Annotated in this window: 39 protein-coding genes and 2 pseudogenes; 21 read left to right on the top strand and 20 right to left on the bottom strand. The window is 44.8% G+C overall.

Annotated elements, in window-relative coordinates:
- Nucleotides 1-363 precede the first annotated feature (363 nt).
- The gene (locus CIK90_RS12400; RefSeq protein ID WP_094434507.1) at nt 364-1,116 is read left to right on the top strand and encodes an EFR1 family ferrodoxin; all 753 of its coding nucleotides are present in this window, start codon (nt 364-366) and stop codon (nt 1,114-1,116) included.
- 309 nt (nt 1,117-1,425) lie between these two features.
- Here the strand turns inward: CIK90_RS12400 and CIK90_RS12405 are convergent, their stop codons facing one another.
- Together CIK90_RS12405 and CIK90_RS12410 are read right to left on the bottom strand one after the other, a co-directional pair.
- A complete protein-coding gene (locus CIK90_RS12405) occupies nt 1,426-1,977 on the bottom strand; it encodes an NUDIX hydrolase (RefSeq protein ID WP_094391589.1) in 552 nt (183 codons plus the stop codon).
- 86 nt (nt 1,978-2,063) lie between these two features.
- Nucleotides 2,064-2,876, bottom strand: coding sequence for an MBL fold metallo-hydrolase (locus tag CIK90_RS12410; RefSeq protein ID WP_158216071.1), 813 nt, complete (start codon nt 2,874-2,876; stop codon nt 2,064-2,066).
- 194 nt (nt 2,877-3,070) lie between these two features.
- On the opposite strand from CIK90_RS12410, the gene CIK90_RS12415 reads away from it, so the two are divergent.
- The 3 genes and pseudogenes from CIK90_RS12415 to CIK90_RS14680 all read left to right on the top strand — a co-directional run bounded on the left by CIK90_RS12415 (nt 3,071) and on the right by CIK90_RS14680 (nt 4,994).
- Entirely contained in the window at nt 3,071-3,706 is a 636-nt protein-coding gene (locus CIK90_RS12415) for a nitroreductase family protein (RefSeq protein ID WP_094440149.1), read from the top strand.
- 37 nt (nt 3,707-3,743) lie between these two features.
- Nucleotides 3,744-4,499 (top strand): annotated as a pseudogene (locus CIK90_RS12420) (MBL fold metallo-hydrolase); the annotation flags it as partial.
- Between the two features lie 15 nt (nt 4,500-4,514).
- On the top strand, nt 4,515-4,994 hold the full coding sequence (locus CIK90_RS14680; RefSeq protein ID WP_371591459.1) for an N-acetyltransferase: 480 nt from the start codon (nt 4,515-4,517) through the stop codon (nt 4,992-4,994).
- Nucleotides 4,995-5,144: 150 nt separating this feature from the next.
- Here CIK90_RS14680 and pyk read toward each other — a convergent pair whose 3' ends face one another.
- Nucleotides 5,145-6,569: a pyruvate kinase gene (gene pyk / locus CIK90_RS12425; RefSeq protein ID WP_094391593.1), complete on the bottom strand. Its 1,425-nt coding sequence runs from the start codon at nt 6,567-6,569 to the stop codon at nt 5,145-5,147.
- Between the two features lie 193 nt (nt 6,570-6,762).
- Here pyk and pyrB point away from each other — a divergent pair, with 193 nt between their 5' ends.
- The 7 genes from pyrB to CIK90_RS12455 all read left to right on the top strand — a co-directional run bounded on the left by pyrB (nt 6,763) and on the right by CIK90_RS12455 (nt 13,373).
- Nucleotides 6,763-7,710, top strand: a complete 948-nt coding sequence (gene pyrB, locus CIK90_RS12430) for an aspartate carbamoyltransferase (protein WP_094391594.1) — start codon at nt 6,763-6,765, stop codon at nt 7,708-7,710.
- Nucleotides 7,707-8,153: an aspartate carbamoyltransferase regulatory subunit gene (locus CIK90_RS12435; RefSeq protein ID WP_094391595.1), complete on the top strand. Its 447-nt coding sequence runs from the start codon at nt 7,707-7,709 to the stop codon at nt 8,151-8,153. The genes pyrB and CIK90_RS12435 overlap by 4 nt, the downstream gene beginning before the upstream one ends.
- A gap of 150 nt (nt 8,154-8,303) precedes the next feature.
- A complete protein-coding gene (locus CIK90_RS12440; RefSeq protein WP_094465671.1) occupies nt 8,304-10,682 on the top strand; it encodes a TonB-dependent receptor in 2,379 nt (792 codons plus the stop codon).
- Between the two features lie 87 nt (nt 10,683-10,769).
- Complete coding sequence (gene mce, locus CIK90_RS12445) at nt 10,770-11,174, top strand: methylmalonyl-CoA epimerase (RefSeq protein ID WP_094391597.1); 405 nt, start codon at nt 10,770-10,772, stop codon at nt 11,172-11,174.
- A 33-nt stretch (nt 11,175-11,207) separates the two neighbouring features.
- Nucleotides 11,208-12,773, top strand: coding sequence for an acyl-CoA carboxylase subunit beta (locus CIK90_RS12450; protein ID WP_094391598.1), 1,566 nt, complete (start codon nt 11,208-11,210; stop codon nt 12,771-12,773).
- A gap of 12 nt (nt 12,774-12,785) precedes the next feature.
- Nucleotides 12,786-12,935: a hypothetical protein gene (locus tag CIK90_RS14340; RefSeq protein WP_173815098.1), complete on the top strand. Its 150-nt coding sequence runs from the start codon at nt 12,786-12,788 to the stop codon at nt 12,933-12,935.
- Nucleotides 12,936-12,947: 12 nt separating this feature from the next.
- A complete protein-coding gene (locus tag CIK90_RS12455) occupies nt 12,948-13,373 on the top strand; it encodes a biotin/lipoyl-containing protein (RefSeq protein WP_094391599.1) in 426 nt (141 codons plus the stop codon).
- 150 nt (nt 13,374-13,523) lie between these two features.
- Here CIK90_RS12455 and panD read toward each other — a convergent pair whose 3' ends face one another.
- Nucleotides 13,524-13,868 (bottom strand): aspartate 1-decarboxylase, encoded by a 345-nt coding sequence (gene panD, locus CIK90_RS12460; protein WP_094389969.1) that lies wholly within the window; start codon nt 13,866-13,868, stop codon nt 13,524-13,526.
- Nucleotides 13,869-13,870: 2 nt separating this feature from the next.
- Nucleotides 13,871-14,722, bottom strand: coding sequence for a pantoate--beta-alanine ligase (panC, locus tag CIK90_RS12465; protein WP_094465673.1), 852 nt, complete (start codon nt 14,720-14,722; stop codon nt 13,871-13,873).
- Between the two features lie 176 nt (nt 14,723-14,898).
- On the opposite strand from panC, the gene CIK90_RS12470 reads away from it, so the two are divergent.
- Genes CIK90_RS12470 through CIK90_RS12480 form a run of 3 tightly spaced genes read left to right on the top strand, consistent with a single transcriptional unit; the run spans nt 14,899 to nt 17,374 of the window.
- On the top strand, nt 14,899-15,696 hold the full coding sequence (locus tag CIK90_RS12470) for a glycogen/starch synthase (protein ID WP_094433913.1): 798 nt from the start codon (nt 14,899-14,901) through the stop codon (nt 15,694-15,696).
- A 59-nt stretch (nt 15,697-15,755) separates the two neighbouring features.
- A complete protein-coding gene (locus tag CIK90_RS12475) occupies nt 15,756-17,234 on the top strand; it encodes a DUF4270 domain-containing protein (protein ID WP_254046356.1) in 1,479 nt (492 codons plus the stop codon).
- A gap of 8 nt (nt 17,235-17,242) precedes the next feature.
- Nucleotides 17,243-17,374, top strand: a complete 132-nt coding sequence (locus tag CIK90_RS12480; protein WP_094389973.1) for a dehydrogenase — start codon at nt 17,243-17,245, stop codon at nt 17,372-17,374.
- Nucleotides 17,375-17,789: 415 nt separating this feature from the next.
- Here CIK90_RS12480 and CIK90_RS12485 read toward each other — a convergent pair whose 3' ends face one another.
- Complete coding sequence (locus tag CIK90_RS12485) at nt 17,790-19,691, bottom strand: HAMP domain-containing sensor histidine kinase (RefSeq protein ID WP_158216072.1); 1,902 nt, start codon at nt 19,689-19,691, stop codon at nt 17,790-17,792.
- A gap of 188 nt (nt 19,692-19,879) precedes the next feature.
- Between CIK90_RS12485 and cobC the strand changes: the two genes are divergently transcribed.
- On the top strand, nt 19,880-20,425 hold the full coding sequence (cobC, locus tag CIK90_RS12490) for an alpha-ribazole phosphatase (protein WP_094389660.1): 546 nt from the start codon (nt 19,880-19,882) through the stop codon (nt 20,423-20,425).
- Nucleotides 20,426-20,501: 76 nt separating this feature from the next.
- On the opposite strand, the gene CIK90_RS12495 is transcribed toward cobC, so the two are convergent.
- The 12 genes from CIK90_RS12495 to CIK90_RS12550 all read right to left on the bottom strand — a co-directional run bounded on the left by CIK90_RS12495 (nt 20,502) and on the right by CIK90_RS12550 (nt 32,284).
- Nucleotides 20,502-21,044 (bottom strand): 2-oxoacid:acceptor oxidoreductase family protein, encoded by a 543-nt coding sequence (locus tag CIK90_RS12495; RefSeq protein ID WP_094433917.1) that lies wholly within the window; start codon nt 21,042-21,044, stop codon nt 20,502-20,504.
- A gap of 29 nt (nt 21,045-21,073) precedes the next feature.
- Nucleotides 21,074-21,841, bottom strand: coding sequence for a thiamine pyrophosphate-dependent enzyme (locus CIK90_RS12500; protein ID WP_094440143.1), 768 nt, complete (start codon nt 21,839-21,841; stop codon nt 21,074-21,076).
- Between the two features lie 2 nt (nt 21,842-21,843).
- Nucleotides 21,844-22,923 (bottom strand): 3-methyl-2-oxobutanoate dehydrogenase subunit VorB, encoded by a 1,080-nt coding sequence (locus tag CIK90_RS12505; RefSeq protein WP_094465677.1) that lies wholly within the window; start codon nt 22,921-22,923, stop codon nt 21,844-21,846.
- 4 nt (nt 22,924-22,927) lie between these two features.
- Nucleotides 22,928-23,158, bottom strand: a complete 231-nt coding sequence (locus CIK90_RS12510; protein ID WP_094446221.1) for a 4Fe-4S binding protein — start codon at nt 23,156-23,158, stop codon at nt 22,928-22,930.
- A 12-nt stretch (nt 23,159-23,170) separates the two neighbouring features.
- The gene (locus tag CIK90_RS12515; RefSeq protein WP_094389665.1) at nt 23,171-23,350 is read right to left on the bottom strand and encodes a tetratricopeptide repeat protein; all 180 of its coding nucleotides are present in this window, start codon (nt 23,348-23,350) and stop codon (nt 23,171-23,173) included.
- Nucleotides 23,351-23,356: 6 nt separating this feature from the next.
- On the bottom strand, nt 23,357-24,235 hold the full coding sequence (gene folD, locus CIK90_RS12520; protein WP_094465679.1) for a bifunctional methylenetetrahydrofolate dehydrogenase/methenyltetrahydrofolate cyclohydrolase FolD: 879 nt from the start codon (nt 24,233-24,235) through the stop codon (nt 23,357-23,359).
- Between the two features lie 54 nt (nt 24,236-24,289).
- A complete protein-coding gene (gene ffh / locus CIK90_RS12525; protein ID WP_094433919.1) occupies nt 24,290-25,645 on the bottom strand; it encodes a signal recognition particle protein in 1,356 nt (451 codons plus the stop codon).
- A 304-nt stretch (nt 25,646-25,949) separates the two neighbouring features.
- Nucleotides 25,950-26,534, bottom strand: a complete 585-nt coding sequence (locus CIK90_RS12530) for an AbgT family transporter (protein WP_144007286.1) — start codon at nt 26,532-26,534, stop codon at nt 25,950-25,952.
- Nucleotides 26,535-26,585: 51 nt separating this feature from the next.
- The gene (locus CIK90_RS12535) at nt 26,586-27,302 is read right to left on the bottom strand and encodes a DUF5932 domain-containing protein (protein WP_094389669.1); all 717 of its coding nucleotides are present in this window, start codon (nt 27,300-27,302) and stop codon (nt 26,586-26,588) included.
- Nucleotides 27,289-30,498, bottom strand: a complete 3,210-nt coding sequence (locus CIK90_RS12540; RefSeq protein WP_094389670.1) for a DUF5112 domain-containing protein — start codon at nt 30,496-30,498, stop codon at nt 27,289-27,291. The genes CIK90_RS12535 and CIK90_RS12540 overlap by 14 nt, the downstream gene beginning before the upstream one ends.
- Before the next feature lie 71 nt (nt 30,499-30,569).
- Nucleotides 30,570-31,238, bottom strand: coding sequence for a bifunctional 4-hydroxy-2-oxoglutarate aldolase/2-dehydro-3-deoxy-phosphogluconate aldolase (locus CIK90_RS12545; RefSeq protein ID WP_094389671.1), 669 nt, complete (start codon nt 31,236-31,238; stop codon nt 30,570-30,572).
- 23 nt (nt 31,239-31,261) lie between these two features.
- Nucleotides 31,262-32,284: a sugar kinase gene (locus CIK90_RS12550; protein WP_094389672.1), complete on the bottom strand. Its 1,023-nt coding sequence runs from the start codon at nt 32,282-32,284 to the stop codon at nt 31,262-31,264.
- Nucleotides 32,285-33,039: 755 nt separating this feature from the next.
- Here CIK90_RS12550 and CIK90_RS12555 point away from each other — a divergent pair.
- The 6 genes and pseudogenes from CIK90_RS12555 to CIK90_RS12580 form a co-directional block, all read left to right on the top strand.
- Nucleotides 33,040-34,110, top strand: coding sequence for a LacI family DNA-binding transcriptional regulator (locus CIK90_RS12555; protein WP_094389673.1), 1,071 nt, complete (start codon nt 33,040-33,042; stop codon nt 34,108-34,110).
- 35 nt (nt 34,111-34,145) lie between these two features.
- Nucleotides 34,146-35,645 carry a UxaA family hydrolase gene (locus CIK90_RS12560; RefSeq protein WP_094389674.1) on the top strand — a complete coding sequence of 500 codons (1,500 nt, stop codon included), beginning with the start codon at nt 34,146-34,148 and terminating at the stop codon, nt 35,643-35,645.
- A gap of 35 nt (nt 35,646-35,680) precedes the next feature.
- On the top strand, nt 35,681-36,955 hold the full coding sequence (locus CIK90_RS12565) for a Na+/H+ antiporter NhaC family protein (RefSeq protein ID WP_094465681.1): 1,275 nt from the start codon (nt 35,681-35,683) through the stop codon (nt 36,953-36,955).
- Nucleotides 36,956-36,957: 2 nt separating this feature from the next.
- A complete protein-coding gene (locus tag CIK90_RS12570) occupies nt 36,958-37,800 on the top strand; it encodes a hypothetical protein (protein ID WP_094389676.1) in 843 nt (280 codons plus the stop codon).
- Between the two features lie 158 nt (nt 37,801-37,958).
- A complete protein-coding gene (locus tag CIK90_RS12575) occupies nt 37,959-38,918 on the top strand; it encodes an SPFH domain-containing protein (RefSeq protein WP_094389677.1) in 960 nt (319 codons plus the stop codon).
- A 100-nt stretch (nt 38,919-39,018) separates the two neighbouring features.
- Nucleotides 39,019-39,573, top strand: a pseudogene (locus tag CIK90_RS12580) (iron-containing alcohol dehydrogenase); the annotation flags it as partial.
- A gap of 1,122 nt (nt 39,574-40,695) precedes the next feature.
- Here the strand turns inward: CIK90_RS12580 and CIK90_RS12590 are convergent.
- Nucleotides 40,696-42,519 carry an SLC13 family permease gene (locus CIK90_RS12590; protein ID WP_094465687.1) on the bottom strand — a complete coding sequence of 608 codons (1,824 nt, stop codon included), beginning with the start codon at nt 42,517-42,519 and terminating at the stop codon, nt 40,696-40,698.
- Between the two features lie 431 nt (nt 42,520-42,950).
- Complete coding sequence (locus tag CIK90_RS12595; RefSeq protein WP_094465689.1) at nt 42,951-43,421, bottom strand: helix-turn-helix domain-containing protein; 471 nt, start codon at nt 43,419-43,421, stop codon at nt 42,951-42,953.
- Nucleotides 43,422-43,702: the final 281 nt, after the last annotated feature.

A 43,702-nucleotide genomic window follows, 5' to 3' on the forward strand; every position in this document is an offset into this window, starting at 1 on the left:
TTTTATATAAATCACATATCAATTCAAGCTAAACATTTCGGTCAAGAGACAATAGTCAGCCAATATAGTGATATATCTTTTGTGCCTAACGAACCCACATAGGCTTCCAGATTATCTGTAATTAATATTTATCTTCAATATCCATCTTTAGTTATTTTTTAGACAATACTGTAGAAGTTGGCACAGCTGCTCATTTTTTAGATCTTTGTGTCATCAGCAATGTTATTACCTCATCCTTCGTTTTCATAGTGTCACCAGTTATATCATGACCTAAAAAACGATGGAGTTCAAAAGATTTCCATACAAAAGTACCAAAATTAAAAAAATCTATGGTACTTTTGTATCAATAATAGCAAGACGCGAATGGTTTTTTATTTTTCAGGAACAGGAAACAGCAAACATGTGGCACAATGCCTGGCGCATGCCACAAAAGAAAAGTGTGTGTCAATAACAGACTGCATGAGGAATGGCGAATTTTCATTTTCCTTATGCAAGGACGAACGCGTCGGATTTGTCACCCCTGTCTATTTCTGGGGGCTCCCCGACATCGTTGTAAGGTTTCTCAATCTGTTGAATATTACAGACTTGCGACATCACTTCATCTACCATGTGGTTACATTCGGAACTTCCACGGGGCAAGCACATTATATGATGCAACAACTACTGAAACATAAAGGCTTGTGGCTTGATGCAAAGTATAATGTGAGGATGGTGGATGTATGGACTCCCCTATTTGACGTGTCGAATCACGAGAAGTGCATGCGAAAAACGGAAGAAGCAGAAAAGACCATCACTCAAATAACGGAATGGGCTGTGGCTCGCAAGGCAGGCAACTTTGACAACCTGCGCCTTCCCCATTGGTTGGCACGCTGGTATTACCTCACCTACGACAGCCAGCGCAAGACCAAGCATTTCCACGTGATGAAAGACAAGTGTATTGGTTGCAATCAATGTGCGCATCAATGTCCAGAACAAGCCATAACGTGTAAGGATGGTTATCCTGTTTGGACAAAAGAGAAATGCACGCTCTGTCTGAAATGTCTGCACCACTGTCCACAGTTTGCCATACACTATGGTCATCAAACCATAAAACATGGTCAGTTCGTGCATCCATAAAATTGCTCACACAAATCACAGATTTACACTTTTTCCCTCCATGTGCCCACCAGTAAAACGTCAGAAATCACAGAAATTCTGGAGCAGCGAAGACAGAGTGAAAGCTCGGTTTCACTATGCTGAGTCGTGACAGAATTAACCTATGGTAAATTCTGGAGCAGCGAAGACAGAGTGAAAGCTCGGTTTCACGATATTGAGTCGCAAGAGAATAAGCCAAAGGCAAATCACGGAAATCACAGAAATTTTTATTTAGTTGTCTGAAAGCAAGAAATAAAACTTAGCGTGTGATCCGTGTGAGGGTTTTACAGTTTACGTGCGTGTGGCAAAAAACTTCCATAGTGGTGCCAACATCAATGCCTGGCAGAACTGACCAGAACGTAGCATCTCATAGACTTCATCTTTATCGCGAAAGAACACTTCCAAATCTTCCGTGGCATCAAGGTGCGTATCGGAAACGAGTTCTACACCCTCTGCCAAATAGGTATAGCACAGATTATTCATCACACTGGGATTTGGAGCCGTAACAAGGAATTGTGTCCACGTTCCACCACCAAAACCTGTTTCTTCTTGAAGTTCACGTTTTGCTGCATCCATAGGATTTTCCCCTTTTTCTACCACACCTGCAGGAATTTCGGTTGAAACAATTTTCAAACCATGCCGCCATTGCCGCTCCAGAATCATCTTACCATCTTTCGTTATGGCAATAACATTAATCCACGTAGGATATTCTAACGTATAATACTCATCGTATATACGACCATCAGGTAGCTCAACCTTTTCCACCTTGGCGGTTAGCCAATTGCGCTTGAACAGATATTTCGTTTCAAGCGTTTTCCATTCCATTTCCTTATCACTTCTCATGATGCGTTATCGGATTTTTTGTTCATGCAATATATCTGTTACAAATTTACTCATTCTTTTCTAAACTTATAGTAAGAAGTCGCCTACTACCAAGTGATGGTATCGCCACCATGAAACTGACGCAACCTATCATTCTGATCTGACAGCATGTCGAAACAATGATCACCCGTACAATGGCCTGTATAGAACGTAACGTTGGAATATGTTTCGCGCAGACTGGCAGAAATGGCTTGCAACTGCATATCGGTTTCGTAGTGTTGATCCAGATGGGAATCTAAAAGATGGAAGCCACCTATTGCCACGTCAAAAGGTTGTTTTACCGTCTCCAGTATGTTCAACAGTCCATTGTGGGCACAACCTGTGAAGAGCACTCCATCCACCAAGAATACGAGTTCGTGATGGAACGCATCGGCTGTAAGACTATCATCCGAAGTACGGATTAAAAGATCTTTATCGCCCAAGGGTAGTGCGTGGTGTTGCATGATATGGGCATAGACCTGTACGGGCCCCACCGTGGTATTGTTATCGACAAAGACAAAACGGTCGTGATACCTATCGAAATCAACATGACTGGTTATGGAATGTGGATAGCGACGCACCGACACATACTCTGCACCAGGAATCTGTGCAGAGAGTATGACCTTAGCTTTGCTGTTGATGGTAAGAAACGCATTCAGTCCACCTATATGGTCGCTATGACCATGGGAAATCAAGCAGTAGTCGATGTCGGAGAAATCGATGTCCAACAGTGCTGCATTGCGGATAAAGAGATCCGATGCCCCTGTGTCGAGTAGAAACTTACCCGATGGGCCCTCCATATAGATAGAGAGTCCATGTTCTGTTTCCAGTCGTGCATCATTGGTGCGATTATCGCTCAGTATGACCAATCGGTTATTCATTGTTTTATGTCTTTTATATGATGGGGAATCTCCACGATAACGTGACCCTCGGTTATCAAGGTGTAAAGGTAGTGCTTTTTTTTTAAGAAATGATAAAAGTGCCACCTTTTTCATGAGTATTTCACAATTATTGGTTATCTTTGTATGATATAAGTTACATTGATACCATTCATTAGGAATAACAGTTAGCAGAAATGAAAATGAAGAAGATTTTATTAGGAATGGCTGTCGCGCTGACGCTGACGGCATGCAACGAGAACAAGCAACAGGTAACGACCGCAACAGATACTGCAAAAACGGTGACCGATGTGATGATGAGTCGCAGAAGTATCCGCGCATACAAAGACTCTGTCATCAATCGTGAGACCCTGAATGAGATTCTGAAATGTGGTATCAATGCCCCAAACGGTCAAAACCTACAGTCGTATGAAATCAGAGTGATTGACTCTCCTGCCCTCATCGACTCTATTACGCAAGCCGTAGTAAAAGACAATCCAAAGATTGCTGAGCGTAAAGGTTTTAAGAACATCTTTGTGAATGCTCCCTGTGTGATCTGCATCGCCAACAATACCGAATACGACATGTCGCAGATAGACTGTGGACTGCTGGGTGAGAATATCATTCTCTCGGCATGGGATAAAGGTATCGGTTCATGCTGTCTGGGAAGTTCTGCACGCTGGATACAAGATTCTCCATCTGCCAAGCCATTCCTTGACCGCATGGCATTCTCCAAGGGTTATCAGCTACTCTACTGTATTGCCTTAGGTTATCCAGCAGAGACTCCAGACGCAAAGCCAAGACGCGATGACATGATCAGATATATGGAATAAGAACCTGATAAGCATTCGGACAACAAAAGACACGATGATACGACTCACCTATCTCTTCCACAGCGGTTTTGTTTTGGAAACAGACCATTGCGTGCTAGTATTTGACTACTGGATGGATCCTGCCCAAAAGATGGAGCGCTTTATTGGACCACAAAGTCAGAAACCAATATATGTCTTTGTCAGTCATTTCCACGAAGACCACTTCACGAAAGAGATCTTCACATGGAAAGCCACCACGCCTGATATCACCTATATTCTATCAAAGGATATTCTGAAACATCATAGAGCGTGCAAAGAGGATGCTGATATGTGGATGACCAAGGGTATGGTGTGGAACGACAGCCATATCCAAGTGACTGCTACTGGTAGTAACGACAGTGGGGGCAGTTGGATAATAGAGACCGCCGGTTACCGCATCTTCCATGCAGGTGACCTCTGCAACTGGTTTGCCCGTTTTTTGGCAGAGGGCACTCCTGAAGGAAAAGTGTATAGTGAAGAATGTGACCAATGGATAGACCCTGTGGCAGAAGAGAAACAGTTTTTGGGCGAGTTGAAAGACATCAAGAAGATTGCCGATAGCTTTGATGTGGTTATGTTCCCCATAGATGGTCGTATTGGCAATGGATATACATTAGGAGCACGCCAGTTTATAGAGCGCTTTAAAGTAGGATTATTGGTTCCCATGCACTTTGTGATGAGCGGTTTTGACTCTGTTTGGCGCATGGAACCATTTTGCCAAGAAAAAAAAGTTCCGTTTTGGTGTATCAGAAACGAGGGAGATAGCATCACACTCGCAGACCATCTCGTCATCAGACAGACTGCACCAGAAGACCTGCCACGCCTCAAGGAGATTTTTGCCATTGCCCGGAAATTCATGAGTGAAACAGGCAATCCAGGACAATGGGACGAGAACTATCCTGGTGATCAACTCCTTCGTGAGGATATGGATAATGGCGACAGCTATGTAATACAAAAGGGCAACACCATTGTTGCCACCTTTGTATTACGTGGTGGAACAGATCCCACCTACAATGTCATCTACGACGGACAATGGTTAAACGATGAACCGTATGCTGTCATCCATAGGGTGGCAAGTAGTGGAGAGGTGAAAGGGGTTATCCGAGTTGTACTGGACTTTGCACGCCGGCAATATCGGAACATCCGAGTTGACACACATGCCGACAACAAAGTGATGCAACACCTGATGCAGAAAGAGGGATTTCGATACTGTGGTGTTATCCACTGCTGGAACGGTACAGAGCGACTGGCATACCAGTATGTGCAATAGTAAAAGGTGGCACACGTGAAACTAAGAAATAGTTTGTTTTCTATTAAACTTTCACTATCTTTGAAATGACACTACAAAACAATGCCCGACCATAGATGAAGCATATTCGTCAATGGTCGGGCATTAAGATATGTAATAATGTGTATGTCTTTACTCTGAAAGATGGAATTTAGATACCTCGCTAACGGTATTGATTTCCAAAAGTTTTGTTCCACCACCATCGCTGATGTTTCCCGACAGGTAGGCAATCTTGTCGTCAGCCTGAAGATAACCTTTCTGACGAAGCATGCGAACCGCAGCTTGGAAAAGACGCTGCTTAGAGATATGGTCTTTCTGGAAAACAGGAATAACACCATACGACAGGTTGAGCAAACGCTGAAGTTTCTCGTTATAGCAAACAGCAAGTACGGGGTTGGGACCACGGAATGCAGCCAAGTCACGGGCAGTCCTGCCACTTATCGAATCGATGATAATACCTTTGACACCCAAGCGTTCTGTTGCCTCAATGGCACTATGCGCCATAAATTCACGAATGTCGCAGTTGGGAGACAGAGGAACCTCGATATCGTTCTCGCGCAATTTGTCACATTCAGCCTGTTCGGCAATGGTCGCCATGGTTTGTACAGCCTCAACAGGATATTTTCCGCTGGCTGTTTCACCACTAAGCATCAATGCGTCGGTACGATAATAGATAGCATTGGCGATATCGGTCACCTCAGCACGTGTAGGACGCGGATTATTGATCATGGTATGCAGCATCTGGGTTGCCACGATAACAGGTTTGCGTTTCTGCACGCACTTACGGATAATCTGACGCTGAATACCAGGAATACGCTGAATGGGAATCTCTATACCAAGGTCACCACGCGCAATCATGATACCATAGCTGGCATCGATAATCTCATCGATATTATCAACACCCTCTTGGTTTTCAATCTTTGAAATGATCTTGATATCAGAATGATAAGCATCGAGAATCGCCTGTACGGCACGAACATCGGCAGCAGAACGCACAAAACTATGAGCAACGAAATCGATATCTTCTTCGATAGCCAACATGATGTTATGACGGTCTTTGTCGGTCAATGCAGGCAGGTCGATATGACGTCCCGGTACATTGACACTCTTGTGGCTACCCAGTTGTCCATCATTCTGTACCTGTGCAATAACAGCAGGTCCGTTGATATCCAGTACCAACATATCGAGTGCACCATCATCGAAGAGAATGTGGTCGCCCACTTGCACATCGTTGGCAAAATCAACATAAGAGAGATTGATGATATCATGCTCTGTATCCACTTCAGGACGACCGAAGATCTTCACCACATCGCCCGTTTTATAATCAATCGGCTGGTCACAACCGGTAGTGCGTACCTCAGGACCTTTAGTATCAATGAGCAAGCCAATATGGTGGCTCACAGCACGTGTATTGCGGATAATCTCACGCAGACCGTCTTCTGAAGCATGGGCGGTATTCATGCGCACCACGTTCATACCGGCATCAAAAAGTTGTCGAATAAAATCCTGACTGCATCTGCGGTCGCTGATGCTGGCAACAATCTTTGTCTGTTTCATATATAGATATTAATTAATGTATATTCTTGACGTAAGTAACGAGGGGGGATGCTTGCATAGGAAAAGCAATACCAACCGACTAAGATTTTGCAAAGTTAGTCTAAATTACGAAAATTACAAAATAAAATAGCTGCAAACTGTCGATAATTCGATTTTTTGCTTTAACTTTGCATCATATTAACAAACACCTAATATGGAAAAGCATGATTTTGTGACTATTGCCAATCTCACACGAGAAAAAATTCTCTATATGATTGAGATGGCACAGGAGTTTGAGCGCCATCCCAACCGCGAGTTACTCAAAGGAAAGGTTGTGGCTACACTCTTCTTTGAACCTTCCACCCGCACCAGACTTAGTTTTGAAACAGCAGCCAACAGACTCGGAGCACGCGTCATCGGTTTCGCAGATCCGAAGATTACCAGTGGAACAAAAGGCGAAACGCTGAAAGATACCATTTCTATGGTTGCCAACTACGCAGACGTTATCGTGATGCGCCATTATATTGAAGGCGCTGCACAGTATGCTGCGGAAGTTACCGATGTGCCCATTGTCAACGCGGGCGACGGTGCCCACCAGCACCCCTCACAATGTATGCTTGACCTTTACAGTATCTACAAGACCCAAGGTACCCTTGACAACCTCAACATCTACCTGGTGGGAGACTTGAAATATGGACGTACCGTCCACTCCCTTCTGATGGCCATGCGTCACTTCAACCCCACATTTCATTTTGTGGCTCCGAAAGAACTTGCCATGCCGAAGGAATACAAAATCTATTGTGAAGAGCACGGCATCAAATATCAGGAGCATACCGCTTTCAACGAGAAAGTCATTGCTGATGCCGACATCCTCTACATGACACGTGTACAGAAAGAACGCTTCTCAGACCTTATGGAATACGAACGTGTGAAGAATGTATATATCCTCAACAACGATATGTTGAAACTGGCAAAGCCCAACATGAAGATTCTTCATCCCCTGCCACGTGTCAACGAAATTGCATACGATGTTGACGACAATCCACATGCTTATTATATCCAACAGGCAGGCAACGGACTCTTTGCGCGCGAAGCCATCTTCTGCGATGTGCTCGGCATCGATTTGTACCAAGTAAGAAACGATCAAACCATTATCCCATGAACAAAAACGAAATGTTGGTTGCCGCCATCGAAAACGGCACCGTAATAGACCACATACCTTCTGAGAAAACATATCAGGTGGCACAGTTGCTCAATCTTGACAAACTTAGTTCTACCGTCACTATCGGCTATAACTACAGATCGAAGAAACTCGGCAAGAAAGGTATTATTAAAGTAGAGGACAAATGGTTTACCGACGAAGAAATCTCACGGCTGTCGGTCGTAGCACCTAATATTGTGCTCAATATCATCCGTGACTACGAAGTAGTAGAGAAAAAAACGGTATGTACACCCGATGAGATTAAAGGCATTGTAAAATGCAACAATCCAAAGTGTATTACCAACAACGAACCGATGCCTACTTATTTCCATGTCACCAACGGCATCCTCACCTGTCACTATTGCGAAAAGGAACAAGATATTAATAAGGTGGAACTGGTATAAGCCATTCCCCACCCTTTTGACCATATCACCCCCGACAATCGCCACACAACAGAGCGACTTGTCGGGGGTTGCTGCATAACGCCAAGCGTTTGGCGTATGAAAACATCACATTTCACACAATAAATCCGCCCCGCACTCGTTATACTGATAATGAAACTGCAAAGAGTCATCATCACTATACTCGCACTACTCACCTATTCATGGGCAGAGGCACAGTCGTTCTCACTATCGGGAAAAATTCTCGATGAAGACGGTCACGGCCTACCCTTGGCAACAGTCAGTTGTCAGGAGCAACATGCCACAACCATTGCCAATATCAAAGGCGAATATTCACTCCATCTTAAATCGGCAGACTCTGTCAAGGTGCGTTTTTCGATGATTGGCTACCAAACCAAGACACGCACCCTACGCTGTCCCAAAGGACGCCAACGCATGGTAGTGACGCTTTACCCTGCCACTACACTCAACGAAGTTGTAGTGACACAACAAAAGCGCCAAACCAATACCATGCAACAACTGAAATCCGATGCTGTCCGCCATGCACCATCAACAGCAGGCAACGGCATAGAGGAACTCGTTCAACAGCAAGCAGGCGTCTCCACCCACAACGAACTGTCAAGTCGATATAATGTCAGAGGCGGTTCGTTTGACGAAAACTCAGTATATCTGAATGGTACGGAAATCTACCGTCCCATTCTGGCAAAAACCGGGCAACACGAAGGACTCTCCATTATCAATTCAGACCTGGTCGATAAGATAGGATTCTCGTCGGGAGGTTATGAAGCAAAATATGGCGGTAAGATGTCCAGCGTGCTCGACATCACCTATCGCAGGCCGCAACAATGGGAAGGCAATATACAAGTAAGCCTGTTAGGTGGATCAGCTTATGTGGGCTATGGCAACAAGCATTTCTCTATGTCTCATGGGTTGCGTTATAAAACCAACAGATACCTACTGGGCAGTTTGGAAACAAAAGGAGAATATAAACCACGATACCTCGACTACCAAACCTATCTCAGTTGGCGTCCAAACCAACAATGGGAAATTGAGGCATTAGGAGACTATTCAGAAAACAGATACCACTTCACACCCACAGACCGAGAGACCTCATTCGGAACAATACAGAACGCAAAGACCTTCAAAGTATATTTCGACGGACAGGAGCGTGATCTGTTTCGTACTGCCACAGGAATGACTTCCGTCAGTTTTAGTCCCTCCAATAAAACCATAGTGCGTCTGCAAGGGTCAGCCTTCCATACCCGCGAGCAGGAACGCTATGACATACAGGGACAATATTGGCTCGATGATACACAGACTTCTGAAAACCTCGGAGTAGGCACCTATCGGGAACATGCGCGTAATTACCTGACTGCTCATGCAGAACAACTCCAACTGACAGCATCCCATCGCAACAGCCGCCATCATTGGGAAGCAGGTTTCACAATGAAATGGGAGCACGTCAAGGAGCAGTCGAAAGAATATGAGATGCGTGACTCCAGCGGCTATAACATCCCCCATAAGAGCGACCGCCTTGACATGATTTACTCGATGAGCAGTTGCCAACAAGTGACATCCACCCGAACAGAAGCATACCTACAAGACCAGATAAAATGGCAGTTGGGCACCGACAGCCATCAATCCTATTGCACCTTGAATATCGGCTTAAGATGGGCAAGATGGAATTTCAATAGCGAGTCAACACTATCTCCGAGACTGAGTTTTGCCATTATACCAGCCTTCAATACCGACATGACATTTCGTTTGGCAACAGGCATCTACTACCAGTCACCTTTTTATAAAGAGATGCGCGATACGACCACCGCCAATGGTGTAACGACCGTGGCGCTCAACAGTCATATCAAAAGTCAACGCTCCATCCACATCGTAGGTGGATTCGATTATCAGTTCCGCATGTGGGGACGACCTTTCCGATTCACAGCAGAAGCCTACTATAAGAAATTAGACCACCTTATTCCATATAACATGCAAAACATGAAAATCGTCTATGAGGGTAATAATATCGCCAAAGGCCATGCCACAGGAATCGATTTCAAACTCTTTGGTGAGTTTGTTCCAGGCACAGACTCATGGCTGACCCTCTCGCTGATGAGTACCCGACAAGACATCAATGGTATCAGCACACCATTACCCACCGACCAAAGGTGGGGTGTCAACCTTCATTTCACAGACTATTTCCCCGGTACCGAACGATGGAAGATGACACTTCGCCTTGCTTTCACAGACGGACTCCCCTTTGGTGCGCCACACCGCGGATTAGAACAGCAGCAATTCCGTGCGCCAAGCTATAAGCGAGCCGACATCGGAATGAACTATCTGATAGCAGGACAGACCTCATCCAAGCGCAAGGGTCTGCGCCATATCTGGCTCGGTATAGACCTGCTCAATGTGTTTGGTACAGCCAATGTCAGCAACTACTATTGGGTAACCGATGTGACCAATCAACAGTATGCAGTCCCCAACTATCTTACGGGCAGACAAGTAAACGGAAGAATCACAATCGACTTTTAATTAGTGTTAATTCATTGGTGTTTTTCGTTTCCGTAACTTTTTATTAGTATCTTTGCAGCAGATTTAAATACATTAATTTAAAACAACATGAAAATTTCGCACATTGAGCATCTGGGCATCGCAGTCCAGAGCATCGAAGAGAGCCTCCCTTACTTCGAAAACGTATTGGGACTCAAGTGTTATGCCGTTGAAACGGTAGAGGATCAGAAAGTTAAAACCGCATTCTTGAAGTGTGGTGAAGTGAAACTCGAACTGCTGGAGCCGACATCACCCGAAAGCACTATCCAGAAGTGGCTTGACAAAGGCAACAAGGGTGTACACCACGTAGCTTTCTGTGTAGAAGACGGTGTTGCCAATGCATTGGCAGAGGTTAGCGAAAAGGGCGTTCGTCTGATTGATCAGGCTCCCCGTAAAGGTGCTGAGAACCTCAACATTGCATTCCTCCACCCCAAATCAACCGCAGGTATCCTTACCGAGCTTTGCGAACACTAATAGATCATTCAAGTTAAGAATCAAAATACAATTATGTCTAAACAGTTAGAAAAAATCAAGCAGCTCATCGAGAAGCGTGAGAAAGCTCGTCTCGGTGGTGGTGAGAAAGCCATCCAGAAGCAGCACGACAAAGGAAAATATACAGCACGTGAGCGCATTGAGATGTTGCTCGACAAAGGCTCTTTTGAAGAATACGATATGTTCAAGGAACACCGTTGCCACAATTTCGGCATGGAGAAGAAGCAGTTCCTTGGCGATGGTGTAGTAGCCGGTAGCGGTACTATCGACGGTCGTCTGGTATTCATCTTTGCCCAGGACTTCACAGTTCATGCAGGTTCTCTCTCTGAGACCATGAGCCAGAAGATTTGCAAAGTGATGGACATGGCCATGAAGATGGGTGCTCCCCTGATTGGTATCAACGACTCAGGTGGTGCCCGTATTCAGGAAGGTATCAACGCTTTGGCAGGTTACGCAGAAATCTTCGAGCGTAACATCCTCGCTTCGGGTGTTATCCCACAGATTTCAGGTATCTTCGGTCCTTGCGCAGGTGGTGCAGTTTACTCTCCTGCTCTTACCGACTTCACTCTGATGATGGAAGGCACCTCATACATGTTCCTCACAGGTCCAAAAGTAGTAAAGACCGTAACAGGTGAAGATATCGACCAGGAGCACCTCGGTGGTGCAAGCGTTCACGCTTCAAAAAGTGGTGTAACCCACTTCACCGCTAAAACAGAGGAAGAAGCTATTGAAATGCTGAAGAGCCTGTTGAGCTATATTCCATCTAACAACATGGAGCAAGCTCCTCGCAAGGAGTGCAACGACCCCATTGACCGCTTGGAGGATTCCCTCAACGAGATCATCCCTGAAAATCCCAATGAGGCATACGATATGTACAAGGTAATTGGTGCTATCATCGATAATGGCGAGTTCTTTGAAGTACAGCCTAAGTTTGCTAAGAACATCATCGTAGGTTTCGCTCGTTTCAATGGTCAGAGTGTCGGCATCGTAGCCAACCAGCCTTCTTGCTATGCAGGTGTGCTTGACGTAAATGCTTCACGTAAGGGTGCACGCTTTGTACGTTTCTGCGATGCATTCAACATCCCCATTGTATCACTCGTTGACGTACCAGGCTTCCTCCCCGGCACAGGCCAGGAGTACAACGCAGTCATTCTGCACGGTGCTCAGTTGCTCTACGCTTACGGTGAAGCTACAGTACCCAAGATTACTGTTACCCTGCGCAAATCATACGGCGGTTCTCATATCGTTATGGGTTCAAAACAACTCCATACCGACCTCAACTACGCATGGCCTTCAGCTGAAATCGCTGTTATGGGAGCAAGTGGTGCTGCTGCTGTTCTCTATGCGAAGGAAGCTAAAGCCAAGAAAGAAGCAGGTGAAGATGTTAAGTCATTCATTGCCGAGAAGGAAGAAGAGTACAACGAACTCTTTGCCAATCCTTATCAGGCAGCAAAATATGGCTATATTGACGACGTGATTGAACCACGTAACACTCGTTTCCGCATCTGCCGTGCGCTTGCTCAGCTTGCCACCAAGCGTGATGCACTGCCCGCTAAGAAGCACGGTAACATTCCGATGTAAAATATCCCGTCTATGAAGAATGAAGTATATGCAGCTATTGCCATGGCTCTTCATGAGTTCAAAGGCAATAATGTCCACGACAAAGAGTCATGCATCATCACTATTGATGACAAGCAGACCCAGTGGAATGGATATGCTCTGACTATGACAGAACATCCCTAAACACAAAGCGCGATGAAAAAAGAATACAAATATACAATTAATGGCAACAAGTATGAAGTAGCCATTGGTGACGTTGTCGAGAACATGGTTACCGTCAATGTCAATGGTGAAGAATACAAAGTGGAAATGGAACCAGAACCTGAAGTGGAGAAGGTTGTTGTGAAGCCTGTTGTGGCAAAGCCCACAGCAGTTCCATCAGAAGCTCCATCAGGAAGAGCCAACTCCAACAATGCGCTTAAGGCTCCACTGCCAGGTGTCATCACAGAGATTCGCGTCAATGTAGGTGACGAAGTACAGGCAGGCGACGTAGTCTTGGTATTGGAAGCTATGAAGATGGCTAATAATATCGAGGCAGAGAAGAGCGGTAAGATTACCGCAGTATGCGTTCAGCCTGGACAGAGCGTCATGGAAGATGATGCACTTGTAGTAATCGAGTAATCTCTATTCATACTAAATAAAGGAGGGAGCCTCTACTGAGGTTCCCTCCTTTATTTTTGTTTATCTGATTGATGCAGAGACTATATTGTTGCTGTACGATTGCAGGCAGTCATCTTCTCTGCCGATGTTTACCCTGACATTAGCACTTGATTACAGGCTGTTGTCTGCTTTAGGAAAGACAACGGTCGGCGTAAACGATTTAGCCTCTTCAAAATCCATCAAGGCATAGGATATGATGATGCACACATCGCCAACTTGCACTTTACGTGCTGCAGCACCATTCAGGCAAATACAGCCACTGCCTCGTTCTCCCTTAATAATATAGGTTTCAAAGCGTTCGCCATTATTATTATCTACTATCTGGACTTTCTCCCCTGCTATCATATTGGCAGCATCCATCAAATCTTCATCGATGGTGATACTTCCCATATAGTTAAGATTTGCCTCTGTCACTGTCACACAGTGAAGTTTTGACTTCATTACCTCTATCATCATGACTATGCCTTATATTTAATGTGATCAATGAGTCGGATTGGAGTCTTTCCACAATATACTGTGATGCAACCTACGACGTAGGGAGTATCGTCCCAAGCGGCAATATCCTGCAAGGTGTTACCGTCAACGATAGAGAAATATTCCACTTCAAGGCCATCCACCGCATTGATGGTATTGACCACAAAATCATGGGTTTCGCCCACAGTATGCGTCTTAGCGTAAGAGATACTTTCCTTCAGGGTCTTGTAGATGGCAGGTGCTATGGAGCGCTCATCTTTAGCCAACAGGGTGTTGCGTGAACTGCGTGCCAATCCGTCAGCATCGCGCACGATGTCGCATTCCACAATCTGCACTTTCAAACCGAGTTGTTTCACCATAGCCTTGACCACAGCAATCTGTTGCCAGTCTTTCTCACCAAAGTAGGCACGATTGGGCTTAACGATATAAAACAAGCGGCTCACCACCTGACACACACCATTGAAGTGTCCGGGACGGTGTGCACCTTCCATTACCGTTGAAACTGGCGGAAATTCAAACTGACGAGTGTCTGGAGTAGGATACATCTCCTCCACAGAAGGAGCCAGCACATAATCAGCTCCACACGCATCGAGCAACTGACAGTCGGCATCAAGCGTGCGTGGGTAATTTTTCAAATCATTCTTGTCGTTGAACTGTGTAGGATTGACAAACACCGACACTACGGTAATGCCATTCTCCTTGACACTACGTCTAACCAACGATGCATGTCCTTCATGGAGGGCACCCATGGTAGGAACCAAACCTATTTCTTTTCCATTTTTTCGGTCTTCAAACAATTGGTTTTGAAGATCTACGATTTTACTGAAAACTTTCATTTCAAATTTCTTTGTTTTTCTAAAGCGAGTGCAAAATAACTACTTTTTTATCAAATAATGAAAGGATTTGGTGAAAATATGCCAAAAGAAGGTACAAAAACCTTAAAATATCGCATTTACAAATCATTTTTTGAAAAAAAATTCGTATCTTTGCAAAGATTAAATCATTCAATAATATGGCAAAGAAGATATTGTTCATCAACCAAGAGATTGTTCCTTATGTACCGGAAACAGACCTTTCACACATGGGTAAGGCATTGCCTCAAGTCATGCAAGAGAGTGGTCACGAGATTCGCACCTTCATGCCCAAATGGGGTAATATCAATGAACGTCGCGGTCAACTACATGAAGTGATCCGTCTCTCAGGTATGAATCTTATCATCGACGATACCGACCATCCATTGATTATTAAGGTAGCTTCTATCGTCCAGACTCGCATACAGGTATATTTCATTGACAACGATGATTATTTCACTCGTCGTCAGATGGACAAGGATGAAAACGGTATGGACTATGCAGACAATGGCGAGCGTGCAATTTTCTTCGCTCGTGGCGTATTGGAAACTGTTAAGAAGCTCCGTTGGGTACCCGATATCATCCACGTACAGGGATGGATGGGAGCCGTAGTACCCTTGTTTATCAAAAAGGCCTATTATGATGAACCTTCATTTGCCAATACCAAGGTAGTCACCTCGTTGTTCCCCAACCAGATGACAAGTGATTTGGCGCCCAACTTCAAAAAGTGTCTTGAGTTCCGCGATATTACAGCCGACACCCTCACAAAATACAACGAAGTATTTGATGCTACAGAACTGGCTAAGTTGGCTATCGACTATAGCGACGGTGTCATTGCTGCCCATCAAGACACAGAAGCAGACTGGATGAACTACGCCGCAGAGCAGGGCATCCCCACTCTCGCCTATCCCGGTGCTGATTTCGGTAAGGCTTATGAAGAGTTCTACGAAAAGATTTAATGCAAACCTTAATAAGGTAAAAGATAAATTAGGATATCATTAAGATAATCATTACTTCAATGACAAAGGAAACACTATTAGCAGCTATTGTCCTCCCACTGATGGCAATCTGCTCTTGCGACGAGGAAACAGCAAACGTCGGTAATTCTATTAGCGACAGCGCTGACTTGTTTGCTATTGCAACCGACTCTTTTCAGGTGAGTTCTCGGTCGCTTGTGGTCGATTCGGTGATTTCACGAAGTGAATACAGTTATCTCGGTCGCATCAAAGATCCAGAGACTGGATCATATATCACGAGTGACTACATGTCGCAGTTTACCTTGCTTGAAAACGAAAGCAATGCCATCTTCCCTCCAAAGGATAGTGTGGCAAGTCTGATTGACAATGAAATCGTAGCAGACTCATGCGTACTGAATGTTGTTGTCAACAAGTGGCAAGGTGACTCTCTCGCAGCTTTGAAACTCTCTGTTTTTGAGATTGGCAATCCTGTAGAAGAAGGAAAAACCTACTATACTAATTTCGATCCTGCTGCAAAGGGTCATATCCGTGAAGACGGACTGCACGAAAACAAGATTTTCTCTATCGTCAATCTTCAGTTGAGTGACAGTCTGCGTAAAGTGCAGCAATCAGGTTCCTATTATGAGTATGTCAGCATTCCCCTCAACAAGGAATATACCGACAAGGATGGTAATACCTACAACAACTATGGTACCTACCTGATGCGCACCTACTATGCTCATCCAGAATACTTTAAGAACTCATATAACTTCATCCATAAAGTATGTCCCGGTTTCTATTTCAAGATTACAGACGGACTGGGACTGATGAACGAGGTGAGTCGTACACAGCTGATGATTTATTTCCGTGGCAAAGAGGGTGGCAAGACCTACGTGGGTAGCAAAACCTTTAACGGCACAGAGGAAGTATTGCAGACAACCCGTATCACCAACGACAAGAAGACTGTGGCTCGCTTGGCTTCAGACAATAGTTGCACCTATCTGAAGACACCTGCCGGTATTTTCACAGAAGTGACCCTGCCCATTGATGACATCAAGCGCAACCATGAGAATGATACGATCACGTCTGCTAAGATTGTATTCAACAAGATGAATACCCAAAACGATCTCAGCGATAACCTCCTTCAGCAACCCACACAATTGTTGATGGTAGAGAAAGACAGTCTCTATTCGTTCTTTGAGAATCTGAAAGTCACAGACAACAAGACATCGTATTTGGCAACATACAGCAGTACAAAGAATACCTATACATACAGCAATATCTCCAACCTCATCAATCATCTCTATAAGAAGAAGCAGGCTGGTGGTAGCAATTATACTGCAACACATCCTAACTGGAACAAGGTTGTATTGGTGCCTGTCAAGACTGTGACCACCTCGTCAACATCTTACTATCAGACGACAACCACTATTACCGGTATCAACAACGAGATGTCGCTGACCAGTGTTCGCCTTGTGGGAGGTAGCGAGAATGCCCATACCCCACTCCACATTACCGTCATATACAGTAGAAACCAATAGTCATCATTATGGCCGATAATTTTCTGGAGAAGCATTTCGAAGAATATGAGGCTCGCAAAGCCGCTTATCTCCGTAAGAAGAAACATCTACCCAAGATCAAGAAACCATCGATACAACGGCCTGACGACGAAGCACTATAAGTAAAAGCCCCGATTTCATCTTTCATGAAATCGGGGTTTTCTGTTTCGCATCAATATAGTAAGGTTCATCTGACATTTCGAGTGATGAACGATCAATGATGGTGTATATCAGCAATTTGGGAAATTCTGTTTCCCACAAAACCCTTAATATACAAGACTAAGAGAATTCAAAAGTCTTAATTTGCATATAATGTAAGAAGAGATTGTTTTTAATAGCCCAAGTATTAAGTAAACTCTTTGCTGTAAACAACTTATACAAGATAATTTTAAAACAATCATAGATTATTTAATATGCCATCACTCCAAATTCCTGAAGCCCCCAAAATATCACATGATGAAACAGCAAAACCCGAACAAATCTCGTTGACGCCCCGAACACACCGGGAATAAATAGCACAACTTAAACTGCAATCATTCAGAATACATGATACGGTAAGGGTTCTGGCATTGCCTCCTCCAGATTGGTAGGATGAACAAAACGGAAGCGAGCGCCACCATGATAGGTATTGTCGAGCCATATACGTCCTCCAAGTATCTCTATGATCTGACGACATATCTGCAATCCAAGACCAGTGCCTTTGGTAAACTGGTCAAGTTTGACAAAACGATCGAAAATCTTTTCAGCATATTCCGGTTTGATGCCACATCCCTGATCGGTAACAGCAAACGAAGCACTCTCGTCATCATGGTCCACAACAAGTGACACTGTAATATTACCTTTGTCACTAAACTTAATGGCATTGGTAAGCAGATTGACAAGTACTTGCCGCAGACGTGTCTTATCGGTAACGAAATGAACAGACGGTTCGTCACACTCAAAAACGAAATGTATGGGTTTACGACACGTCATCTCTACCGATTCTATTGTTGTCTGGCACAATTGCTTCACATCACACAGAGTCAACTCCATCCTTACATGTCCACTCTCTATACGCGAGAGATCGAGCACATCGTTGATGAGATTGAGCAACGCATTGGTATTCTCTTGTATGACATTGCTGAAATGGGTTTTCTCTTGAACGCCCAAATCTTCTGACTGTGTAGCCAACAAATCTGAGAATCCCACAATAGCATTGAGTGGCGTGCGGATTTCATGACTCATATTGGCAAGAAAAGCCGATTTCATATGATTAGCTTCCTCGGCTTTATCACGTGCCTCTTCCAATTCCTTTCCTTTCTGAATCAGTTCTTTGCGTAAGCGGTGAGACTTGATAAGTGCCACAATGGCAATACTGAGTCCTATACTGAGAAACACCGTGGCAAAAAGGATGTAGTCGATAACCACACTATGTTTCTCGAAGAATGGTTTCGGCTCATTTATAATCGTAAAACCTTCGGGCAACCGGCTCTCGCTGATGTCTAAATCCTGCATGCGCCGATAGTCGAAGACAAAACCTTCATTCAGATATACCCATCCTTGGTCAGAGCGTGTTTCAAGATAATCCTTACACATCTCACCAAGTTTCTCATTCTTGTTAGCATATTCAGGAATCCAACCACCCACAGCCCATCCATTCATACCCGATCCCGCAACAGAGAATACCGGTACTGACGGATTGAGCGTACGAAACAGTTCTGCAGAATGGCTCACATTGAAACTGTTGTTAGCATCAAGTCGCCAAGAGCCTATCAGAAGTACATCAGTTTCGGGATTAAGCCGTTTTATTTTCTTGGCTAACGTATCAAAAAAGCCTGTACGCCCATCATAATAATGCATCTTAATATTGCTGAACTTAGCTTGCCGCATATCCTTGCGTGCCAAGGCTTGCAATGACACACCGCCCAACGAATTATCGGAAACGAAATAATAGTTTTTCGCATGAGGATACATCCGTTTGGCTAACTCTATATTTTTCTCAACAGAATAGCGCGTCAGAATACCACCAATAAGATTATAGTCCTGATAATCAGAGCGCAAGTATTTTAATTCAGGGGTCCACGATGCCACATCGGTTGTATCATCCGGCAATTCCACCATGGAAAAGCTACAACCACCTACGAGCACTGGGATTTTCTTATACTCTGGGTTTGGAATAGAAAGGAAAGTAGATACTGCCTCACAGCCCGTCAGCACTACGATATCGGGGCGCATGTGACCATTATTGTATTTGCTGATGATGCCTTCCATCCATTTGCGCCAGTCTTTTATGTCGATCATTCCATTACAGTTCATGCTCTCCACAAAAAGACGCGAATTGGGAATATTTGTCTTGACATAATTGGAAAACTCTCCCAAATTATCAGCAACTATCTTGTTGTCGGGTTCATAAGAAGTCACATAGAGAATGCGGTCATCGGCTAAAAGTCGGTGAGGCATGCCTAACATAAGCAACAATAGACAAATGTGTGTCCAAAAGGAAATATTCTTATAAATCCTATTCATGATGCAAAGATACTGTTTTTTATTGCTTTCTGCGAATAATTAACCAGAATATTTTCAATCAAAACATTTTTTCCCTATCTTTGCAAAACAATAACAAACAATAGAAATCATTCCCATAGCGTATGAATATCATTATGGTCAGACACACCCGTGTCAATGTTGCACCAGGCACCTGTTATGGTCAGACAGACGTTAGCGTAGCCGATACTTTTCAGCAAGAAGCAGAACAAACAAAAGCACAGCTTGAAACATATTGGAAGGATGGTTTTCCTGATGCTGCATTCACTTCACCACTTACCAGGGCGCGATTGTTGGCAGACTATTGTGGCTTTGCCTCTGCCAATGCCGACAAGCGATTGATGGAAATGAACATGGGCGATTGGGAAATGCAACGCTACGACAACATTACAGACCCCTATCTGCAACAATGGTATGATGATTATCTGCATTTGCCGACACCCAATGGCGAGAGTTTTCCAATGCAGTATCAACGGGTAGCCTCCTTCTTCGACGAATTGAAAGATCACAACTACCATCGGGTGGTCATCTTCGCCCACGGTGGTGTACTTGCCGCAGCTTCCATCTATGCCAAGCTCTATTCCCCAGAAGAGGCATGGAAGCATCAGACACCTTATGGTGGGGTGATAGAATTGAATATCGCCCCATAAAGCGCATCATTCAGAACGTAAAAAAAGAGTGAAGAACCTGATTCTTCACTCTTCTTTTATGATATCAACTGTTCTGTTACTGTTTAGCGATAATCTTACCACCCTCTTCAATGGCTTGCATATTCAGCGGAATAAGACCATGATGACGTTCAGGCAACGTTTTGAAAAGAGCTTTCTCTACGCCAGCAGTACTTACAACAGGGGCAACCTTGAGCAGTCCACCCAACACAATCATGTTGAACACCTTACCGTTTTTCATCTCGGCAGCCTTGTCCATCGCATCAATACGATATACTGTGATGTCGCTACGTGTAGGAGGATTAATGATTCCGAAACTGTCGTATATCAGAATGCCACCAGGTTTGAGTTTTGGTTCAAACTTTTCCAGCGAAGGTTGGTTGAGCACAATGGCAATGTCAAACTTACTGAGGATTGGTGACGATATCTTCTCGTCACTCACAATGACTGTGACATTGGCAGTACCACCACGCTGTTCTGGGCCGTAAGCAGGCATCCATGTCACTTCCTTATTGTCCATCAGTCCCGAATAGGCCAGGATTTTACCCATAGAGAGTACACCTTGTCCTCCGAAACCGGATATGATGATTTCTTTTTTCATTGCTTCGTTGTTTATTTCCTGTTGATTGACTAAAGTCCCGTAGTGTCCTTGAGGTCACCCTTTGGATAGTATTTGAACATGTGTTCTTCCATCCATTCGTTAGCGGCCTTAGGTGACATTTTCCATCCACTATTGCAGGTTGATACAATCTCTACAAGACTACTTCCCTTTCCTGCCATCGAAGCTTCGAAAGCCTTACGTATGGCTTTCTTGGCACCACGTATGGCAGCCACAGTTTCCACACTCTGACGAGTCACATAGCATGTGCCTTCGAGTGTAGAAGCAATCTCGGTGATGTGAAGGGGATATCCATGAAGATCAGCCTGACGACCATAAGGACAGGTAGAAGTCTTCATTCCCATCAAGGTAGTAGGCGCCATTTGTCCGCCTGTCATACCATATATAGCATTATTGATGAAGATAATAGCGATATGTTCACCACGATTCAAGGCATGGATGGTCTCACATGTTCCAATACAAGCCAAGTCGCCATCACCTTGATAGGTAAACACAAGACGGTCAGGCCAAAGCCGTTTAACGGCAGTAGCCACAGCAGGAGCACGTCCATGGGCAGCTTCCTGCCAGTCGATATCCAGATAGTTGTAAGCAAAGACGGCGCATCCCACTGGTGACACGCCAATGGTTTTATCGGTCATACCCATTTCCTCGATGACTTCAGCCACCAACTTATGTACCACACCATGTGAACAACCAGGGCAATAATGCATGTGGTTGTCGTTCATCAGGGTCGGTTTCTGATATACCAGATTCTCCGGTTTAATGATTTCGTTCTCCATAGTTACCTCATCTTCTTTATAGCTTCAACGATTTCCTCTGGCTCGGGAACAATACCTCCCAAGCGACCGAAATGATCTACAGCGATATCGCCGTTAACAGCCAGGCGCACATCCTGTACCATTTGTCCGGCGTTGATTTCTACCACAAGTACACCTTTCTTGCCTTTTGCCACTTGAGCGATAGCTTCTGACGGGAATGGCCACAGCGTGATGGGGCGCAACAGTCCCACCTTCAGTCCTTCTTCGCGAGCCATTTCCATGGCTTTCTGTGTCAGACGTGCTGCACTACCGAAGGCCACAACGATAAAATCAGCATCATCACACTGGATGGTTTCATAGCGTACTTCCTTCTTGCGGATGGTCTTATACTTCTCTTGGAGATGAAGATTTCGCAGCTCCATAGCCTCAGGTTTGAGTTCGAGCGACGTGATGATATTGGGTTTGCGGTCTTTGGTGCGTCCGATAGTAGCCCAAGGACATTCTTTTCTGATTTCCTCTTCTGTGCGACGCGGTTTGATGGGTGGCAAAACAACCTTTTCCATCATCTGTCCTATCACACCATCAGCCAAAATCATGGCAGGGTTACGATATTTGAAAGCCAGCGTAAATGCGAGATCCACAAAGTCTGCCATTTCCTGAACGCTATCAGGAGCTAAGACGATGGTATTATAGTCACCATTACCTCCTCCACGAGTAGCTTGGAAATAGTCGCCCTGTGAGGGTTGGATGGTTCCCAGTCCGGGTCCTCCGCGTTGCACGTTGATAAACACACCGGGCAGTTCTGCACCAGCCATATAGGTAATACCTTCCTGCATCAATGCGATGCCTGGCGATGATGACGAGGTGAGCACGCGCTTTCCTGCAGCGGCTCCACCATAGATCATATTGATAGACGCCACTTCACTTTCAGCCTGCAACACCACCATACCGGTGGTTTCCCAGGGTTTCAGTTCAGCCAGAGTCTCGATGACCTCACTCTGCGGAGTAATAGGATATCCGAAATATCCGTCAGCACCACAGCGGATGGCAGCATGGGCCAAGGCCTCATTGCCTTTCATGAGTGTTACTTCCTGTTCTATCATAATCTTATCCCTCCATTTTTTTACGATAGACAGTAATACAAGCGTCCGGACACACAATGGCGCACGAAGTGCAACCTGTACACTTGTCTATCTGTGCAGGTTCCACATAGGGATAGCCATGCACATTGACACGATTGGCCAATACAATAACGCCTTGTGGACAAGCACTTACACACAGCGCACATCCTTTACAGCGGTCGGTATCAACCACAACAGCTCCTTTAACCTTTGCCATAATTTTTATATTTTATGGGTTATACGAATCCTTGTGATAATAGTTCAGTATATCGTCAAGCATTTGCTTTGCTTCGACAGCAGGACTCTCTGGGTCAATCTCGATGGCTTTCAAGTAATTGTTGATAGCTCCTTGCCAGTCGGCCTGTCTGCGGCAAGCATTACCTTGTTCATAATATTCCTGAGCTGTCATTATTCTCTATTTATAGTATTCCTTCTTACCAGCAGCCAAAGTATTCTTCATCAGCGAGCAGATAGTCATCGGCCCTACTCCACCGGGCACGGGAGTGATAAACGAACACTTAGGTGCTACCTCATCAAACTTGACGTCACCATTAAGACGGAATCCGCTTTTGCGTGTGGCATCAGGTACTCGAGTGGTGCCCACGTCAATAATAACTGCACCAGGCTTCACCATGTCTGCTGTAACGAAGTCGGGACGTCCAATGGCAGCGATGATGATATCAGCATTTCTACATTCCTCTTTGAGGTGCTCCGAATGAGAGTGACAAACAGTAACGGTAGCATCGCCATATTGTTTCTGCATCATGAGTTGTGCCATAGGTTTGCCCACGATATTGCTTCTGCCCAATACGACACACTTCTTGCCACTTGTTTGAACATTATAGCGCTTGAGCAAAGTAATAATGCCCAATGGTGTGGCAGAAATGAAGCAAGGCAATCCAATAGCCATACGTCCTACGTTGACGGGATGGAATCCATCCACATCCTTTCGATAGTCGATGGCTTCAATCACTTTCTGCTCATCAATATGTTTGGGCAATGGCAACTGTACAATGAATCCATCGACATCGGCATCTTTGTTCAACCGATCGACGCACTTCAGCAGTTCCTCTTCAGTAATATTGTCCTCATAGCGGATAAGGGTTGATTTAAATCCACAAGCTTCGCAAGCCAGTACTTTATTTTTCACATAGGTCTCCGAACCACCGTCGTGACCTACCAACACTGCTGCTAAATGAGGTTGCTTACCTCCATTGGCCATGATGCCTTTCACTTCTTCCGCTATTTCAGCCTTAATAGCCGCTGCGGTTGCTTTACCGTCTATCAGTTGCATAAAGTTTATTTCGTTTGAATTGTTATGTTTCTGTGTCCTTTATCTATAAGAACATTACATCTTGGGCATTCCACCCTTCATGTGGCGCATGGCATTAGCCATCTGCATCATTTTCGAGCTATTGCCGCCTGTCATCATCTTCATCACCTTACGGGTCTGCTCAAACTGTTTGAGCAGGCGGTTCACATCTTCTATCTTTGAACCACTACCCTTTGCTATACGCTGACGACGACTTTGATTGATGATATCTGGGTTTGCACGTTCTTTGGGTGTCATCGACTGAATGATGGCCTCAACACCTTTAAAGGCATTATCATCGATATCCACATCCTTGATAGCTTTTCCTACACCAGGTATCATGGCTGCAAGATCTTTGATATTACCCATTTTCTTGATTTGCTGAATCTGACTCATGAAGTCGTTGAAATCAAACTTGTTCTTGCGAATCTTCTTCTCAAGTTCTTTGGCCTGTTTTTCATCAAACTGTTCCTGAGCACGTTCAACAAGTGATACGATATCACCCATTCCAAGAATACGGTCTGCCATACGATCAGGATGGAATACATCAATAGCTTCCATCTTTTCACCTGTTCCCACAAACTTGATGGGTTTGGTTACAACAGTACGAATGGAAAGGGCAGCACCACCACGGGTGTCACCATCGAGTTTGGTGAGTACTACACCATCGAAGTCAAGCCGATCGTTAAACTCCTTGGCAGTATTAACAGCATCCTGACCCGTCATGGCGTCAACCACGAAGAGCGTTTCATCTGGATTGACAGCCTCTTTGAGCGTAGCTATCTCGTTCATCATCTCCTCATCAACGGCCAAGCGACCAGCAGTATCGATGATGACAACATTATAGTTTTTAGCCTTCGCTTCACGAATGGCATTATTGGCAATCTCTACAACATTTTTATTATCTGGCTCGGAATATACAGGTACACCAACACTCTCGCCCACTACGTGCAACTGCTGGATAGCAGCAGGACGATAGACGTCGCATGCCACGAGCAATGGATTCTTATGCTGTTTGTTTTTCAGCATATTAGCAAGTTTTCCGCTGAACGTTGTCTTACCCGAACCTTGCAGACCCGACATCAGCACGATGGCAGGACGATTCTCTAATGTAAGTTCGACAGCTTTACCGCCCATCAGTTCAGCCAGTTCGTCGTGTACAATCTTCACCATCAACTGACTGGGCTTCACAGCAGTCAGCACATTCATACCCATGGCTTTCTGCTTTACCGTATCAGTAAAGCTCTTAGCTACCTTATAGTTGACGTCAGCATCCAATAAAGCACGACGCACATCCTTTAAGGTTTCTGCCACGTTAATCTCGGTGATTTTTCCTTCACCTTTCAGTATCTTGAACGAACGTTCAAGTCTTTCACTTAAGTTTTCAAACATATCTTATTACTTATATCTTTGGTGCAAAGATACAAATTAGAACCCGAAATACCAAATTTTACTGCACGTAATGCTTGGGAAAAATACAACCGCCCCTTCTATTTGCACACCACAAAACGGAATGTGCAATATCTGTAATCGAGAATCGCCATCAGAGATGGAAAAGAAAAACGGCCGGCAGCATACCGACCGATTTCATACTAAACTAAACAAATACTATTACCATTTTTGTGTCTGTGATGTTCTTAACACGTTGCAAAGGTACGCCTATTCTCCCAATGCCACAATACCTAAAAATGAGGGATTAGCCAAACACAAAGCGTATGGACTCATAGATTTGCATGAATAGTATATAGAAAAGTATGAAAGGAGTAATACTACGGAGTCCATCCAACAACGAGTCATAGACATGCCCGATATGACGGATTCGCTCCATTACCGCTCCATATAACATGGATGAGGTGACGATGGAGAATGCCAATACAGGAAGGAGGCTTGAAGCGAATGGCGACGGAAACAGATGTCCGGTAGCGCTCAACAACACGGCATGGGGCAGTATGGTCAGCAAAAGTAATGCCACAGCATAGACCACCAAGAGTCCCAGACTCATCAGCAAGGCACGGCGTTCGCGATAGGTATTGCTGTAGGCCAATACTCCACATCGGCGCAAGCAACCATAAGCCATTCCCATCAACAATATATTCACCATCAATGGCGTTGCCAATATCTCAGAGAAATGTCCGAAAAACCAGCGCAATCCTTCACTAGACAGGAGAGAACGAACTTGATCGTTTGGAAATGCCGCACTCCATATCCACGAAAACAAGATTAACGCCACCTCTGCCATTGCCAAGGTTGTTGCAAAATATGCTAATCGCTTTTTCACCATATCGACATACTCATACTGATTACTCTCTTCACCTCTAATCGGTCAGTTTCATCACTCTGCGTCAGGTTCAAGATTGTCAAGGTCGAGGATACGCAACTCCAAGGCTCTTACCACCAAACGGGTGGCGTTAACACTCTCTCCTTCAGGAAAGAGTTTGTGGACCAGTTCATTCTGTCGCTTCTCCAGACTCTTCACGCCAAAGGGCATTCCCCGCAGGTTGGTAATCTGTTCTTTAGTATAGCCGAGGGCCAGATGACGCAGGAAACGCTCATCATATTCATCAATCTCATAGTTGACCAAAGCCTCTTGACGTACCAGTTGCATGGTAACATCCCGTTTGAAACGCTCAACAATCTTTTTGAGTATAGGTTCGTTGAATACCAGTTGTTTGCCTTCCATCACAGCTCCGACATCTGAACGAGTCAGCAATTCTCCACTTTTAAGAATGATGCCGTCTGCTCCCGCATCGAGTGCATCAACCCATAGTTTCTCATTGAGAATCTCGCCGGTAAAAATCAGCACTTTTACCTCTTTATAGTTTTGTTTGGTCTGACGACAGATTTCCACGCCAACAGTTGTAGAACCTCCAAGTCCGAGGTCAAGCAATACCAAGTCCGGTCTTTGCTGACGGATCAGCTTCCAATAGTCAGCTTCATTGCTTGCCGTACCTATGATGTCGGCTTCAGGAATATCGTTTCTGATGATTCCTTCCGTGCCTTTAAGTTCCAACGGCACATCTTCTACGATAATAAGTTTAAAGTTTTCCATATTTGGGTAATGTTAATTTCACATAAGTTTTACCATCCTCTACTGTTGCCCAAATACCACAACCACGCAAGTTTGTTGTTTCTCCATGATCGCGCACCACCTGTCGGCATAACAGATAAGGTATATGTTCTGAAGAGGAAGGGGTGAAGAGTGTTTCTGCCTCCTCCTTTGAAATATTCATGTGTGGTTGGGTAATAGTAAAGAGCCAATAACGGTTGTCTTTGCTCTCTACACTAACCTCGCTGTCTTTTTGCACCAAGATTTGCCACATCACATTCAGCGCATGGCTATCTCCCAAAACTTGATGACCATAGCAATCGACAGCCTTGAGATGAAGATGGAAGCGTTCCACTTGTCGAAGTGCTTGTTCGCTGAGAATACCATAGAGTTCGCGATAGTAGCTGACCACTTCTGCGAGATTGTTCTGATCATCTGCAGAAGCCAACTGTCGGATGCGGTTGGGATAATACATGGTCTCATGTTTTAGCGTTGACAAACAGTTGTCAAGTACGGCATTGGTAACATGAAGATTGCTACATTCAAGTTCTGCCCGCCGCAATTCGTCATCCGCCAGTTCGATATCTATGCGTTGTTTTTTCTCCCTATTGAACTGTTTATATAGTCGATGCCGATAATATTGCATATAGTAGGCTGGGATGAGAAGCATGAGGATGATGATGAGCAGAATGACCGCGATACGCTTATTAGATTGCGATTGCTGCATTTTTCGGCAATAGTCAGCAAGGGTATTGTCTGCTGAGAGTTCTTTATACAGTTGGGTGTAGGCTTTGTTATTATAAGCATAGAGTTGCCAATCGTGAAGGGCAAGGGCTGCCACCGCACTCTCATTACGAATGTCGAGCACTACTTGATAGTTGACATCAACACTATCGTGCAGCCACGCTATTTCTGGCGATAGTGTGGCACTCTCGTCAATCAGTTTCATGAGCAGGCAGCTGTCAGAGCGTTGTTTGAGATACTGCAAGTTAAGGTATTTCATGCATGAATCTGCAAATTCCAACGTGCGTTCATACGTTCCGTTGATGTTGGAGAAATAGGCTGAGTCTGCATAGATATGAGCCTGATTGCGGTTATATTGAGCGACCATGGTGTTCCACCCTACCATTAGCAACAACAATACTGTGAGCGTACGACGAACTCCTTTGGGCAATCGGAAGGCAAACCTACTCCCCTTTCCTACTGCGCTTTCTGCAGTCAGCGTACAGACGCTGAAGATGCTGCTTATCTTACGGTATTTCTCAATAATACCTTTACAGTTCATCAATCCGAACCCATGCGAGCGTTGTTCTCCTGTTGGCGTTTCGCCCACATGATCTATTACTGGCTTGGCATCGAAGAGATGGTCGAGGGTCTGTTGGTCCATTCCTTTGCCGGTATCGCTAACCGTTACCTCCACGTATGTTTCAGTTTCGCTGGCGCTGACCGTCACGAGTCCATTACGTTCTGTAAACTTCCGGGCATTATCTGCCAACGTATTAAGCATGAAGAGGGTGAGCACTCTGTCGGCCTTGACTACTGCGGTAGTTGGTTCCACTTCGAGTGTCACTTGTTTCATATTGAATCCTGTACGACTATGGGCAACAATATCGAAGAGTCCTTGAAGTGGGAAACTCTCGATATGGAGATTCAGACTGCCTTGACGCAATTGAATCCATTGTGTCAGCACATCATTATATTTATTGATTTGATCGGTCAGTTCCTGAATATAGCCAAGCCGTTCCTGCCGTATCTTGAGCATATTCTGCTGTTCATCAGTCGAAGGTTTAGCATGAGGAGTGTCCCCGAGTCGCTTCACTTCATGGAGAATACGGTCTATGAGTGGTATGATGCTGATGACAAGTGCGACCTTGGCCCGCTGTTCCAAATGCTGTTTTTCGTTGCGCTCCACCCTCATCCATGCTTCTGCAACTTCTTCTTGCTTTTGTTCCAGGATCTCTGTCAGTTGGTTGTCCTGCTTCTGCCTGCGGTTCATGCGGTTGAAGATCCAAAGTAACAGTATCAGCAGGAAGATGGCCACGATAACGGCTATTATCATGACGTTAAGTTGCATGGAAGCCACTTCATACATATTGGCGCGTGCTTCTAATTCACGATCCTGACGAGTGCGTTCCTGTATATCGATATAAACATTGCGGTTATAATCGCTTTGGGGTTTATCGTTGAGAGCCGCATAGGCCACACTCATCTGTTCGCGAATACTTGCCACAAGGTCTGGAGCCTGATTGATGCGTTTGTCTGCCAATGCTTGGTAAAGGTGTTTGAGGGCTTGGCGGTCGTCTCCCATGACATGGTAGCATGTGGCCAGCGTGCGGTGTGCACCTGCAATCTGATAGACATCGCCAAACTGCCGGAACAGCATGAGTGCCTCTTCTGCCAGTTGCAGGTCATTCTGACGTTCTGCCAAAGCCTCTTTGGCGTTGGCTTCAAAGTAGGGATAATGACAACGTTCTGCCATGGAAACACAATGGAAAAGATTTTCTATTTCTTCGTTGGCAATATCTTCGGCTGTTCCCTCTATGATAATACCTCCTGCGCCGATATTGTAGAGGTAATTAAGATACTGTGCTGTGTCGCGACGCACATCATCCTCGTTGATTTGTCGAATGGCATTGGAGGCTTGTCGCTCCAAACCTACATAATAATAGTAGGTGGAATTGACGATGGCCAATTCGCTCTCGGCATAAATCATCCGTCGGGTATCTCTTGGCGAGAGTGCTGCACGCTCTTCGTTGATACGGCGCAAACAGTTTAGTGCTCGTTCGCGATGCTCATAAAAATCACGATTGCGAGAACGACGTTGACAGAGTCGCATCAGTTGCACTTGCGAGACGAGTTGTTCTATCTGATTGTCGGTTAGCGTAGCAGCCTCTGTCAGTTGCTGTTCTGCCTTGGCATAATCCATCCGGACAATATTGGCGAAGGCCAGATTGTTGAGTGCTTCTGCCTTTCCGTCATCGTCATACTGTGCCAGTTGGAGGGCTTTTCGGGCATAATGCTCCACAGAATCCAACGAGCGGTAATGGGCTTCATAGGCCTTGTCGTTGAATTGTTGTACATCTTGCCGTGGAGGAGCCTGACATGAGCTCGTCAGCAGAAGGAGTGCTAATGGTGCAATAAAAAAAACGTAAAGGAGATTAAGAAATGAACTCTCTGCTTTTATCGCATCGTGTTTCATATCTTAATCTCCTTTTGTTTATGATGATAATAAGCCGATGATTTTCTCCTTTTAGCAAAGGGAGTGAGTCATCATGCGCGAGCAGCGGCTACATAGCCAAGTGCTTCCTTGCACTTGTCGGTAACATACTGCCAGTCGCCGGCTTTTACCTTGTCAGCGGGGAAGAGCTTCGAGCCCATACCTACGCAATAGACGCCAGCCTTGAACCATGCTTTGAGGTTTTCGGCTTCTGGAGCCACACCACCTGTAACCATGATTTTTGACCAAGGCATTGGAGCCTTCAGACCTTTTACCATGTTGGGACCTACCACATCGCCAGGGAACACCTTGGTCAGGTCGCATCCCAGTTCCTGGGCTTTACCGATTTCGCTGACTGTCATGCAGCCTGGGCAATAAGGCACAAGGCGGCGGTTGCACACGGGAGCAATTTCGGGATTGAACAATGGACCAACCACGAAGTTGGCACCCAACTGCAGATAAAGAGCTGCTGTGGGAGCGTCAACTACAGAACCGATACCGAGAGCCAGTTCGGGGCACTCTTTATCAGCCCATTTCACGAGTTCACCAAAAATCTCGTGGGCGAAATCGCCACGGTTGGTAAATTCGAATGCACGGACACCACCTTCGTAGCAGGCTTTTACCACATTCTTACAAACCTCAAGGTCTTTATTGTAGAATACAGGAACCATTCCTGTATCGCCGATTTTCTTCAGTACGGCTATCTTATCAAATTTACTCATAATGATTGCTATGATTAGAATGATTAGCGCTGAACACGTCCGTTGGCATTTCCGCCAGCCAAAGCCTCTACCTCGTCAGCACTTACAAGGTTGAAGTCGCCGTTGATAGTATGCTTCAGAGCTGAAGCAGCTACTGCAAACTCAAGGGCTTCACCCTGAGTTTTCTTGGTGAGCAGACCATGGATCAGACCACCAGAGAATGAGTCGCCACCACCTACGCGGTCGATGATGGGGTTGATCTCATAACGCTTCGACTGATAGAACTCCTTGCCATCGTAGATCAAAGCTTTCCAACCGTTGAAGGTTGCTGAGTAAGACTCACGAAGAGTAGATACTACATATTTGAAGCCGAAAGTTTCCTTCATCTGCTTGAAGATAGTCTCATAACCTGAAGCATCGGTCTTTCCACCTTCTACATCGGCATCGGGTTTGAATCCGAGACAGAGTTCTGCGTCTTCCTCGTTACCAATACATACATCAACATACTGCATAAGTGGACGCATGATAGAGATTGCTTTCTCTGAGGTCCAGAGCTTCTTACGGAAGTTCAGGTCAACAGAAACGGTCACTCCGTGACGCTTAGCAGCCTCACAAGCCAGACGGGTCAGCTCGGCAGCTTTGTCAGAAATGGCAGGAGTAATGCCTGACCAATGGAACCACTGAGCACCTTCCATGATTTTATCAAAGTCGAAATCGGATGCATCAGCCTCGGCAATAGCGCTGTTGGCACGGTCGTAGATAACCTTTGATGGGCGCATAGAAGCACCAGTCTCTGCATAGTAAAGACCGACACGGTCACCACCGCGAGCCACAAATTCGGTATTCACGCCATAGCGGCGCAGTGCGTTAACGGCAATCTGACCAATCTCGTGCTTGGGCAGTTTGCTGACAAAATAGGCTTCATGACCATAGTTGGCCACTGAGATTGCCACATTAGCCTCACCTCCACCGGGGATGATGCGGAATGATTCACTCTGAATGAAACGGTCGTTGCCGTTGGGTGACAGGCGAAGCATAATTTCGCCCAATGTTACGATTTTTGCCATTTGTTTTAGTAATTATCTGCTGTTTGATATTTTGTTTGCAAAAGTACATATTAAATTTCAAACGTGCAAATTCTATACTGTTTTTTCGATTTAAATATGCCGTAAACGTTTTAGTCTGACCTTTTTTTGCCCCTAAAGACGGCAGAAACAGACTATAAGAGTCATGCTATTCCGTATTGGTTATCATACACCTATTTTATATATATGTTTCAGAGTTTCTTCAGCACTTGATAGAATTTCTTCAGAACATCCACAATACCTTTATACAACTTTCGCATGATTCCGCCACAGCTTGCCACTCTTCATTTCTTACCATCAAACTCCCATTATCGTCTGTTATTTCTTGGGACTTACTTAGGACTCACTTAGGACTTATCGCTTGTAAACATCCCGAAGCCATTCCCAAGGCATCCCGAAGCCGAGAGCAAAGGCTTAAGTTTACTTTAAGACTATGCCGAGGCGAAAATGGCTCGACCAAAGGTCAAGGCATCCAGAAGCCGAGAGCAAAGGCTTAAGTTTACTTTAAGACTATGCCGAGGCGAAAATGGCTCGACCAAAGGTCAAGGCATCCAGAAGCCGAGAGCAAAGGCTAAAAATCGGTAATATATAACCACTCAATCCCTCCTCCACAACCAAACATGATACTATTATGCCATTTTCTGATACCAAGGACAGACTACATCTTAAGAAACAGACAAAGAAAAACGAGTTTTCTTTTTGTATTTTGAGCGAATTACATTACCTTTGCAACAACTATGGATACAGGCAAAATAAGGATCAAGGATATTGCCGAACGTGCTGGCGTCAGCGTCGGCACGGTCGATAGGGTGCTCCATAAGCGTCCCAACGTGTCGAAAAGCGCACTCGAGAAAGTAGAAAAGGCTTTAGCAGAAATGGACTACAAGCCCAATATGTATGCCTCTGCACTGGCGTACAACAAGTCGTACCAATTCTTTTGCATCCTTCCCAAACACGAATCGGAAGCATATTGGGACGAAGTGGAAGAAGGCACCCTGGCAGCATGCGAACGCTTCCGTGACTTCAGAGTCTCGGTCAAACTGCTCTATTACAATAGGTTTGCGACAGACACTTTTGAAAAGGTTATGGACGAATGTCTCAAGGAAGAACCAGACGGCATCATCATGGTGCCGACAAAAATCGACGTCATGCGCAAATACTGCGACTTGATTCACCAATGGCAGATTCCATTCGTACTACTCGACTCATACATGCCGGACCTCAAACCGCTGACATTCTTCGGACAAGACTCATTCTCCAGCGGATATTTTGCAGCACGCATGCTCATGATGCTCGCTCCTCACGAGACAGAAATCATGCTGATGAAACAAATGCGCAACGGCAACGTGGCATCAAAACAACAAGAAAACCGAGAAACGGGATTCCGACACTACATGCACGACCATTTCCCTGATGTAACGATTACAGAAGTTAACCTGTCACTCGACACCGAACGCGAACAATACGATGATATTCTCGAAGAATTCTTCACCTCGCATCCACTCATACACCATTGCATCACCTTTAATTCGAAGGCACATCTGGTAGGAGAATTTCTACTACGCTCCAACAGAAGAAACGTGCAGATTATGGGATACGACATGGTGCCCAAGAATGCTGAATGCGTACGCCAGGGAAGCATCTCATTTCTTATCGCACAGCATGGATTCATGCAAGGATACACCTGTGTCGATGCACTTTTCCGAGCCATCGTGCTGAAAAAAAAGGTGGAACCCATCAATTATATGCCCATCGAACTCCTCACCAAGGAGAATATCGACTTCTACCGACGTAACAACATCGGATAAACAGCTTCAGAAAACAAACTAAACTACTATACAAAATGAAACCACTCAAGACTTATCTCAAAATCAATCCAGCCGACTCGGTTGTAGTATGTCTCGAAGCCAAACAGAAAGGCGACATCATCGAAATCGACGACCAACAGATTTTCGTCAATCAAGACACTCCTGCCGGACACAAAGTGCTCATCAAGGATGTGAAACAAGGCGAAGACATCATCAAATACGGCTACCCTATCGGACATGCAAAGACTGACCTAAAAGCAGGCGACTGGGTAAACGAAAACAATCTGAAAACAAACCTCAGCGGAACACTTGAATACACCTATCAACCCGTTGATGCAACACTCAATATTGCCGACGAACACCGCACCTTCAAAGGTTATCTACGCAAAAACGGCGACGTAGGCGTACGAAACGAAATATGGATCGTTCCGACCGTGGGATGCGTCAACGGAATTGCAGAACAACTGGCACACAGACTGCAAGCAGAAACCCACTGCGAAGGTATTGACGCCATTTGGACTTGGCACCACAATTTCGGATGCTCACAACTCTCAGACGATCACGAGAATACTCGAAAAGTGCTACGCGACATCTGCCTACACCCCAATGCAGGTGGTGTACTCGTACTCAGTCTCGGATGTGAGAACAATCAACCCGAAGACTTCATGGCTATGTTGGGAGACTACGACAAAGACCGCATCAAACTGCTTGTCACACAACGTGTTGAAGGAGACGAAGTAGAAGCCGCCATGCAGGAACTACGCCAACTCTATCAAAACGCACGTCAAGACAAGCGCGTTGACGTACCCGTCAGCAAGCTCCGCATCGGACTGAAATGCGGTGGTAGCGACGGATTCAGCGGAATCACAGCCAACCCACTCGTGGGAGAATTCAGCGACTGGCTCGTAGCACAAGGCGGAACAAGCGTTCTGACAGAAGTTCCTGAAATGTTTGGAGCAGAAACCATTCTCATGAACCGCTGCAAAACTCCAGAACTCTTCCAGCAAACCGTTTCTATGGTCAACAACTTCAAAGAGTATTTCCTCGCACACGGAGAACCCGTAGGAGAAAACCCAAGCCCAGGAAACAAAGCAGGAGGCATTTCCACCCTCGAAGACAAAGCATTAGGATGCACACAAAAATGCGGAAAAGCACCTGTGAGCGGCGTCATGGAATACGGAGACCGACTGCAACACGACGGACTCAACCTGCTTTCTGCACCAGGAAACGACCTCGTTGCATCTACCGCTCTGGCTGCCAGCGGTTGCCATATCGTACTCTTCACTACCGGACGCGGAACACCATTCGGCACTTTCGTACCCACCATGAAGATTGCCACCAACCCCACTTTGGCAAAAAACAAACCACATTGGGTAGATTTCTCTGCCGGACAACTCATAGAAGGACGCACCATGCAAGAACTGCTGCCTGAATTCATCGACAAAGTACTGGCTGTGGCAAGCGGACAACAGGCACGAAACGAAGAACATGGCTATCGCGAAATATCCATCTTCAAAAATGGAGTTACGTTATAATAAAAATATAATCACAAAAAAGGTGTAACACAATCGTGAAAAAAGGCATCATCGCACTATCACCACTATTGGTGTTCATCGTCCTATATCTAGTCACGAGTATCATTGCTCGTGACTTTTACAAAGTGCCCATCACCGTGGCTTTCATGGTGGCCTCTATCTATGCGGTCATTATGGCAGGAGGAATCCCACTACGCAAACGCATAGACATCTACAGCCGAGGAGCAGGAACAGGACAGATGATGCTGATGATATGGATTTTTATCTTGGCAGGAGCCTTTGCCAATAGCGCAAAGGCCATGGGATCTATCGACGCTACCGTCAATTTAGCACTTACACTACTGCCCGCCAACATGCTGCTGGCAGGACTGTTTCTGGCGGCTTGCTTCATTTCGCTCTCTGTGGGAACAAGCGTAGGCACAATCGTCGCCCTGACCCCTATTGCAGCAGGCGTTGCCTGTCAGACCGGTACAGCACTACCACTCATGGTGGCAGTCGTAGTTGGCGGTTCGTTCTTCGGCGACAACCTCTCATTCATATCCGACACGACAATTGTTGCTACCTCAACCCAAGGTTGCAGACTCTCAGACAAATTCCGAGTCAACTCCTATATCGTCATTCCTGCAGCCATCGCTATCCTCGCCATATATGTGGTCATGGGACTCCATACTCAGGCACCACAAAAGGTAGGACCAGTATCGCTACTAAAGGTTATACCATACCTCGTCGTTCTGCTGACAGCAGTTTGCGGAATGAACGTCATGGCAGTACTCACGCTGGGCATCGCACTCACAGGAGCCATAGGCCTTATCGACGGATCGTTTGACTTCTACGGATGGATGGGATCCATGGGGCAAGGTATCATGGGAATGGGTGAACTCATCATTATCACCATGATGGCAGGAGGCCTGCTGGAAATCATCAAACACCAGGGAGGAATAGACTTCCTTATCCAGCGCATGACGCGTCATATCCACACCAAACGGGGAGCAGAACTCGCTATCGCCGCTCTGGTATCGCTCGTTGACCTCTGTACAGCCAATAATACCGTGGCAATCATTACCGTAGGAGGTATTGCCAAGCAAATAGGCGACCGTTTCGGAGTAGATAACCGGAAATGCGCATCCATACTCGACACCTTCTCATGCATGATGCAGGGACTTATACCCTATGGAGCACAAATGCTAATGGCTGCAGGACTGGCTGCACTCAACCCCATCAGCATTCTGCCTTATCTCTATTATCCAATGGCAATCGGCTTTACTGCCCTACTCGCCATCTTGTTGCGTTATCCTAAACACGTATCCTGATTATGAACATCATCCAGCGCAATTGTATCCGTCTGCTACGCGAAGGGGCTTTCAACGAGCATCTGACGCTTGAACCCATGTCGGCATGGAAATGGGAACGCGCACTCGTCTTTGCACAAATCCATGATATTACACCATGGGTATTTGACGGAATACGACAGTCTGCCGATGACTTCTTCCTACGTCTTGACGCAAGTCTATTGGCCAACTGGCAACAAGCAACTATTCATGCCGTTTCAGAGCAAGCAGAAGCCGATATCGACAAACAAGAAACCGAAGAACAACGGTTGTCCAATCCCCTACTCAACAGAAAACTGCGCCGACTGCTCCAACAAGCTGAAAAGGAAATATCGATAGAAAGCCTGCAAGCTACTAAGGCTTTCATGCTACGGTTGGTAGGAATCTCGCGCAACCTACTCACACAAGGCATACATCTACGGCGCTTCGTAGAACTGGCCATCTATCTACGAACCACACGCGACAACATCGACTATGAACACATCCGTTCATGGATAACACAACTCTACATGGAACATGTTGCCAGTCTGACAGCTTCCGTATTGGTCAGTCTCTTCGACTTCGATGCCGGCAATATCCCATTTGCAGAGGCATCTTCACCCAAAGAAGCACAGCAACTGATACGCGAATTCATGAAGATTTCAGGCAACGAACTCGATGAATGGTACTTCACACAAGGAGACCATGTCTTTGTCGGCACCAACAATTCCAGTTCTCTTATCTGGCACGTGAGACACTCCTTCAGATACATGTATGTTTTCCCACAAGAGTCACCATTCAATCTTTTGGGAAACTTCATCCATTCCCTATCGCATATCGAAGAATAATCGAATCTGAATATCAGAAATTCCGTTTGATGTAAACGAATCTGAAAAAAAATATATACCTTTGCATCAATCTTGGTAAACCGACCGACGAATCTCCATAGGTTAACGCCATAGAAATGATCACAATTAAATATTATTATTAAAAAACAATTAATCATATGGAAACTAAAGAATTCAACTACTCAGGCATGTGTCTCAACGGTATCATAATGCTCGTGCTCAATCTGTTATGCTTCTTCGGAGGTATTGCATTAGTCATTACAGCCATCAGCATGGAAGAATGGGAACTCGCCTGCTCCATCACCAGCGGTATTGCCGGAGGACTTCTTATACTACTCTCGCTTATCATGGCAGGAGGATTCATCCTCGTAGAACCGGGAGAAGCTCGTGTCCTGATGTTTTTCGGCAAATACAAAGGAACCTTCACCAAGGCCGGTTTCTATTGGATACACCCCTTCATAAACCAAAAGAAACTATCACTCCGAGCACGTAACCTTGACGGGAAACCCATTAAGGTAAACGATAAAACGGGAAATCCTGTAATGATTGGAATGGTACTGGTATGGAAGCTGAAAGATACCTATAAAGCCATGTTTGAAATTGACTCACAGACCATGGCAAGCCAACAAACACAAGGAATCGCTACCGCAGCAGGAATCATGAACGCCTTCGAACTCTTCGTAAGCATTCAAGCAGATGCCGCCCTACGACAAGTGGCTGGACAATATGCTTATGACAACGAAAACAACAACACCCAAGAGCTGACACTACGCGACGGAAGCGATGAAATCAACAAACAACTGGAAGCACATATCGACGAACGACTGGCGATGGCTGGCATAGAAGTAATTGAAGCACGAATCAACTATCTGGCTTATGCACCGGAAATTGCTGCCGTGATGCTGCGTCGCCAACAAGCTACAGCCATTATTGCTGCACGCGAAAAGATTGTAGAAGGGGCCGTATCAATGGTTAAAATGGCACTCGACAAACTAAACAACGAGGGAGTAATGACACTTGACGACGACAAAAAAGCAGCGATGGTGAGCAATCTGCTTGTCGTACTCTGTAGCGATGATGCTGCCCAACCCGTGGTAAATACCAGCGCATCCAACTAAAGAAGTCCTCACACGAACATACCATTAGTTACGCATTCCTGATGAAAAATCATCAGGAATGCGTAATTTTGCATACGAAAAACTATAAAAAACAAGCTATATGAAGAATTTCAACTATTATGCTCCAACACAAGTTGCGTTTGGTCGCAATACAGAAAGCCAAGTGGCAGAACTCGTAAAAAAACACGGAGGTTCAAAGGTTTTAATACATTATGGCGGACAAAGCGCCATACGCTCTGGCCTCTTGGCGAAAGTAGAACAGATCCTCACAGAAGCAGGAATAGCATACGTAAAACTGGGAGGCGTAAAACCCAACCCACGTCTTTCACTCGTAAGAAAGGGCATAGAACTCTGTAAGGAGGAAAATGTAGATTTTCTCCTTGCCGTAGGCGGGGGATCTGTCATTGACTCCTGCAAAGCCATATCATCTGGACGATTCTACCAAGGTGATGTATGGACACTATACGAGCACAAGGATCACGCAACACAATATCTTCCTATCGGCTGTATCCTGACTATCCCCGCAGCTGGCAGCGAGATGAGCAACGGCTCGGTAATCACCAATGATGAGGTAGAGAGCTGGCTCAAAAAAGACTATTGCGTAGATGAGTTCAGATGCAAATTTGCCATCATGAATCAAGAATTGACAAGCACATGGCTACAAGCATTTACGCCATACTAAGAAGACCCTTCTATCATATATGCAGGAAGGGTCTTCTTTTTTGCGCGCATTATAGACTCCAGAAGATGTCTCTGTAGGGCCTTTACAAAACCTGAAGGACCTATCAAATGCCCCATTTGTCCGCAGATATCATAATATTTGTTGTCCGAATACATCAATGAGACTTCATGTAAGTGAGTTGCCAAGGCCGGTATTACCATCGGAACAAGCGGTTCTCGCATCTCACGAGACGCCTGGGAGAGGATAAATTTGATAAAATGAGTGCCCCTACCAGTGTTTGGCATCGTTGGAGCGGTAGTACTAAAAATATCGTAAGTCATTGATAATTAATTTTTTAATCATTTAAATTACTTGTTACTTGTTGTGCCGTAATCTCAATCTCAGTTCTCTCAATTAAAAAAAACATACCCCCTAACTTTACTTTCTTATATATATATTATTGATTATTAAATAGTTATAAGTATATAAAGAAGGGGTTTCGTTTTTCATGTGACTATTTTATAATTGAGATAACTGTGATTGAGATTCTTTCTCTATCGAAAACGATCTGTCAATCGGGTGATGAAGTGGCAGGATTTCCCTCTCCTTGGCGTCAAGGCCATATAAACTGGTTTCCGCCTTGTGAAGCAAGTTCATTTATGGGTAGTAAACATTTTGATAAAAATGTCCTCAAATCGCAAGAAACGTATGATTGTTTTTTGGGGATGTTGTATCTTTGCAACGTGGTTCAAGAGAGAATCACTCATCGCACAAAACATTCCGTCCGCACACAGTCGTAGTCAACTCCTAAGTAAGTCACAAGTGACTCCGCACTAAATCCCAATATTTAGCGGACAATGATGTGACAAAGATGGGAGAAACAAGGAACAGAACAGGAGAATACCACGATGTGGGAATGTTGAGAGCGAGAAAATATCACATCATGAAACAACAAAACCCGAACATATCCCGATGATGACCCGAACACACAGGGAAGCAATAGTATGATATGAAAGTTAAGCCAAATGAGCAGAGTTAAGTTCACTTGAACTATGCCATGGCGAGAAAAGGTGCCATGAAATGGAACGTTTCTGCGGACTGTTTTTACCTATCAACTCAAAATGGGAAAAGCAATGGAAGAATTATCGTCATGACAATGCCTATGATAATCTGCAAAGGCAATCCCACGATAATATAATCCATAAAAGTATATCGACCGGCTTTCATCACCAAAGCATTGGGAGGGGTTGAAAATGGCGATGCAAAACACATACTGGCTCCCAATGTTACGGCAAACATGAATGAGTATGGACTCACTCCGATTTGTTGGGCTGCAGTAAGGGCAATAGGAGCCATCAATACCGCCGTTGCTGTATTGCTAATAAACATAGTCATCAATGAAGTGGTGAAATACATACCTGCCAATAAGGCATAAGGACCTAACGCTCCCAGACTCCTTACTAGATTTTCAGACACTATCTGTGACACACCCGTCTTTTCCAAAGCAATTGACATAGGCATCATACTTGCAATCAACATAACGCTCTCCCAATTGATGGTCTTATACGCAGCATCCACACTTCGGAAACAACCTGCAAAAACCATCAGCAAGGCTGCTGACACAACCGCAACCACAGGCGCTATGGGAATGAAATCGAACACCATCATCACGATCATCAAAAGCATGATAGCTGCAGCTACTGGTGCCTTGTAATCAAGGGAAACCCTCTCCATCAACTTGTCAGGACGACCTAATACTACCCAGTTTTCATTTTCGTGGTTCATCTGCATGATTTTTTCCCACTGACCCTGCACCAACAGGATGTCACCGTTTTGCAAGCGATGTTCACTGAGTTCTTCCTTAATATACTTCTTATCTCTGTGAATACTGAGAATATTGACCGAGTAATCCTCACGCAGACGGGAATCCCTGATACGGGTTCCGATAAGGCGCGAGGTGGGAAGTACTACAATCTCAGAAATGCCTATATCATAGAAATCAAGTCGGTCGGTTGACATGCTGACAAGATGACGCTCACGGGCAAATGTCTCCATTGCCTGTTTGTCGCCATAGAAATATAAGATGTCACCCTGCACTATCATAGTGTCCGCCCAAGCCATATTCTGACGGATTTCCTTGCCCAACGCGTTCTTCGTTTCATTGCGTATTTCAAGTATCGTCAATCCATACTTATTCTGCAAGTCCAAATCTTGCACTCGCATGCCAGCCAATCCTCCTTTGTTGTTGCCTACACTATACTTATAGATATTTTCATGAAGCTGATACTGAACTGCCAAATCATCAACGCTCTTGCCTTTGCCACCGTTTTGATGTTTGCCTTTCTTCTTAATGAGCAACAAACTCATTGGCAACAATACAGCCAGACCGATAGCAATCACAATAACACCAACTGGGAAAAAAGAAAAGAACTTCAACGGAGCATAACCATTCTCTTCAAGTGTTTCACTAATAACAAGGTTAGGAGGAGTACCTATCAATGTCAGCATACCACCAAGACTACCAGCAAAGGCAACTGGCATTAACAGACGCGACGAACGTATGCCGGAACTTGCAGCCATACTCATAATGATGGGCATCATAATAGCAACCGTTCCTGTATTGCTCACAAAAGCACCAATAATAGAAGTGGCCAATACCACATATATCAAAGCTCTGGTCTCATTACCTTTAGCCATTTTCGAAATGCTATTACCTGCCGATTGAGCTAATCCGGTTTGAAATATTGCTCCACCAACAACAAAAAGTCCCACCATCATGATAAGAATTGGCGATGAAAAACCACTTAGTGCTTCACTTGTTGTTAGAACACCTGTTGCAGTAAGAACCATGAGAGAAGATAAGGCAACAATATCGCCACGCACCCTTCCCCAGATAAACATGGCTATAGTTATAATCAATACAATTATAGTTATGGTCATGAATCTATTATATTTTGTTATTCTACAAAGATACTACAATATCACAAGACATACGAAAATACCATAAAGCTACAACCATAATATTAACCAAAGTTAACATGTTTTGAGGGTTGTTATCAACACATAGACTAACAACATTCACAATAATCGGAAACAATAAGCCGAAGTACCTCATGCCACATCAATAATGGCCTATGTTAGAATCATAAGAAGGAGAGCATCATTCACGCGTGAAGAGAGCGTGGAGAGAGCGTGGAGAGAGCGTGAATACAAGAAAAATATGCCATCGCAAGAATACGAGGGATAAAATCCAATCCCCAATCGACACCTTAGCAGCAATCGGTTGGGGACTGTTATGATTCGTATAAAATCTCTTAAGCCACTACTTGAATAACATATTCTATGGACTTAAACTGATAAATAATCACTCATCATTTCGATTTCGCAGGTACAAAGGTCTCGTAGGTCTGATCATCATAATAAACGCGAATCTCTGTAACCTTGCGCGGTTGTCTGTCAATGTTTTTCATATCACATGCAGAAAATTCCAATCGTGTACTTTTTACACCATGTGAATAACTATGTTGATAAGCCGGTTCTGCACGATCTTGAACTGCAGAATCAAAATCTAATGTTGGCTCCGATGGGGTGGAAGTGGCTGATAAAGAGCTATCGACAGGTTCTGAAGAGGCACCTATATGCATGTCTCCGATACCCATCAACAACCAGTCGGTGTTTATAACAGGTATCTTCTTTTTGATGGCCTCGACAATGTTAAGGGTAGGACGGGTACGTCCATTGAATATACTGCTCAATGTTGCAGCCGACAATCCAACGAAGTCGGCGAACACTTGTTGACTCATATGCTGCTCTTCCATGACGAGCCTGATGCGATCTTTCATCTCCATAAGGTATGATTTTAGTGCAAAATTAGTATTTTGGATTCGGTTTACAAAGGTAAACAGAATTTTTGAGATACACAACAAATGTAGAAGGAATTTGCGTTTTAAAATTATAGCTTTCAAATTCAGAATTTAAAACTCCAAAGCATCGAAGGGGTTGTTTTTAGATTTTGATTTTAAAACCAAAATTTCAAGTACTAAAAGTGATATCCCGCAAGATTTTAGCGTTTTTTCTTAACTATATGGTTACTATTGTGTTATTTACGAAAGTCGAGTTCAAA

The organism is Prevotella sp. P5-126, from assembly GCF_002251185.1.
Taxonomy (GTDB): Bacteria; Bacteroidota; Bacteroidia; order Bacteroidales; family Bacteroidaceae; genus Prevotella.

What these genes read in the sequence shown, in the direction of transcription:
- CIK90_RS12400 (WP_094434507.1), top strand. Translation starts at nt 364, where the DNA reads ATGGTTTTTTATTTTTCAGGAACAGGAAACAGCAAACATGTGGCACAA.
- CIK90_RS12405 (WP_094391589.1), bottom strand. Translation starts at nt 1,977, where the DNA reads ATGAGAAGTGATAAGGAAATGGAATGGAAAACGCTTGAAACGAAATAT.
- CIK90_RS12410 (WP_158216071.1), bottom strand. Translation starts at nt 2,876, where the DNA reads ATGAATAACCGATTGGTCATACTGAGCGATAATCGCACCAATGATGCA.
- CIK90_RS12415 (WP_094440149.1), top strand. Translation starts at nt 3,071, where the DNA reads ATGAAAATGAAGAAGATTTTATTAGGAATGGCTGTCGCGCTGACGCTG.
- pyk (WP_094391593.1), bottom strand. Translation starts at nt 6,569, where the DNA reads ATGAAACAGACAAAGATTGTTGCCAGCATCAGCGACCGCAGATGCAGT.
- pyrB (WP_094391594.1), top strand. Translation starts at nt 6,763, where the DNA reads ATGGAAAAGCATGATTTTGTGACTATTGCCAATCTCACACGAGAAAAA.
- CIK90_RS12435 (WP_094391595.1), top strand. Translation starts at nt 7,707, where the DNA reads ATGAACAAAAACGAAATGTTGGTTGCCGCCATCGAAAACGGCACCGTA.
- CIK90_RS12440 (WP_094465671.1), top strand. Translation starts at nt 8,304, where the DNA reads ATGAAACTGCAAAGAGTCATCATCACTATACTCGCACTACTCACCTAT.
- mce (WP_094391597.1), top strand. Translation starts at nt 10,770, where the DNA reads ATGAAAATTTCGCACATTGAGCATCTGGGCATCGCAGTCCAGAGCATC.
- CIK90_RS12450 (WP_094391598.1), top strand. Translation starts at nt 11,208, where the DNA reads ATGTCTAAACAGTTAGAAAAAATCAAGCAGCTCATCGAGAAGCGTGAG.
- CIK90_RS14340 (WP_173815098.1), top strand. Translation starts at nt 12,786, where the DNA reads ATGAAGAATGAAGTATATGCAGCTATTGCCATGGCTCTTCATGAGTTC.
- CIK90_RS12455 (WP_094391599.1), top strand. Translation starts at nt 12,948, where the DNA reads ATGAAAAAAGAATACAAATATACAATTAATGGCAACAAGTATGAAGTA.
- panD (WP_094389969.1), bottom strand. Translation starts at nt 13,868, where the DNA reads ATGATGATAGAGGTAATGAAGTCAAAACTTCACTGTGTGACAGTGACA.
- panC (WP_094465673.1), bottom strand. Translation starts at nt 14,722, where the DNA reads ATGAAAGTTTTCAGTAAAATCGTAGATCTTCAAAACCAATTGTTTGAA.
- CIK90_RS12470 (WP_094433913.1), top strand. Translation starts at nt 14,899, where the DNA reads ATGGCAAAGAAGATATTGTTCATCAACCAAGAGATTGTTCCTTATGTA.
- CIK90_RS12475 (WP_254046356.1), top strand. Translation starts at nt 15,756, where the DNA reads ATGACAAAGGAAACACTATTAGCAGCTATTGTCCTCCCACTGATGGCA.
- CIK90_RS12480 (WP_094389973.1), top strand. Translation starts at nt 17,243, where the DNA reads ATGGCCGATAATTTTCTGGAGAAGCATTTCGAAGAATATGAGGCTCGC.
- CIK90_RS12485 (WP_158216072.1), bottom strand. Translation starts at nt 19,691, where the DNA reads ATGCCTCACCGACTTTTAGCCGATGACCGCATTCTCTATGTGACTTCT.
- cobC (WP_094389660.1), top strand. Translation starts at nt 19,880, where the DNA reads ATGAATATCATTATGGTCAGACACACCCGTGTCAATGTTGCACCAGGC.
- CIK90_RS12495 (WP_094433917.1), bottom strand. Translation starts at nt 21,044, where the DNA reads ATGAAAAAAGAAATCATCATATCCGGTTTCGGAGGACAAGGTGTACTC.
- CIK90_RS12500 (WP_094440143.1), bottom strand. Translation starts at nt 21,841, where the DNA reads ATGGAGAACGAAATCATTAAACCGGAGAATCTGGTATATCAGAAACCG.
- CIK90_RS12505 (WP_094465677.1), bottom strand. Translation starts at nt 22,923, where the DNA reads ATGATAGAACAGGAAGTAACACTCATGAAAGGCAATGAGGCCTTGGCC.
- CIK90_RS12510 (WP_094446221.1), bottom strand. Translation starts at nt 23,158, where the DNA reads ATGGCAAAGGTTAAAGGAGCTGTTGTGGTTGATACCGACCGCTGTAAA.
- CIK90_RS12515 (WP_094389665.1), bottom strand. Translation starts at nt 23,350, where the DNA reads ATGACAGCTCAGGAATATTATGAACAAGGTAATGCTTGCCGCAGACAG.
- folD (WP_094465679.1), bottom strand. Translation starts at nt 24,235, where the DNA reads ATGCAACTGATAGACGGTAAAGCAACCGCAGCGGCTATTAAGGCTGAA.
- ffh (WP_094433919.1), bottom strand. Translation starts at nt 25,645, where the DNA reads ATGTTTGAAAACTTAAGTGAAAGACTTGAACGTTCGTTCAAGATACTG.
- CIK90_RS12530 (WP_144007286.1), bottom strand. Translation starts at nt 26,534, where the DNA reads ATGGTGAAAAAGCGATTAGCATATTTTGCAACAACCTTGGCAATGGCA.
- CIK90_RS12535 (WP_094389669.1), bottom strand. Translation starts at nt 27,302, where the DNA reads ATGGAAAACTTTAAACTTATTATCGTAGAAGATGTGCCGTTGGAACTT.
- CIK90_RS12540 (WP_094389670.1), bottom strand. Translation starts at nt 30,498, where the DNA reads ATGAAACACGATGCGATAAAAGCAGAGAGTTCATTTCTTAATCTCCTT.
- CIK90_RS12545 (WP_094389671.1), bottom strand. Translation starts at nt 31,238, where the DNA reads ATGAGTAAATTTGATAAGATAGCCGTACTGAAGAAAATCGGCGATACA.
- CIK90_RS12550 (WP_094389672.1), bottom strand. Translation starts at nt 32,284, where the DNA reads ATGGCAAAAATCGTAACATTGGGCGAAATTATGCTTCGCCTGTCACCC.
- CIK90_RS12555 (WP_094389673.1), top strand. Translation starts at nt 33,040, where the DNA reads ATGGATACAGGCAAAATAAGGATCAAGGATATTGCCGAACGTGCTGGC.
- CIK90_RS12560 (WP_094389674.1), top strand. Translation starts at nt 34,146, where the DNA reads ATGAAACCACTCAAGACTTATCTCAAAATCAATCCAGCCGACTCGGTT.
- CIK90_RS12570 (WP_094389676.1), top strand. Translation starts at nt 36,958, where the DNA reads ATGAACATCATCCAGCGCAATTGTATCCGTCTGCTACGCGAAGGGGCT.
- CIK90_RS12575 (WP_094389677.1), top strand. Translation starts at nt 37,959, where the DNA reads ATGGAAACTAAAGAATTCAACTACTCAGGCATGTGTCTCAACGGTATC.
- CIK90_RS12590 (WP_094465687.1), bottom strand. Translation starts at nt 42,519, where the DNA reads ATGACCATAACTATAATTGTATTGATTATAACTATAGCCATGTTTATC.
- CIK90_RS12595 (WP_094465689.1), bottom strand. Translation starts at nt 43,421, where the DNA reads ATGAAAGATCGCATCAGGCTCGTCATGGAAGAGCAGCATATGAGTCAA.